Raw genomic sequence first — 47,735 nt, 5'->3', positions numbered from 1 at the left:
CTACTGCTATTGCATTCGGTGTTTTCTCTACCTGCTCTTCAAATAACTCATGGATGCACTTATCAACAGGATATTCAACTTGAATATTATTCCACTCTACCAATAATTGATGTTGCTCAGTTTCTGTCAGTATTGGTAATTTGGCAATAGACTCCTGGGGATTGGCTACTATGGATTCTAGTAGGGTGATAAAATTTCCCGCCATCCGCTCAATCGTCCTACTATCAAATAAGTCGCTGTTGTATTGCCAGCAAGGTTTCACAACTCCTTGAGCTTCCATTACCATTAAATTCAAATCTAAGTCTGCACCCCTTTGATGTCCGAGCAAGTATGGCTGCATTTCCAGCACTTGTTCTTGACTATCTAATGATTGTTCTGTTAGTTCACACCAACGATGTCGTTGCCAAGTAAAACTAACTTGAGAGAAAGGAGAAAGGCTCGGATTACTTTGTGGCTGGAGTTTTTGTGCTAACAAAGCAAAAGGGTAATCTTGATGATATTGAGCTTTTTTTACTGTCTTGCTAACTTGAGCCAGAAATTCTTGGAATGTGGCATTTTCCTGGACTGAAACTCTTAAAACTGTCAGGTTCGCAAAATAACCAGCAATTTCTTTGAAGCTTCTACCCGTCCTCCCTCTCATTGGGCTGGATATGAGTATATCTGTTTGGTTGGTGTATCGGTAAAGTTGGATGTAAAATGCTGTGAGTAGAATCTGATAAAGGCTGGTTTTAGATGCTACAGCTAGATGGTTGAGTTTTTCAGTTAACTGTTCATCTAGCTTGACTATGTATGATGCTCCTTGATAAGTCTTTACTGGGGGGCGCGGTCTGTCTGGGAGCAAATTCAGAATTGGCAATTCTCCAGCTAATTGTTGTTGCCAGTATTGCCACAGTTTTTCTCCCTGAGAACTAGATAGCATTTCTGATTGCCAGTGAATGAAGTCTGCATAAGATTTTTTTCCACTGACAGCATCTACTGTTTCTGTCTGTTCTTGACTAATTCCCTGATTTTCCCTGACATATAAGGTTCTAAATTCACTCAGCAGTAAGTCAAAAGTCCACATATCACCAGCAATGTGGTGCATTGTCAACATGATAATGTGTTCTTCTGCTGAACGACTAAATAAATTAACTCTCAAAACTGAATCTTGTTCTAAGTTAAAAGGGCTGTCAGCAATGGCATAGATTTTCTTTGCTAATTGTTCTTCACTCCACTCGCTGGCATCTATTACCTCAACACTAAAATTCTCTTGTTGATTAACTTGCTGTACCGGTTTACCTTCATAATTGGTATATGTGGTTCTCAGAATCGGGTGCTTTTCAATAATTTTTTGCCATACACGATTCACAACGGCAATATTTAAATCAGTACGAATTTTTGCAGTAATAAATATATTATAAGCAACGCTCTCTGGGGCAATTTGGTGGATCAACCACATTGCTTCTTGACCCGATGAAAGTGGATACATATTTTTAATACTTGTTGTCATAGTTACACTCAAATACAAAATTTTGCTAACTGATTTTTTAATGATTTAGGACTTACGCCAGGAACAACTAAATATGAGGTATGGGTTTCAGGCTTTCTAACGTAATTTTTCGTTGATTTTTGGGCGAACTGCTTGCAACAGCGCTTCGCTATGGCTATTTGTATAAACTTCATCCCCAAAAGCCTGAAACAACCAAATATTTTTCATGCATATCATGGTTAATTTGCACAGTGCGTAAATCCTATGATTTTTGCTATTTAAGCAAATTCTTAATCCAAGGTTTTATTAAGACTGATACTAGTATAATAAATCTGTTTATTACACATTATCTTGTGTCTTAGCCTTAACGCCGATCATAAGGTAAAACATTCATTTATTCTAACTTAAAATTAATGGTTTTTAAATTGGTTGGCAAAATTTATACTTACTAAGCAAACAGATAATCTCAGGTTTAGCAGTCAACTGCAAGAGCAGTTTAAACATTTAAGCAGACAGTTAAGACTTTTAAGTAGAAAATCCCATTTGAATCATAAAATAATTTTAACTTTTCAGAAATAAATAATTAATTATTTTAATTGATTAATCTTAATTAGGACTTACGCCAGGAACAACTAAATATGAGGTATGGGTTTCGGGCGTTTTAACGTGATTTTTTGATTATTTTTGTGATTTTTTGATTATTTTTGATTGAGCCATAGCGAATCGCTGCTGCAAGCAGTTCGCTATTGATCGGAAGTTAATCGCCAAAAGCCTGAAACAACGGATTTTCGTTCATGCACATTGCACATCATGGTGAATTTGTACAGTGCGTAAGTCCTATTAATTTATTTTCTCTACAGGGATTTACACCCACAATTTAGTCTATTTACACTCTCATTCAAAATGTTATACTATCAATTAGAATTAGAATAATTGCCGGAATAGCCAAATTTAATCATGTTTTAATATTTAGTTAAGACGTAGTTTGTTTAGTTAGTTATGCCAGAGATTCAAGATAGTAGCGTCAAAACGTGGGATTTGTATAATACTGTAAATTTATGTAAATAAATAGCCAGATCAGCCCTATCAGTATTTTAATAAAAAAATCATAGCAAGTTATATTCTCTGTACTCCTCATGTACTATTACTAATTCGAGAGAAAAAATCTGCTCAAATGTTAACTATTTACCATTTTTAACCTAAATAATTGGAGAGAAAAATTCCGTGGAAAACAAAGTAATTGAACAATGGGTTTTAACCTTTGATGGACAAGATGATTACATAGATTTTGGTAGAAATGATCCTGATCCAGTTTTGTCTGAAGGGATTTCAGGTTTTACAGTTTCAGGATGGATTAATCCCCATTCTCTTACCAAAGAAGCTACTACTTATGGAACAAGAAATGTCTTTTTTGCCCGTTCTTCAGACAGATACAGTGATAATTTTGAAGTTGGTGTTAGTCCTACAGGAAATTTAGATATTTACATTGATGAAAAATTTAGCAAATTCATCAAAACTCTGGGTAATGGAGAATTAACCATTGGAGAATGGCACTTTTTCGCTATTGTTTTCAATCAAGGTGATATTACAGTATATCTTGATCATAATCAATACATAGAATATTTTACAGGTTCTACTTTAAATAAAGCCACAAGTCCGATCACTCTGGGGGGAACTTTACACAATGATATATATTTTTCAGGACAATTAGCTCATATTAGTGTCTGGAATTGTGCGTGTAATCAGGAACAAATTAAAAACCTTCGTTCTGGGCTAATAGTTGGGGATGAAGAAGGATTAGTTGCTTATTGGAGATTAGATGAAGGGGAAGGAACAATTGTCAACAATCAAACTGCAAATATCTATCAGGGGAATTTGTTTGGCAATCCTAGTTGGGATTTAACACAAATTACATTTCTGGGAGAATCACCTGCGGAGGAAGAAACCAAAACTAACCAACCAGAAGCAACTTTTAATATCCAAACAGCACCTACATTATCTCAAGAACAATTAGCAGAAGATATCAATCAAACAGACCAGAAAAAATATAAAATACTTACCATTGATGGTGGTGGTATTCGTGGCATGATTCCTGCACTTTTATTAGCAGAAATTGAAAAACGCACACAAAAACCTATATTTAGTTTGTTTGATTTAATTGCTGGTACTTCCACTGGGGGAATTTTAGCACTGGGATTAACTAAACCCCGATTAAATACAGCAACTGCTGATAAATTAACCCAGGCTGAATACACTGCTGCGGACTTATCAGAACTATTTATTGAGTATGGAGTGGAAATATTTTATGAGCCATTATTTGAAAAAATACTTGGACCTTTAGAAGATATATTTTTACAGCCCAAATATGCTTCTACCAGCAGAGTAGAAATGCTCAAACAATATTTTGGTGATAGTCTGATAGAAAATAATTTAAAAGAAGTCTTTGTCACCAGTTATGATATTGAGCAACGCATCCCCATATTGTTTACTAACAAACGGGAAAAACAACAGATAGAATCTCAAAGATCTCGCAATTTATGTGCAGGATTTTCGCTTTTAGATGCAGCATTAGCCACCAGTGCTACTCCTACTTATTTTCCTCCCCATCGCATTACCACTGATCACAATAATAATGGTTTTTATACTTTAGTAGATGGGGGAGTTTTTGCGAATAATCCAGCCCAGTTAGCTATTGCCGAAGCAAAAATGAGTAGTAAACAAGAAGCAAATAGGGTTGTGGATACAAAAGATATCTTAATGGTTTCCTTGGGTACAGGTTCACTGACAAGTGTTTATCCTTATAATGAAGTCAAAAATTGGGGACTTTTGCAATGGGGAAGACCACTTTTAAATATTATGTTTGATGGTAGTAGTGAAGTTGTGGCTGGAGAATTAGAGCGTTTGTTTGCATCTAATAATCCAGAAACTACAAGTTCTTATTATCGGTTTCAAACATTTTTAGATACAGAATTAGAAGAAATAGATAAGACAACTTTACGCAATATTCGTGAGCTAAAAATAGCCGCCCAGCAGATGATTAATCAAAATAGTCAAAAAATAGATGAATTGTGTAGTTTGTTGTTAGAGGATGTCTGAGAAGTATCAGGTTTTATCCAGATTCCCCCAAAAAATTAATCAAAGTTCCCCTTTTTAAGGGGAATAAAGGAGGATTTACAAGTGTTTTATGCAACACAAAAAAGTTTTCAGACATCCTCTGAGAGTAAACTAACTGCTTATGCAATGGGGACTAACAAACAATAGATAGTTGCTTGGTAAAATAAGCCCGATAAAGTTGGCAACGGGGTAATACGCGATCGCCATCAAAGGTAATTAATCCTAAACTTTCCAATTTATAAGCATGGATAGGATCAATAACCAGACTTTCTTTAGCGGTAACAACTTCAGTATATGTCCTAATTAAACCAGGATTAGCTAACAGTTTTACCCAATGGTTCTGCAAGTGATAGCGATAAATTCCACCATTGGCGATCGCCTCTTTGATCAAATCTGGTAAACTCATAGCCCCAGAGTGAATATAATACAAAGTAAGTTGTGTCAGTGCTGGATGACCACCAATAAGAGATATCAATTGTGCCGACTCCTTACCAGCAGTCCACCTTAGTCTATATCGCCTAGCTAATTCTTCTACGTGTTCCTGAGTAAATTCATGTAAACGGACAGGTAGTCCAATATTAAACGGAGAGTGATTAATATCTAAACAAAAATACTGTTCTGTTGAATAAGCAACTACTAACCTCAAATTTTTCCATAAATTATTTTGTCGTGATTCTTCGTACCAACAACGCAACAAAGCAAAAAATTCCTTAGCAACTTGAGGATATTCAATAAATTGTTCAGCTTCACTTAATACTAAAACTAGAGGATTATTAATTTGCTTGAGAATATAATGTTGGAAGTAAAGACTACAGATTAACTTATAACCCAAATCTTCATCCCAATGCTCATTAAGATTGGGAGCTATACCCAGTTTGATAGCAATTTGGCTACAAAAAGAACGTAAAAACTTATTTAAATCAGTGAAACAATCAGCATCTATCTGGGAAAAACTTAAATTTACAGTGCGATATCCTTGTAAATCTGCAAAAGCCAAAATACGTAGTATCAAAGAAGTTTTACCCATCTGTCCAGGAGCGAGAATTCTAATCACACAACCTGGTTGAGTCACCTCTCGATATATTAATTGTTCTATCGGTGGACGCTCAATATATAGGGGAGAATCTAACGGTATTGGTCCATCAGGATATGACCATAAAGACGGATTTTCTGTTCGTAAACAGATACTCTCTGATAAACAATCTAATATTTTCGTTTCATTATCTTCCTTGAGGAAGATGTAATCTTCCTCATTAAGTTCTAAATTAAAAGTGTTAAAGCATAATTTTAAAGTTTTTTGGTCCACACCTTTATTAGCTGACCATAAGCGGCTAAGAGTTTTAGCAGAAAGCTTGGTTTGGTATGATAAATCCTCTAAAGAGAGGCGTTGTCCTTGGTTTTCTGTAATTTCCCAAGATGATATAGCATCTTGTAAGCGTTGTAGTCCTTGAGGAGATAAAAGGACACCGCGTCTCCTTTTTGCTTTATTTTCTGTTAAAACCATAATCCAAAAAATTGACTAAGTTGGTTAAAGTTAAATTTTATAAGTTTAAAGTTTTTAACAATTTATAGTAGGACTTACGCAAGATAAGACTAAAAACCGGATTTTTCCGTAGGGGTAATGCATGAATTACCCCTACGTTCATTCTGTTTTGCGTAAGTCCTGTATAATAAAAAATTACTCCATAGATATTTGTAATATGAAATTACCATATTTCGGAAATGCTTTGGAAATTATTCCCCTGGAAACAGGGAATAGGTAATAGTTGGATCTATCTGTCATCCGCAAATTTTCTGATTTCTCAGCCTCTACCCCAAGTAAATATGTCTTAGCGCAAATCATAATCGTCTTACACATCTTAGCGCATTTGCTAAAATTAAAGCACATGGCAAAATGTCAGTTATGTAAGTCCTGTCTCAATCAAATCCTAATATTTCTATTTGATGATGAAAAGCGAGAAAATTATGAAAAATGCAAAACTCTCTATTCAGTAAATTCCACATCAATCATAACTGAACTATGGTAAAATACACTAATAGTCACTAGCTTTAATCTCCGTATACCTTAACTTATGTCTAATAGTCTTGATCTAGCAACCATTATCTTACCTGAAGATATCAAATTAAAACTAGAAGCTTTAGATGATGTAAAATTATTAACATCAGATTCAGAGAATTACATAGAGTTTGATGATGTACAGATAGATTTAGATAAAATTTTTGACATTCATAGTCAAGTCAAATACATAAATGTGATCTTCGAGAGAATTATTACAGAAGTATTTGGTGGACATGAAATTATTATAATTAACCCAAAATGTAAAATATATAAAAATGCTCAAAACATAGAAATTTACGTACAGGGATTACTCAATAATCAAAATATAGAATTAGTTTTTAGTAAAAATCCTATTTTAAAATATCAATTAAATGATGGATTTAGTTTTAGTAACCTAACAAATACAGTTCCGATCATCAGTAATTTAAACTTAGACAAAGCAGAGTTGATTATATCTAATGATGATCATAATTACCTTCATCAAGAACTAGGTAATATTAACTTAAGCAAAGGATTGAATTTTATTGGAGATATTGATTTACAAACCATTCCCAAAAATCTGAGTAAATTTATATACGAGTATTTAGAAATTAGTAATTTAGCAGGATTAATTAACATCAATTCCACAGGAAAAATATCTTTAACAGGTCATATTGCAGGACAAAGAAACTTATTTTCTCAACCACCATTGCAAGCAGATTTTAATAACTTACTACTCGAATTAAATATTGATCCTGATTTACAACCAAGATTTGGATTAACGGGAAATTTAACTCTTCAAGGTTATGATCCCAGTCAAGAAGATGAACCTAAACTATTTCTTGCAGGAAATCTGTCCCTCGAACCTGAATCTTTAACAGCATATTTTTGTCAGCAAGGTGAAAAAACCTGGCATAATCCCTATGGATTGAATGGAACAGAACTACGTAATCTCAGATTCCAAGGAGGAGGAACATATTTACCACCTTACTTTGATAACTTTGGTTTCATTGGTGATTTAAGATGGGAAGAAATAGACATAGAAGTAGCATTTCTGATAGATACTAATGATCCTCAAAGATTAGCATTAGTTTTAACTGTTAATCAACCCGTTAGTTTAATAGATTTGTGGCAAGGTCCAGTTACCTCTTTTATTGAAAAACAAGCAGGTTTTTCCACAGAATTAGTTAACAAAGCATTGTCCTTATTAGAAACCTTAGATAATTTGCAGATTGAATCAGTTGATGCAGATGCAGACGGAAAACGCAACCCATTGATTAAATATGTTCCCTTCCCTACAATCATTGCCGGTCAACCCATATCAGAAGGATTAGAAATTAACGGTAAAATCAACGCTTGGGGTCATGAAGCGATTTTACTTCTGGAAGGTAACATAAGTTTAAATAAAATTAGTGGTTCATTAAAAGTTTTTGAAATAGATTTAGGATTTGCCAAAATCACAGGAGCAGATGATAATAGTTTAGATTTAGCCTTAAAAGTTACACCCACAGAACAATATCTTCAGGGAGATGGTTATGTAGAATTACTTGGTAACCAAATTGCCAATGTAGAATTTGAAATTACTGCTACAAATGCGATCTTTAACAACTTTGATTTAAATTTAGCTAATCTCATAAGTCTTGATGTTGATGATTTAATTATAGATATCAAAACTGGCTGCGGTAGTGGTTTTGGAAAAATTTCCCTCTTAGGTAATACCCTAGCAGGTATTAAGTTTGATATTAATCAAAACAGTATTAACATCAACCATCTGGAAATCAATTTACTTGGGTTTTTAAGTCTCAATATTCCCCTGTTAACAGTAAATTTAAATCAACAAATTGCCACAGGTGAAGCAGATATTACCGCCTTTAATCAAGCGTTAGGTAAGGGCAAATTATTATTTAACGTTCAAGATATTTTCATCAAAGATGTATTTCTGAATTTAGTGAATATTTTGCAATTGAATGTTCCCAAATTGAAAGTTGACTTAACCAAGAGAAAAGTTTCTGGTTTAGGGAATCTAACTATTTTAGGCAAAAAATTTACTGCATTAGGTATCATCTTGAATGAAAGAGGATTGAAAGCAAAAAATGATTTTGATTTCGGCATTTTAGCCTTCAATGGTGCTACAATTACCCTTGGTAAAGACAATCAAGGAAATATCAATAATTCAGCTAGTATTGTAGGTAATCTCAATTTTTTGGGTTCTAATATTGCCAACATTAACGCCAAAGTAAATAGTGAAAAATTAACTGCATCTGGTAGCTTTAATTTTGGGGATATTCTCATCCTCAAAGGAGTTAATAATCAGAAAAAAGCCACATTAATACTTAAAAAATCTCAGAATGGTCGTTATAATTCAGTGAGTATCATGGGCAGATTTTATTTGTTAAACCAAGAACTAACATCAGTGAAAATCAGTCAAAACAATGGTAAGATCAAGATTTTCGGAATGTCTGTTAATGTCAAGAATTAATTAAAGGGGTTTGGAGCGTTCATAACCCTGCTATCACGCAAGCTCTCAAAAATCAAATGGGAGTTCCATATAAAATTATTTTATCATAATAGTATTAATTTTTGTAATTGATTATAAATAATCTTAACTGTCTTAACTGTCCTTGCATTCTCAGGAAAAGTCTGGGAAAAAAGAGGAGTGAATTAGTGTGAACCATTGTACACATATTTTTCTCAAATTTTATCAAACATGATGTTTTCAGTGTTGTTATTGAGTAGGAGTTAAGCGTTGAAAATTTCAGCAGTGATCAATCCTCATCAACTAAAAAATCAGGGAAAATGAGGTCATTAAGCAATCAGTCTTATCGCATTGTTGCTATTCCTGGTGAAGGAATTGGTCCAGAGGTTGTAGAAGCTTCCTTAAAAGTTTTGCAGCAAGTAGCTAACCTAGAAAAATTTACCGTACAGGTAGATTATGCTTGGCTGGGTAAAACCGCCTTAGAAAAATTTGGTAGTTACTTTCCCCAAACTACGATAGAACTATGTAATGGATCTGATGGCATTGTCTTTGGTGCAGTTACCCAAGGTGGACTGCTAGAATTGCGAAAACATTATGACTTTTTTTGCAATCTACGTCCCATTACGATTGTTGATAGTTTGGTGCATAAATCTAGCTTACGTCCAGAGAAAATTAAAGGACTGGATATACTCGTCATTCGAGAATTAGTCAGTGGAATTTATTTTGGCTCTGCTGCACGTGGTTCAGATGAAAAAGGAGCTTATGGCTACCATACCATGCTCTATTACGATCATGAAATACGACGCATTGCTCGTCAAGCCTTGCAAAAAGCCCAACAACGCCGAGGAAAACTAACAGTAGCTCATAAAGAAAATGCCTTACCTAATTTGCCTTGGACTCGTTTAGTGCAAGAAGAAGCAACCGCATTTCCTGATGTTGTGGTCGAACCAATGTTAGTGGATAATTTAGCCATGCAAATGGTGATGAATCCCCAAAGATTTGATGTAATTTTAGCCAGTAATTTGTTTGGAGATATTCTTAGCGATATTGGCGGAGCATTAGTTGGTTCTCTAGGTTTATTAGGATCAGCCAGTCTCAATGCCGATGGATTTGGACTATACGAAGCAATTCACGGTACTGCACCAGATATAGCAGGTAAAGGAATTGCTAATCCTTTAGGAACTATTGGAGCTTGTGTTTTAATGCTAGAGCAGTGGGGGCAAAAAAAAGCTGCCCAGAAAATTGTAGCTGCACAAGATCGAGTTTTAGCTCAAGGATATCGGACGGCGGATTTATCTCCTCAAGGAGAAGAAATATTAGTCAATACCGAACAATTAATACAGCTTTTACTAGAAGAAATTTATAATTTACACAAGCTAGAACAAAATTGAGGAATTGAGGTGCTGCATGAGTCCTATAAATAAAGAAGTAAATAACAAAGTTTTATATTTAGGGGATGATATTAACACTGATGATATTATGCCTGCCAATCGAGCTACAACCTATGATCCTGATATTTTAAAACAATATGCTTTAGAACATTTGATAGGAGTAGGAGAGTTATTAAAATATAATGTAATTGTCGCTGGAGAAAATTTTGGCTGTGGTTCTAGTCGAGAAATTGCCCCTGTCGCTTTGAAAGCTGCGGGAATTGAAAAAATTCAGGCCAAATCATTTGCAGAAATTTTTTATCGCAATAGTATCAATATTGGCTTAAATTTAGAAATTTTAGAGGAAACACAGGAAAATCCTGTAGTGGATGCGATCGCCCAAGTAGGTGGACTCATACCATTTAATCATCAACGTCGTCAGGGCAAAATTACCATTCCTCAAAGCGTAACTCCCCAAAGACCCATGACTTTAGTAGAAAAACTCCTTGCTAAAGCCTCTGGTAATGCTTACGTCCGTCCTGGAGAAGTGGTTTTTGCTCAAGTTGACTTAGCTTTATCCCATGATGCGGTAGCAGGACCTGTAGCCACAACATTTTATAAACACTACGGACAAGAAGCAAAATTGTGGGATGCTCAACGGGTAGTATTAGTAGCAGATCATTTTATCCAAGTTAATGACATTCGCAATGATCAAAAAGCCAATGTCATGTATCAGGAAATGGTAGACTTTGCCAAAGAGCAAGGATGTCATTTATTTGATATAGTTTCCCCCGGTGAAGCTGCTGGTATCTGTCACGTTTTACTACCAGAAAAAGGATTTGTCCGCCCAGGAATGATCATTGCTGGTACAGATTCCCATACTTGTACTTACGGAGCATTAGGAGCTTTTTCTACTGGTGTGGGGACTACAGACATGGCAAATATCTATGCTATGGGGGATATGTGGATTCGTGTTCCTCCCACATTGGTATTTGAGTTATCTGGAACTCTACCCCCCCATATCAGTGCTAAGGATATTATCTTGTTTATCCTGGGACAAATCGGCTGTGCTGGTGGTACAAGCAAGGTCATGGAATTTAGAGGGTCAATACTCGAACAAATGCCTTATGATGAACGCTTGACCCTTGCTAATATGGCCATTGAGTGTGGAGCAATCTGTGGCTTAATTGTTCCCGATGACACAACCCGCGACTATGTTAGAAGTCGCTCTGATCAAGAATTTGAAGAATTTGTTGGCGATGCCGATGCTGAATATGAAAAAGTGTATAAATTCGACCTCAGTAATCTAGAGCCGCAAGTAGCCCGTCCTCCCAAACCAGATCAAGTAGTACCTATTAGCCAGATAGAAGAAACCCCCATTACCAAAGCCTTTATTGGCTCTTGTACAGGAGGTAAATTATACGACTTAGCCCAAGCAGCCGAAGTTTTACAGAATCACCGAGTCGCGGATGGTGTAAACTTGTTTATTGTTCCTGCCTCCGTAGAAATTCGGGAAAAAGCAGAAGCATTAGGATATATGGACATTTTTACCCAAGCAGGTGCAAAGATCCTCAAATCAGGTTGTGGTGCTTGTATCAATTCGGGACTTGGAGTTTTAAACAAAGAAGAAACGGGGGTTTATGCAACCAATCGTAATTTTAAAGGACGCAGTGGCGATCCTACAGGCAAAAATTATTTAGCCTCTCCTAGAACGGTGGCTATTTCTGCGGTAAAAGGCAAAATCAGCCATAATCTTGATTAATTCTTGATTGAAAAAAATCTGATGAAAACAGGACTTACGCAAAAGGGAACGAAAGTAGGGGTAATATCCTTCGGTAAGCAAGGTACATGAATTACCCCTAGGCAAGAATAAGGTTTTCAGTCACATCTTGCGTAAGTCCTAGAAAAATCAAATTTCTGAATCCAGATTTAATAAATTAAGGGGGTAAATTTTATCTAACTTAAAATTAGAACAAGTATCAAATCTGTTTATGTGTCTACAATTTATGTGTGTACAATAACTCCAATTTCATAAAACTCAGAAAATTGAAAACAACAATATCAAAATGTTAGGTGATGACAGTGGATGAAATTGTGAAAAAACTTGCCGGTTTAGGTCTTCCGGGTATCATTATTTTAATTTTAGCAGTCGCATCAGCAGGTAGTAATGCTGCGATCGCAGGATTACTGACATCTGTAGGGGGACCTTTTGGTATAGTTGGCGGAATAGGGTTACTGGGTTTGGTAAAAGTTATAGGTGATCTGATTGCAGATTATGGAATTGAAGCTATTATCAAAGCCGTTTATTCAGAACGTAGCAAAACCGAAACTTTGCGATCGCTACTCTACGAAATTCAAAATTTACCAATTTGCCAGGAGCTAAAACTAAAATTGCAAGATCATCTAAAATCAGAAAGTAAAAAATATTTACCATCTCTAAGAACTGTAAATACATCATCTGTAAAAATAGAAAACAATCATGCTTTTAATTAAAATAAAGGATTATATCATTAGATACCAAAATCATATTTTAGCTTTCAATTCATCAGCGAATTGTTGGCTGTGATCAAATTCCTGATTTTTAGTGTTTACTGACCAATTATTGAATTGACGATTTGTATAGATTGAGGTTGAATAGGAAAGAGAATGTTAAAAACTATCTGGATTTACTCTCAAGAGACACTTATCTTGCTTAGTCTAGATAATTCAATCTCATGCCACCAAGCAAATTTTAACTAACAATTAACCAACAATTAACCAACAAGATTAAGGACTGTAGGTGATAAAAATGATGGACGAAATCGTAAGAAAACTAGCTGGTCTAGGTCTTCCTGGCATAATTCTTGTAGTTATGGCAATATCATACTCAGGTAGTAATGCTGCTATTGTAGCGGCGCTCACAGCAGTAGGGGGACCCTTTGGCATCCTGGGAGGTATAGGTTTACTGGGGTTAGTAGGAGCAGTAGGAGACCTGACAGGAGATTTTGGTTTTGAAGCTATTCTCAAAGCAGTTTATTCAGAAAGGACTAAAAACGAATCTATCAGGGCGCTCGTCAAAGAAATCAATGATTTACCCATTTCCGACGAGCTAAAAACCAAATTAACAACTCACGTAGAATCAGAAGCTAATACAGCGACAGAAGCAGAAGTAGTTGAAGAACCAAGAACCGTAGAAATTGTAGATGAGGATGAAGAAGTAGCAGTAGAAGCATAATTTCATCCTGAAATTTGGTGACATTCTTAAATAAATGTCACTAAATAAAGGTGTCTTTTAAATTTCTACCTTGGTGGTAAAAAAATCGCACCAAAATTAGAGATAATATAAAAATGGCCTCTGAGTTAGATTACACCTTAATTAATACCTCAAAGGCCATTTCTCTAAAAATCAAATCTAAGGCAGCATACCAAATGTGCAAGTTTATTTTATTTGATTGAACCGCAAAGAACGCAAAGTACACAAAGGTAAGAGGGTTTCAGAGAGTTGTTGGTGTAGCGGCGTTTATTTTTCCAAAGTTGGGATGCTCGCAAATCTAACAATAAAAAAAGTCATGTTTTTGAGAAAATTTCAACATGATAGCCAATCATTAAGATAATAAAAATCATCAAAACAGCAAATATTCAGCAGTTCTTAATACATTAAAAATATCAATTTATATACAAAATTCATGGAAGAAATGGTGATTAACTCAACTAGTTCTCTTAAGAATTTGCCCGTTTTAACCGAACAAGAAAAACAGCCAATATTGGTGGAATGGAATAATACTAGAGTAGATTATCCTAAACATTTGTGCATCCATGAATTATTTGTAGGACAGGTAGAAAAAACTCCAGATAATATTGCTGTTGTTTTTGATGGGCAAAAACTTACATATCAAGAGTTGAATTACCAAGCTAATAAAGTAGCTCATTATTTACAATCTTTAGGTGTAGTAACAGAAGTTTTAGTAGGGATTTCTGTGGAACGTTCCCTAGAAATGATCGTTGGTTTACTGGGTATTCTCAAAGCAGGTGCAGCATATCTACCACTAGATCCTAGCTATCCCAAAGAGCGGATATCTTTCATGCTCTCAGATTCCCAAGTAAAAGTATTATTAACTCAGCAAAAGTATGTGGAAAACTTTGCTGAAAGTAGTGTAAAAACAGTTTGTTTAGATCAAGATTGGAATTGGAAATTAATTGATCGCCAAAATTCAGAAAATCCCACCAGCAATGTCACAGCAGAAAATCTTGCTTATGTGATTTATACATCTGGTTCTACAGGCACACCAAAAGGAGTTGCTGTACCCCATCGGGCGGTAAATCGCTTAGTATGTAATACCAATTATGTACAGTTTACAACCACTGACCGCACTGCCCAAGCTTCCAATACTTCATTTGATGCAGCCACCTTTGAAATTTGGGGAACTCTATTACATGGAGCTACCTTAGTCGGTGTACCGCAAAACGTTCTCCTTTCACCCTTGTATTTTGCTGATTACATCAGTGAACAAAAAATTAACATCTTATTTTTAACCACTGCCTTATTTAATCAATTAGCTAACATTGTTCCCCAGGCATTTAAAGACCTGCGATACTTATTATTTGGGGGTGAAGCTGTAGATCCGAAAACAGTTAGAGCAGTTTTGAAAAATGGCGCACCCCAGAATTTATTGCACGTTTATGGACCGACTGAAAGTACAACATACTCCTGTTTTTATCCAGTAGAAGATGTACCAGAAGGCGCAACAACATTACCCATTGGTCGCCCCATATCTAATACACAAATATATATACTAAACGAGCAACTACAACCTGTTCCCGTAGGTACTCCAGGGGAAATCTATATTGGTGGTGATGGTTTAGCGCGAGGCTACTTGAACCGTCCAGAATTAACTGAAGAAAGATTTATTTCTCATCCGTTTCATAATCCAAAATCTAAAATCCAAAATCCAAAATTGTATAAAACTGGGGATTTGGCGCGTTATTTACCAGATGGTAATATTGAGTTTGTGGGGCGAGTTGATAACCAAGTCAAGATTCGCGGTTTCCGGATTGAACTAGGAGAAGTTGAAGCAGCTTTAAGTCAACACCCAGATATAAAACAAGCAGTAGTAATTGTTCGGGAAGATGTTCCTGGTGATAAACGATTGGTTGCTTATGTTGTATCCGATCAAAAATCCCCAGTTACCGCCACAACCTTAAAAAGCTTCCTCGAAGACAAGCTACCTGCTTACATGATTCCAGCCGCTTGGATGGTGCTGGACTCCTTACCCTTGACCCCCAATGGTAAAGTTGATCGTCGGAGTTTGCCCGCTCCTGCTCGCACACGCCCCGATTTAGAAGAAGCTTTTGTTGCACCTCGTAACTCTATTGAAGAACAGTTAGCGACTCTCTGGACCCAGTTATTAGGACTAGATGTAGTAGGAGTCAATGATAATTTTTTCTGTTTGGGTGGTCATTCTCTGATTGTGACGCAAATGATTTCTCGTGCGCGGGAAATTTTCTCAGTCAATATATCTTTTGTCCAAGTATTTGCTAACCCCACCATAGCTGCTGTAGCCGAACTCATTACCCAAGGTGGTGAAGAAATTCAATGGGAACGCCCCATTATTCAACACATTGCCCATGAAGGACTTGTACCAGTTTCCTTTTCCCAAGAGCGGATTTACTTTGTCCATAAATTAGCACCAGAAAACAGCGCCTATCAATTCCAGGCCACAATGGACATTAGAGGCAAACTGGATTTTGAAGCTCTAAAACGTTCTCTAGATGAGATTGTCAGACGGCATGAAATCTTCCGTACAACTTATCAAGAGGTGAATGGTAGGCTGTATCAAGTAATTCACCCACATCCAGGAGCCGCTTTTAGAGTCGTTGATCTGCGGCACATTCCTGAACCTGAACGACAAATAGAAGCACAAAAGTTAGTAGAGGCAGAACTGCTCACACACTTGGACTTAACTCAACTACCTATAGTGCAATGGGCAGTATTTCAGTTGAGCGATCAGGATTATATATTCACCCATGTAGAACATCACATGGCTCATGATGGCTGGTCATTTAATGTCTTTTTAAGTGAATTAGTAACACTGTATGAGGCTTTTTCTAGTGGTAAACCTTCTCCACTACCAGAATTAAAATATCAGTTTGCAGATTTTGCTACTTGGCAGCGTGAATGGGCAAAAACAAAAGAAGCTCAAGCCCAATTATTATATTGGCAACAAAAGTTAGCAGGGATTCCCCCATTATTAGAGTTACCTTATGATCGCCCACGCCCCAAGGAACAAACCTATAATGGCGAACACGCTAGAATGGAATTACCTGTTGAGTTGTGCGAATCGCTGAGGGTGTTCAGTCATCAACAAGGTGCAACTTTGTTTATGACTATGCTGGAAGCTTTTATCATTCTGTTGCATCGCTACATTGGACAAGATGATATTTTTATCGGTTCTGCTGTGGCTAATCGTCGGATGCACCAAATCGAAAAGATTATGGGTATGGTTGTTAACAACTTGGTTTTACGCACCGACGTTTCAGGAAATCCCACAGTGCGGGAATTACTTGATCGGGTGCGCCAAATGACAATGGAAGCTTATGCTAACGAAGATGTACCCTTTGATAAAGTGGTAGAAGCGGTCAAACCAGTTCGCAACCTTAGTCATAATCCACTGTTTCAGGTGATGTTTAGTTTCCATAACTCTGCCAAGCCTTATTTAAAATTCCCCGGCTTTGACTTCATCCTGCATGAACCAGCTAGTAACAAATCTGCCAAGTTTGATCTTGATTTCTTAGTTATCCCCCGGTTTGAACAAAGCGTCCAGCATGGTGCGAAAACGGGAGCAAAAGGAATTACCCTGGATTTGGAATATAACAGCGACTTGTTTGATGCTGAAAGCATGGAAGCGATGCTAGAACAGTATGAACAGGTGTTAATTGAGATGGTAGCGAAGCCAGAGCAACGAATTGGCCAAATACCTCTAATTACCGCATCACAACAAAAATTATTAGGGGAATGCAATCAAACAGAGAGGGAAAATACACAGAGTCAGTGTATCCATAAGTTATTTGAACTGCAAGTAGAATTAACACCCGATGCCATAGCTGTAGAACAGGATGGTAAAAAATTAACTTACCGAGAATTGAGCGATCGCGCTAACAAAATCGCCCACTATCTGCAAAGTTTAGGAGTTAAACCAGAAACCTTGGTAGGTATTTGTGTTGATCGTTCCCTAGAAATGATTGCTGGTTTATTGGGTATTCTCAAAGCTGGTGGTGCTTACGTTCCCATTGATCCTGCTTATCCCCAAGAACGCATAGCGGAGATTATCACAGATACCCAACTCGGTATTTTACTTACACAAAATAGATATTTCGGTGAGGGAAGTCGAACCGTCCAGGAAAAACTGGCAGGTTATAGCGGACAAACCATTTATTTAGATACAGATTGGGCGAAAATCGCTACCCAAAGTACAGCTAACCCAGTTAGTGATGTTCAGCTAAATAACCTGGCTTATATTATCTATACCTCTGGTTCTACGGGTAAACCCAAGGGGGTAATGATTGAACATCGTTCAATGTTGAACTTTATCACCACTGCCATTGATGAGTATGGTATCAATGCTCAAGATAAGGTTCTACAATTTGCCTCTGTTTGCTTCGATACATCCATAGAAGAAATCTTCCCCTGTCTTGCTGTTGGTGCAACCTTAGTGTTACGCACTGAAGAAATGCTCAACTCCAGCGATGATTTTTGGCGGTGTTGTCAAAAATGGCAGTTAACAGTTTTGGACTTACCCACAGCATACTGGCATCAATTAGTAACAGAACTGCAACCCCAAAACTCACCCATTCCTGGAAGTTTGAGAACTGTAATTATTGGTGGTGAAGAAGTACAACTAGAAAAAGTGCAACATTGGCATAATTGCACAGCGCACACTTCGACTTCGCTCAGTGACCATCTTTCCCCAGCACCCCAATTATTTAACAGCTACGGACCAACAGAAGCAACGGTAGTAACTACCTTAGAACGCCTCACCCCGGAAAATCGGTTCGACTTCGCTCACCGCACGACTTCTGTGAGCATTGGTAAACCCATTAGTAATGCCCAAGTTTACGTTTTAGATCAATATCAGCAACCTGTACCTATAGGAGTTCCAGGAGAATTACACATTGGGGGAGCAGGACTAGCTAGGGGATATTGGCAACGTCCTGAACTCACAGCAGAGAAATTTATTGAGAAGGCAGGAAGCAGGGGGCAGGAGGCAGAAGGGAATAACAGATTATATAAAACTGGGGATTTAGTCAGATTTAGAAGAGATGGCAATTTAGAATACCTGGGACGAGTTGATAATCAGGTAAAAATTCGCGGTTTCCGCATTGAGTTGGGAGAAATTGAGACAGTATTAAGACAACATCCCCAAGTATCCCAAGCGGTTGTTATTGCCCATCAAGAAATTACTGGACAAAAGCGATTGGTGGCTTATTTCGTACCCCAAGCACCACAACCAACAATTGACGAACTGCGCCAGTTTCTTAAACAGAAATTACCGAATTACATGATCCCGGCTGCGTTCATGGTGTTAGATAGCATACCCATGACCTCTAACCAAAAGGTAGATTATCTGGCTTTACCAACACCGGATTTTTCTCGCAGTGATGAAGATAAATTTGCAGCACCACGCACATTAATAGAAGAGAAATTAGTGGCGATTTGGTCAGAAGTGCTGAGAATAGAAAATGTTGGCATTCACGATAATTATTTTGAATTGGGTGGAGATTCAATTCTCAGTATTCAGCTAGTTTCTAAAGCGAATCAGGCGGGTATTCAAATTGCCGCTAAACAGTTATTTAGGTATCAAACCATTGGGGAGTTAGCGACTGTAGCGGGTATGACTCGCCAAATCAACGCCGAACAAGGTTTAGTCACTGGTAAAGTTGGGTTAACACCGATTCAAAAATGGTTTTTTGAGCAGAAATTACCAGAAATCAATTACTTTAACCAGTCAGCATTGTTAGAAGTTCCTGCTGATTTGCAACCTGAATTATTGCAGGAAGTGGTACAAAAACTTTTGGGACAACATGATGCTTTGAGGTTGCAATTTGTCCAGGAAGGAGAAAACTGGCAACAAATCCACACCGATGTCCAAGAAACTGTACCATTAAGCATTTTTGATTTATCGCACCTGTCAGCAGCAGAACAGGAAACAGCGATAAAAACTAAAGATCCAGAATTACAAGCTAGTTTGGATTTAGCAACAGGAAAAATTGCCAAATTTGCATTATTTCAATTAGGTAAAAATCAACCCAGTTGTTTACTCGTCGTCATTCATCACTTAGCTGTTGATGGTGTGTCTTGGAGGATTTTATTGGAAGATTTAGCCACAGCTTACCAACAAGTGATCCGGGGTCAGATGATAAAATTACCAGAGAAAACAACATCTTGGAAATATTGGAGCGATCGCTTAACAGAATATGCTCAAACCCAAGCTGTGAAAGAGTTAGATTACTGGGTAAATCAATCTAATATTTCCACCAAACCTTTACCAATAGACTATTACTTCGACTCCGCTCAGTACAAGCCTGCGGTTGCAGAAAATAACACCGTAGCCTCAACTACATCTGTATCACTGGCGTTAAATGAAGAACAAACCCGCGCCCTGTTACAAGATGTACCTGCTGCTTACAATACCCAAATTAATGATGTTTTATTGACAGCTTTAGTACAGAGTTTTGCCCAATGGACAGGAGAAAATTCTTTACTAATTGATTTAGAAGGACATGGAAGGGAAGACTTATTTGAAGATGTAGACCTTTCAAGAACTGTAGGTTGGTTTACAACATTATTCCCTGTGGGTTTAGCAATTAAAGAAAACCAACCAGGGGAAGCGTTAAAATCAGTCAAAGAACAACTGCGAAGCATTCCCAACCGGGGGATAGGTTATGGTGTATTGCGATATTTAAACACAGACACCAGCATCCTTGAAAAATTAGCTTCCTTCCCATCAGCGCAAGTTAGTTTTAACTACTTAGGACAATTTGATCAAGTGCTGAAAGCGTCATCAGTTTTAGGTGAGGCTAAAGAATTTAAATCAGAACAAAGTGGATTAAATCGTCGTAGTCACCTATTAGGAATTAGCGGTTTTATTCGGGCTGGAAAACTAGAAATGACTTGGGCGTATAGTGATAAAATTCACAAGCGAGACACTATTGAAAGGTTAGCTTCAGGATTCATGGAAGCATTAACAAACCTCATAGATCACTGTCAATCAAAAGACGAGCAAAGCTATACCCCATCTGACTTTTCAGCAGCTAAACTCAATCAAAAACAGCTAGATAAATTCCTAGCCAAACTCAACAAGAAGAAATAAATAGGTAATGGGTAATGGGTAATTGGTAATTGGTTAATTCTTTCCAAGTCCCCAGTCCCCAGCGATGCACTGAGCTTGTCGAAGTGTCCCCAGTCCCCAATCACCAACTCAGAGGAAATGTATGCAAAGTATCGAAGACCTTTATGAACTTTCACCCATGCAACAAGGGATGTTGTTTCATACCCTTTATGCACCAGAATCAGAAGTTTATTTTGAGCAGTTACTTTGTATACTTTCTGGGGAATTGAATTTTGCTGCATTCCAAAAAGCTTGGGAACAGGTTGTAGCCAGACATTCAATATTACGCAGTTCTTTCTTTTGGGAAGAAATAGAAAAACCCTTGCAAATGGTGAGTAAGCAAGTGGATCTTCCCTGGGAAAAATTAGATTGGCGACATTTAACAACTGATGAACAAAAACAGCATTTAGAGGAGTTACTAAAGAGCGATCGCCATAAGCGATTTGACCTCAATCAAGCTCCTTTAATGCGGTTTACCATCATTAAATTAACTGAGAACACCTATCAATTTATTTGGAGTCATCACCATATATTATTTGATGGTTGGTCAATGCAAATTATCATCAAAGAAGTTTTAGCTTTTTATGAAGCAAATCAACGGGGTGAATATTTAAGATTGTCACCAGTTCGACCTTATAAAGAATATATTGAATGGTTACAACAACAGGATCTTGAAAAAGCTAAACAATTTTGGCAACAAACATTAACAGGTTTTGAAACACCTACCTTAATAGGGAACAGGGAACTCTTAACAGGGAACAGAAGCAAAGGAATATATCAAGAAAAACGTTTTCAATTATCTCAAACGGTAACTGAAAAATTGCAAAATGCAGCACGACAACATCATTTAACATTAAATAATTTAGTACAGGGAGCATGGGGTTTATTAATTTCCTGCTATAGTTCGACTTCGCTCACTATAAACAGTGGCGAAAAAGATGTAGTTTTTGGAGCAACTGTATCCGGTCGTCAACCTGTAATAGACAACATAGAATCAATGGTGGGATTATTAATTAACACCATTCCCACCCGGGTAAAAATTGATCATCAAAAACAAATATTATCTTGGCTGCAAGAATTACAAACTCAAGCAATAGAACAAGAACAATATAGTTATTTCCCCCTGGCAGAAATTCAAAAAGTAAGTGATATTCTCCCAGGGATGCCATTATTTGAAAGTCTGTTAGTCTTTGAAAATTATCCCGTAGATTCCAGTAAACAAGACAAGGAAAAAACCTTAGATATTAGTCATCTGAGTTGTTTTGAAAGAACAAACTACCCATTAACAATAGTCATTAACCCTGGTTCACATTTAGGAGGTAGATTTGTTTATGATACTAGATCCTTTGATGAAACAACATTAGTCCGCATGATTGGACATTTCCAAACATTGCTAACAAGGTTTGCAGAAAACTTACAACAAAATATTTCACAAATATCTTTACTCAGTGCAGCAGAAGAACAAGAATTAATAATTTTAGAAAATCATCTAGAGAATCATCAAAATCAAGAAAATATTAATTATCAATGTGTTCATGTTTTATTTGAAGAACAGGTTGAAAAAACACCTGATAATATTGCAGTTGTTTATAAACAAGAACATTTAACTTATCGAGAATTAAATAACCGTGCTAATCAATTAGCCCATCATTTAAAATCATTAGGAGTTAAACCAGAAACTAGGGTAGGAATTTGTGTTGAGCGTTCCTTAGAAATGGTAATCGGAATACTTGCCATTCTCAAAGCTGGAGGTGCTTATATACCTTTAGATCCAGCTTATCCTACAGAAAGACTAGCTTTAATGCTGGAAGATGTACAAACACCCATCTTACTAACACAAACTCATTTAGAAAATAAACTTCCACTTAATAATCAAACAGTGGTGAATCTTGATACAGATAGGGAAATTATCGCCCAATATTCAGCAGATAATTTACCCTGTGAAGTTACTCCAGAAAATTTAGCTTATATCATTTATACATCAGGTTCAACAGGAACACCAAAAGGAACAGAAGTTCCCCATCGTAGCTTTATAGGTTTTATGTTTGGGGTTGATTATATTCACCTTGATGAAAACCAGATTTGGCTACAACATTCATCAATTTCTTGGGATGGACTTACCCTAGAAATGTGGACACCATTGCTTTATGGTGGACGTTGTGTAATTTATCCAGAAAAAATTCCTACAGCAGAAAAATTAACCCAAATTATTCAAGAACAAAAAGTTAATACTTTGTTTCTGACTACCGCATTATTCAATTTCATGATTGATACAATGCCACAAGGTTTATCAGGAATTAAACAACTGTTAACAGGGGGAGAAGCAGTTTCTGTATCTCATGTTTGTCGCGCTTTACAACTATTACCAAAAACCCAAATTATTCATGCTTATGGTCCTTCAGAATGCACAGTATTTACCTGTTGTTATCCCATTCCTCAAAAAATAGCTGAAAATTTCAAATCTATTCCCATTGGTAAACCCATTGGAGACAGAACAGTTTATATATTAGATACTCATTTACATAGAGTTCCTATTGGTGTTCTGGGTGAACTATATATAGGTGGTGCGAGTGTTGCTAGAGGTTACTTAAATCAACCCAAATTAACCAGAGAAAGATTTATTTCTAATCCTTTTATTGCAGGAGATACCCTATATAAAACTGGAGATTTAGTTCGGCGTTTACCTGATGGGAATATAGAATTTATTGGACGAATTGATACACAGGTAAAACTGCGTGGTTTTAGAATTGAATTAGCAGAAATAGAAGCAGTTTTAAATCAACATCCTGACATTCAACAAGTTGTAGTAATGGCGCGGGAAGATGAACCAGGTAAGAAATTATTAGTAGCTTATTTGGTAGCACAGGATAATGTACCAACTCCCAGCAGCTTGAGAAACTTCCTCAAATCAAAGCTGCCAGATTACATGATTCCTGCTGCTTTTGTATTTTTAGAGAATTTACCCTTAACTCCTAATGGTAAAATCAATCGTCGTGCTTTGCCAATTCCCGATCATACACAAAGAAATTTAGAAATTGATTTTGTTCCACCTAGCACCGATACGGAACAAGAATTAGCAGATATTTGGCAGGAAGTTCTGAAATTAAAACAAGTAGGAATTCATGATAACTTCTTTGAATTAGGAGGACATTCCTTACTAGCTACTCAAGCAATTTCTCGTTTAAGAGAAGTCTTTTCTCTTGACTTTCCTTTGCGTTACTTATTTGAAAATCCCACCATTGGCGAACTTGCTCAAAAAGTTACTGAACAACAAATTAAGCAAGCAGAAAACGATGAACTAGCCAGGATTTTAGCAGAGGTAGATCAATTATCAGAAGAGGAGGTAATACAACAATTACTTTCATAAAGATTTTCCACCCATATTTTGATAGAAAAATCATCATGAATTAATGAAATATTACCCCTCTTAATCTCTGTGTTCTCTGTGCCTCTATGGTATGCCTTACGGCACGCTACGCGAACGATAAAAAATAACCTTTAACAAAAAAAACTAAACAAAAATATTATGAGCGACTTACTAAAACAACTTGAAAAATTATCACCAGAAAAACGAGCATTAGTTTTACAAAAACTCAAAAAGCAACAACAAACCCCACTCCTCGAACCAGTATCACGGGAAAAACCCCTTCCCCTCTCCTTTGCTCAACAAAGACTGTGGTTTATTGACCAACTAGAAGGAGAAAATGGTGTTTATAACGTGCCATTTTTCTGGCAAATTAGCGGTATTTTAAATATTAATGCCTTAGAAAAAGCTATTTTAGAAATTATCCAACGCCATGAAATCTTACGCACTAGCTTCTCTGTTGTTAATGAATCACCCATACAGGTAATTCACAGCCAACCTGAATTAAAAATAGAAGTTCTAGACTGGCGACAAATACCAGAAAAAGATCAGTTAAGCAAAGCGCAACATTTAGCAACAGCAGAATTACAACAGCCATTTGATTTATCAAAAGCTCCTTTATTGCGAGTAAAATTACTAAAACTAGCTGATCAATCTCATCTGCTGTTATTGGTCATTCATCACATAGTTTGCGATGGTTGGTCAATGGATATTTTCCGCAAAGAATTATTCACTCTTTACACCGCTTTTTGTAATGGACAATCTTATCCTTTATCACCATTATCTTTACAATATGCTGATTTTGCTCACTGGCAAAGATCATATTTACAAGGAGAAACTTTAAATAAACAACTCAATTATTGGCAACAACAATTAGCAGAAATTAACCCATTATTAGAACTACCTACAGATCATCCCCGTCCATCAGTCCAAAGTTTTCGCGGACGTAGTGAATTTATCCAAATTAATTTAGATTTAACACAAAAATTAAAGCGGTTAAGTCAGGAGTCAGGAACTACTTTGTTTATGACTTTGCTGGCAGTATTCGCGCTGTTATTGTCTCGTTATAGTGGTCAAAATGATATTGTAGTTGGTTCTGCGATCGCCAATCGTAACCGCAAAGAAATAGAACCCTTAATTGGCTTTTTTGTCAATACTTTAGCTTTGCGTACCAACTTACAAGGAAATCCTACTTTTATAGAATTACTGCAACGGGTAAAACAAGTAACTTTAGATGCTTATGATCATCAAGATTTACCATTTGAAAAATTAGTTGATGAATTAGGATTAGAGCGATCGCTTGCTCATCATCCCCTATTTCAAGTCGCTTTTGGTTTACAAAGTGGAACTCCCGAAACACTTTTAATTCCTGGTTTAACTCTCACCCGCTTTGAGTGGGAAAACACCACAACATTCTTTGATTTATCCTTAATTTTCCGGGAAACTCCCCAAGGTTTAACTGGAGAATGGGAATATGCAACGGATTTGTTTGCAGAGACAACTATTCAAAGAATGATGCGCCATTTTGAGGTTCTGGTACAGCAAATTATTGATCATCCCCATCAATCAATTAATACTCTATCTTTGCTGACTGAAGATGAAATTCAGCAACTAAAAACATGGAATCAAACACAAACAGAATATCCTCAAAATAAAACTCTTGTTGACTTATTTGAACAGCAAGTTATTAAGAATCCTAATAATTTAGCTGTAGTTTTTGCATCTGAAAATCTAACTTATCAACAGTTAAATGCAAAAGCAAACCAACTAGCTAATTACTTAATTGAAAATTACCCAATACAACCAGATACCTTAATCGGTATTTCTGTGGAACGTTCTTTGGAAATGATTGTTGGTATTTTAGGGATTCTGAAAGCTGGTGGTGCTTATGTACCCATTGATCCCAACTATCCCCAAGAACGAATTGAGTTGATGTTAGAAGATTCTGGAGTATCGGTTTTATTAACTCAAAGTTGTTTAGTAGATAAGTTACCTTTAGATAGTTTACAAAATCCTGTTGAAGTTGTTTACTTAGATGCAGAACGAGATCAATACCCATCATTAAATGTCAATTGTCAATTGTCAACACCTCGACTTTGCTCAGTGACCACTGTCAATTACAATAATTTAGCTTATGTAATTTATACCTCTGGGTCAACAGGAAAACCCAAAGGAGTAATGATTGAACATCAAGCAATTGTTAATTTAGCTTTAGCTTGGGGTGAAAGTTTTCAAGTTCAAAATCACAGTCGCTTGCTACAATTTGGGTCTTTTAGTTTTGATTTATCTATTGGTGAAATTGCAACTGCTTTATCAGCAGGTGCTTGTTTATATTTAGCTCATAAAGATACTTTATTACCTGGTAAAAGCTTAGTTGATTTTTTAACTAAACACAAAATTACTCATGGCTTTTTATCTCCTTCGGCTTTATCTGTCTTACCAAAAGTGAGTTTCCCAGATTTACAATGTCTGACTGTTGGTGGAGAGGCTTGTTCGGCTGAATTGGTAAGTCAGTGGGGAACAGAACAACATTTATACAATTGTTATGGTCCGACAGAATCTACTGTGACGGCTGCTATTTATCTTTGTCAACCTAATAGTCAGATAAACAGCAAAAAACCACCAATCGGTAAACCATTACCTAATATCCGTATTTATATTTTAGATGCCAATAATCAACTATTACCCCCTGGTATCCCCGGTGAATTGTGTATTGCAGGAATAGGTTTAGCGCGGGGTTATCTTCATCGTCCTGATTTAACAGCCACAAAATTTATTGATATTAATTTATTTGGTAAATCTGAACGGATTTATAAAACCGGTGATTTAGCTAAATGGAATAATGAAGGATATTTAGAATATTTGGGTCGCATTGATGAGCAGGTAAAATTACGAGGTTTTAGAATTGAACTGGGTGAAATAGAATCACTATTATTACAACATCCATCAGTTAAAGAAGCTGTGGTAATTTTATATGAAACTGATAACAATCCCCGGTTAATTGCCTATGTTACAGAGTCAGAAAAAACCGCTGGCTTGGCGTTTAAGGGGGTAATTGAAGTAAGAGAATACCTCAAAAATCGCTTGCCAAATTATATGATTCCTAGCCAGATTATGGTTTTGGAAAACTTGCCCTTGACTGCTAATGGAAAAATAAACCGTCGTGCATTACCAGCACCAAACACAGCCACTGCTGCTGATTTGGAAATACCAGTAACTCCCACAGAAGAACTACTCGCTAGTTTATGGCAAAGTTTATTAAAAGTTAACTCTGTTGGTCGTTCTGATAACTTCTTTGAATTAGGTGGAAATTCCCTGTTAGCAACTCAATTAGTTGCCCGCACTCGTGATATTTTCAGAGTAGAAGTACCTGTTCGTAAGATATTTGAGCAAAGCATTTTATCTGAGTTGGCGAGGGAAATTGATAAAGCATCTGCGAGTGTGGCTTTACCTCCCATTTCCCCCCAGTTAGAAAATGAACCAAAAACTCTGTCTTTTGCCCAATCAAGACTTTGGTTTATCGCTCAACTGGAAGCGACAGGAACTTCTTCTACCTATAATATGCCATTCGCATACGAATTAAATGGCAAACTCAATGTAGAGGCTCTAACTCAGAGTTTAACTTATTTACTACAACGTCATACGAGTTTACGCAGTTATTTTCCGGCTTTGGAGGGAGAGCCGCAAGTAGTAGTTAGAAGTATAGAAGATATAGAAGTGCTGGCAATCGCCAACTTACAAGAACTCGATCCCCACACACAAGCGGAAATCTTACAAAAATTAGCTGATAACCATGCTCAAGAACCCTTTGACTTAAATACTGGACCCCTGTTCAAAGCCAAACTAGTGCAACTCAGCCCCCAGAAAAATGTCCTGCTGATAAATATGCACCACATTATTAGTGATGGTTGGTCAATGGGTGTATTTAAGCGGGAATGGGAAAAAGCATACACCGCTTTTGCAGTCGGTTCTACTCCCAACTTATCACCGTTACCGATTCAGTATAGTGATTATGCAGCTTGGCAACGCAATTGGTTACAAGGGGAGACTTTAGCAAGTCAGGAAAATTATTGGAAACAACAACTAGGCGATGCACCCAGGTTATTAGAGTTACCTACAGATCATCCCCGTCCAGCGCAACAAAGTTACCAAGGTGGGCGTGAAGAATATTGTTTGAGTCAAGAACTAACTCAGAAGCTTAAAAACTTGAGTCAAGAACAAGGGGTGAGTTTATTTATGACCCTGTTGACTGCTTTCAATATCTTACTATCCCGTTACAGCCGCCAAGAGGATTTATGTGTTGGTAGTGCGATCGCTAACCGCACTCATAGCCACACAGAAGGGTTAATTGGCTTTTTTGTCAACACCTTAGTATTGCGAAGCAAAATCAAGCCAGAACAAGGATTTATTAATTTACTCCAACAAACCCGTCAAACTTGCTTAGATGCTTATGCTCATCAAGATATTCCCTTTGATTATTTGGTAGAAAAACTGCAACCAGAACGCAGCCTCAGCCATAATCCCTTATTCCAAGTGATGATGGTGTTGCAAAACGCGGCGGGGGCTGGGGTGAATGTGAGTTTACCAGGGCTTGATATTCAATACTTGGAACAAAGTTTCCCCTTTGCCAAGTTTGATATACTGCTGGATTTGTGCGAAAGAGATGAGCAACTAAATTGTATGTGGGAATATGCCACAGATTTATTTGAGGCATCAACCATTAGACGCATGGCGGGACATTTTGAAGTTTTGCTGACAGCAATTACCCAAAATCCCCAACAGCCGATTTATCAGCTACCCATCACCACTTCAGCAGAAGTTCAACAACTGCTAATCTGGAATCAAACTGACACAGATTACCCTCAGAACCAAACATTGGTAACTCTGTTTGAACAACAGGTAGCAAAAACACCCGATCAGATTGCAGTTGTGTTTGCAGATCAAAGCCTGAGTTATCAAGAACTCAATCAAAAAGCTAATCAACTGGCGCATCATCTCTTGCAACTCAAAAGCATATCTGATAACCCACTGATGGCGATTTGCATTGATCGTTCCTTGGAAATGCTCATCGGTATCTTTGCTATCCTCAAAGCCGGTGGAGCTTATGTACCGATTGATCCGAGTTATCCCCAAGAACGCATTCATTTAATGCTCGAAGATAGTAATGCGGCGGTATTACTAACAACTAAATCCCTGAAAAAGCAACTTCCTTTAGAAAAGCTGAAAAATACTGCTCAAGTAGTTTTTTTGGATGAACAAACATGGACTCAACAGCCAACAAATAATCCCCATCCCATCAGCATTAATAATGATTTAGCTTATATAATTTATACCTCTGGTTCTACAGGGCGACCTAAAGGAGTGGCGATCGCCCATTCTAGTCCCGTAGCCTTTGTAAAATGGGCGCATTCAGTCTTTAGTGCAGAACAGCTTGCAGGTGTCTTAGCTTCAACCTCAATTTGTTTCGATCTCTCCATTTTTGAAATTTTTGTTCCCCTGACTCAAGGTGGTAGTGTGATTTTGGTAGAAAATGCACTATACATTGAGCAAGCACGTCAGAGTCCTGTACCGATAACTTTGATTAATACTGTACCGAGTGCGGCGGCGGAACTGCTGAATATGAATGCTATTCCCGCAAGTGTACAGGTAATTAATTTAGCTGGTGAACCATTAAAAAATAGTTTGGTACAGGCTTTATATCAAAACACATCTGTCAGAGAAGTTTACAACCTCTATGGACCGTCTGAAGACACAACTTACTCTACATTTACGAAAGTTGCCAAAAATGCCCAGCATGAACCAACTATAGGTCAAGCGATCGCTAACACTCGCATCTACATTTTAGATAAATATAATCAACCCCTGCCCCCTGGTATTCCTGGAGAACTTTGCATTGCAGGTGCAGGTTTAGCACAGCGTTATTTACATCGTCCTGAAACTACCGCCGAAAAATTTCTGAACGTGGAATTATTCGGCAAAACTGAGCGAATTTATAAAACTGGTGATTTAGCTCGGTGGTTACCTGATGGTAATCTGCAATACTTAGGACGGATTGATTACCAAATCAAACTGCGGGGTTTCCGTATTGAATTAGGTGAAATTGAAGCATCTTTACTCAAACATTCCAAAATTCAGGAAGCGGTTGTTTTGGTGCGGGAAGATAGCGAACACGATTCCTACGGAGCGCTTCGCTATCAACATCTGGTAGCTTATGTCGTCCCTACAACGGAAGGCGACCATATCAACCAAAGTGAACAGATAAAATTGTGGGAACAAGTATTTAATGATAGCTACACTCAGCAACCAAACCCAACCGATGATCCAACTTTGAATCTCGCAGGTTGGAAGGATAGCTACACAGGAAAACCCATTCCCCAGTCGGCCATGCAAGAATGGCGCGATATAACAGTTGAGCAAATTTTAGAACTTGCACCCAAACGAGTTTGGGAAATTGGTTGTGGAACAGGGATGTTATTGTTTAAAGTTGCATCCCATTGTCAGCATTACCTGGGGACAGATTTTTCATCCAGCGGATTGCAGTATATTGAACAATATCTCAAACAGCAATCTCTCCAAAACAAAGTTACTTTAAAACAAAGTGCCGCTAACCAGTTTGAGGGCATTGAATCCAATACTTATGACTTGGTAATCATCAATTCTGTAATTCAGTATTTCCCTTCTTTGGATTACTTGTTGTCAGTCATCGAAGGGGCGATCAAAACTGTAAGTAATCAGGGAAAAATCTTCATGGGAGATGTGCGAAATCTACATTTATTGGAGGCTTTCCATACCGCAGTAGAATTTTATCGCGCTCCTGATAAATTATCAATTCAGGACTTACGCCAACAAATTCAAAAAAGCATCTGCAACGAAGGCGAATTACTGATTGATCCTGATTTCTTTATCGCCCTTAAACAAAAATTTCCCCGGATTAGTCACGTAAAAGTTCAATTGAAACGGGGTTACAGCCATACGGAAATGAGCCGTTTTCGTTATGACGTTGTTCTATATTTGGATCAAACAGAAACTTCTGTTACCGAAACCCAATGTTTAGATTGGCAAGAACAGCAGTTAAATATAAAAACAATTGAGAGAATTTTAACAACTGAGCGACCGGATTTATTAAGCATTAAATATATTCCGAATGCGCGGCTCACTTCAGAAATGGCGTTGTTAGAAAAAATTACTCAGATAGATGGTCAGGTTTCCGACTTAAAAGCTGTTATTGCCCAAGTCAAATCAGGCATCGAACCGGAAGCATTCCTAGATTTAACGCAAGATTTACCTTACACACCTTTTATTCAATACACTTCTACCAGTTTTGCCTATTACGATGTTATTTTCCAAAGGAATATTCCTGGAAAAGAGCAAATACCAAGATTTAATCAAAGTAAAAATTGGCGACAGAAACCTTGGCAACATTACGCCAATCAACCGTTACAATATCGCACCAATCAAGTTGACCCAGCATTACTAGAAGAATGGCGGTATTTTCTAGGAAAAAATCTCCCTGATTATATGATTCCTAGCCATTTTGTTGTTTTAGAAAAACTACCACTAACACCCAATGGCAAAGTAGACCGTAAAGCATTACCAGCACCAGGTAAAACAGTGGTAGCTACAAACATTGAATTACCTATAACAGAAACAGAAAAATTGCTGGCTCAACTTTGGGCAAAACTGCTGAAATATGAGGTCATAGCCCGACAAGATAACTTCTTCAACTTGGGAGGACATTCTTTATTAGCTACCCAACTTTGCTACCGCATTCGTGACACTTTCAAAGTAGAACTGCCACTGCGTCAAGTATTTGAGTCTCCTACTATCATTGACTTGGCAAATTATATAGATAGCTGCATTTGGGTTAATTCGACAACCACAGATATACAACCTTTAAACTCAGACGAAGAGGAAATTGAACTATGACCATAACACACAATCAGCAAATAGTTTCTTTAATGCTTCGTTTGCAGAACATGGGCTGCCGAATTTGGGCTGAAGATGATAAGTTACGGATTCGGACTAGCAAAAATGCCCTGACTGCGGAACTGAAGCAGGAAATTCAAAACCACAAAGCAGAGATTCTCACCTTCTTGAAAGCTGCTAAAACACAAGCTGTGATCACCGCAGAAATTCCTGCTTTAAGTGCTGACTCTCCCAAGCTTCCGTCCTTTGCTCAACAACGTCTCTGGCTATTAGCACAACTCCAAGGGTCATCAGCTACTTACAATATGCCGATCGCTTTACAACTGAACGGCAACCTGAATATTGATGCCCTACATTCTAGTTTGGCTTATCTGCTGAATCGGCACGAGAGTCTGAGGATGTATTTTCCTACAGTTGCCGGACAACCACAAGTTGCCATCCGCAGTTTAGACGAGATCACAGTTTTAACAGTACAAGATTGCCGGGAATTAGGGACTGGGAACAAGGGAGAGCTTGATTTAGATACCCAATGCCCAAATATCCAAGATTTAATTGACGCTCATGCACAAGAACACTTTGACTTAAATACTGGACCTTTGTTTAAAGCTAAACTGCTGCAATTGGAGGTTTATCCTGAGCGAAGCCGAAGGGAGCAAAAATCTGTCTTGTCCATCAATATGCACCACATTATCAGTGATGGCTGGTCAATGGGAGTATTTTTGCGGGAGTTATGGCAAGCTTATACTGCTTATTCTCAAGGTAAGACCCCAAATCTTGCTCCCTTACCGATTCAATACAGTGATTATGCAACTTGGCAACGCCACTGGTTACAAGGAGAAGTATTAGAAAAGCAAATTGATTACTGGAAACATCAACTAGGTGATGCTTCCCCATTACTGGAATTGCCTACAGATTATCCCCGTCCAGCACAGCAAAGTTATAGAGGCGATCGCTATATTTATTCTCTCTCACCGCAATTAACTACTGCTGTTAATGCTTTTAGTCAACAGCAAGGCGTAAGTTTATATATGATTTTGTTGGCTGCTTTGAGTATTTTACTATCTCGTTACAGTCGGCAAGAAGACTTATGTATTGGTTCTCCCATTGCTAACCGCACCCATAGCCAGACTCAAGGGTTAATTGGCTTTTTTGTCAATACTTTGGTTATGCGTCAGCAAATCAAACCACCCTTCGGCTGCGCTCAGGGTAAAGAGCAAAGTTTTATTGAGTTTTTACAACAAACTCGCCAAACCTGTTTAGATGCTTATGCTCATCAAGACGTTCCCTTTGATGTGCTGGTAGAAAAGTTACGACCAGAACGCAGTATGAGCTATAACCCTTTATTCCAGGTCATGTTTACCCTGGAAAATAATGCTAGTCCAGATTTGGATTTATCAGGGTTAGATACTGAGTTGCTGGGAGTCAAGGGTGCGATCGCTAAGTTTGATTTAACGCTGTTGATAACCGAGTCTGACAACCAATTAAACTGCTCTTGGGAATACGCCACCGATCTATTTGCAAGGGGTACTATCCAACGGATGGCGGAACAGTTTGCAGTTCTGCTTCAAGGAATTATTGATCATCCCCACCAATCAATCAATACTTTACCTTTGATGACAGGAGAAGAACTGCTAAAACTACAACGATGGAATCAAACTCAAACCGAATATCCTCAAGATAAAACTTTTGTTGATTTATTTGCAGAACAAGTTATAAAAAATCCTCATAATATTGCTGTAGTTTTTGAATCTGAAAATCTAACTTATCAACAGTTAAATGAAAAAGCCAACCAACTAGCTAATTATTTAATTGAAAATTATAAAGTTCAACCAGATACCTTAATTGGTATTTCTGTTGAACGTTCTTTAGAAATGATCATTGGTGTTTTGGGTATCATGAAAGCTGGTGGTGCTTATGTACCCATTGATCCCAACTATCCCCAAGAACGAATTGAGTTGATGTTAGAAGATTCGGGAATATCGGTTTTATTAACTCAAAGTTTTGTAGTAGATAAATTACCTTTAGATAGTTTAGGAAAACCTATTGAAGTTGTTTATTTAGATGAAGAACTAGACAAGTACCCATCACTAATTGTCAATTGTCAATTGTCAACACTTCGACTTCGCTCAGTGACCACTGTCAATTACAATAATTTAGCTTATGTTATTTATACTTCTGGTTCAACGGGAAAACCCAAGGGGGTAATGATTGAACATGGTGGACTGGTAAATTTAATTTTGGCAGTTGATGAAATTTTGCAAATTCAACCGCAAAGTCGTGTACTACAGTTTGCTAATTTCAGTTTTGATGCTTCCATTTGGGAAATTGCTTCTACCCTTTCCGTAGGTGCTTGTTTATATCTCACAAAAAAAGAAAATCTGTTACCTAGTCAAGAACTGATTGACTTTTTAACTGAATACAAAATTACTCATGTTATCTTACCACCTTCAGTTTTATCTTTGTTACCCCACGCAACCTTACCTGATTTGCAAATTTTAATTACTGGTGGTGAAGTTTGCCCCAAAGAATTAGTTACCCGATGGGCAAAAGGAAGAAGTTTTTTTAATGCTTACGGACCAACGGAATCTACAATTTGTACTAGCATCGCTCTTTGTCAACCCAATGGTAAAAAACCACTTATTGGTAAACCATTATCTAATCTCCGCATCTATATTTTAGATGCACATAATCAACCATTACCTCCTGGTATTCCTGGAGAATTGTGTATTGCTGGTGTTGGTTTAGCGCGGGGTTATCTCCATCGTCCTGAATTAACCGCCGAAAAGTTTATGGAAATTGAATTATTCGGCAAAACTGAGCGCATTTACAAAACTGGGGACTTAGTAAGATTGAAACCTGATGGCAATATCGAGTTTATTGGTCGTATTGATAACCAAATCAAACTCCGTGGTTTCCGCATAGAATTGGGTGAAATTGAATCAGTCTTGTTGCAATACCCTACTGTCAAAGAAGCAATTGTTACTGTACATAAAACTGAAAATAATCAGAGTTTAATTGCATATCTAACAGGAATTACCCCTGATTTATCGCCCCAATTGAAAAATTACCTGAAAACTCGTCTACCTGATTACATGATTCCTGCTCAGATCATGGTTCTAGACGAGTTACCCTTAACCCCCAATGGCAAAATTAACCGGCAAGCTTTACCTACTCCTAATATTGGGGTTCAAGGTTCATACACACCACCACGCAACAAAGTCGAAGCACAATTAGCGCACATTTGGTCTGCTATTCTGGAACGTCAAGAAATTGGCATTCATGATAACTTTTTCGATTTGGGCGGCCATTCTTTATTAGCAGTCAAATTACTCAATCTTGTACAACAAGAGTTTGGACAACAACTGGCTTTGAGCAGTTTATTTCAGAATCCTACTATTGCTCAACTAGCACAAACATTAGGTAATAGGGAGATGGAACAATCAAATTCTGATTTAGTACCGATTCAGCCTCTAGGAGATGCAACCCCCCTATTTTGTGTATCTGGCTCTAACGGACACAGCTTCTATTTTCGAGATTTGGCAATCAATTTAGGTATTGAACATCCTGTCTATGGACTCGATGCGCCAGGAAGAGATGGACTGAGCATACTTCCTCACTCAGTAGCCGACCACGCAAGTCAACTGATTTCCCAATTACGTCAACAGCAACCTCAAGGACCTTATATATTGCTGGGGTACTCTTCCGGTTGTAGTGTCGCTTTTGAAATAGCCTCCCAACTGGAGCAGCAAGGTGAAAAGGTGGGTTTGCTAGCTATCTTGGATGCGGGATTGGTTTCTAATCCGGAACATTTCAAAAATAGAGCAGATATTGATTGGATTTGGCAAATAATCCAACGCATCGAAGCTTTCAAAGGAGTTTCTCTCGGTTTAGAATACGCTAATTTAGCGGCTCAAAGCGATGACGAATCCCGTTGGGATTTGGCGGCAAGTTATTTATACCGTCATAATGCCCTACCGGAACACTCCAGCCTTGCTTTACTCAAAACTAATATGCAAGTGATGAGAGTGCAGACGCTCAATTACGTAAATTATCAGCCTGTTCATCGAATTTCTGCCCCGATTGTTTTATTCCGTGCTGAAGACGTGCCGGAAATAGTGGTGCGAGAACTCCAAGCACTGACCAATTACGATTTACCGGACTGGGGATGGCAAGCTTACACACCAAACCCTGTGAAGGTAATATCTGTACCTGGAAATCACGGACGGATGCTTTATGAACCGAATGTCAAAACCTTAGCTTCACACTTACGGCTGATGATGATTTAATCAATAAATCACTCATAATCATCAACCTGACTTTTTTAATTTTGCATTTTAAATTGGGATAAAAAAATGAAAACTCTGCCAATCAAAATTTCTGATGAAACCTTGCGGGATGGAGAACAACAAGTTGGTATTTTTTTCTCTCTACCAACCAAACACAAACTTGCCCATCTCATTGCACAGACAGGAGTCAGTGGATTTGCTATTATGCCGAGTGTTTGTGAGCAAGAATCAGAGCTTGCCAAAACATTAATATCAGATGGATTAACTCATCTGATTACTGCTTCTACGATGATGGGAAAAGAGTACATTGATCAGGCGAAAAACTATGGAGTTAAGCGGATTATTCTCTTCCATGCTGTTTCTGATCGCTTGCTGTTTTTACGCAATCCCCATGTCCGTTTGATGAGCGAATACCAAGGCAAAACCATTGATGACGATATCCCATTTCACATCATCAATAAAGTTCGTCAAGATGCGCTTGATGTGATTGTGGAAAATCTCCGCTATGCCACACAAGTTGCAGGACTAAGAGTAGAATTTGCGGCTGAGGATGCTTCTAGAGCAGATTTCGACTTTTTAGTACAGTGTATCCGTTCATGCGGTCCTTATATTGAACACTTCCTACTGTGTGATACGGTAGGGGTTCTGAGTCCAGAAAAGAGCTATATCTGGATTAATGATTTGCTTCAGTCCACTACAGGGGTAGAATTAGGGGTACACTACCACAATGACATAGGGTTAGCTTTAGAAAATACTCTCCAGTCCGTGATAGCGGGAGCGACTACAATATCAGGAACATTTTGTGGTATAGGAGAGCGAGCCGGCAATGTTGCTCTAGAGCAAGTATTAAATGGGTTGCGTGTCCGTTTTGGTATTGAAGTGGAGGGTATAAACTATGATGCTGTTGAGGTAGTCACCAATTATATTGAGCAAATGGGGATTCGTCCTGCACACCCCTATTCTCAAACTGCACAAAGTCACCAATCAGGTATTCATGTCAACTCTCTGTTTCGTGATCCCCTGAGCTATGCTATATTTCCCCACAACGATGTAAATATTGTCTTTGGTAAATGGAGCGGAGTCAGTAATTTTCAATATCTCTTTGAAAAACAACTGCAAAACCCTCAAACCAGACAAAAGTATGAGAAAATGCGTGCCGTCATCAAATCTATGGCGACAGAACAAGAACGCTATTTTACAGCCAGCGAAGTCTTAAAACTCTGGAAGGATGGTATCTTTGAATAGTCTATTTTGTAAATTGACCATTAACACTTACCATTAGACACATCCGAAAAAGAATAGAGACGTTTCATGGAACGTCTCTAGAAGGGTTTAAAATCACCCATATTTAATTTCTCGGACAGGTCTAATCATTAAAGACTCAGGATAATTTCGACTTCATCCTGATCATTAACATAGGAATGTAATGTTATTTTATTTGTGTTAGTCATAAGCCGGGCTTTTACTAACAAATAAATTATACGTTTATTAGCCCTTTTGTTCTCTGTTATCTGCTCCATAAGACTCAAATAATTTTTTACAGATGCAAGCTACAACTTTTATTAATAAATCCGCCAACGATAATTCTGCTTCAGGTACTAATCAATTTTGGAAAAATTTCCAAGCGGTTGTCGGTCCATATTGGTATCCTACAGATGCAAATGGTAGAGCATTTTCAGAGGTGATTCGCACTTATGGAATGTTGGCTCTTCTAGTATTATTAATTGTTGTTATGGTAGGTGCAACAGTTTTTAACAGCTTTGTTAACCGCTATTTAATAGATGTTATTACACAAGAAAAGGATTTAGAAAAATTTAGTGATTTATTATTGCTTTATGGTTTTGCGCTGGTTTTGGTAACAATTTTAGTAGGAATTTCTAAATTTGTTAGAAAAAAAATAGCTCTTGACTGGTATGAATGGCTGAATAGTCAAATTTTATCAAAATATTTCAATAATCGGGCATATTATAAAATCAATTTTCAGTCCGATGTTACCAATCCAGATCAACAAATATCACAAGAAATTGAGCCTTTAACTAAAGATTTTCTCAGCTTTTCAGCTACATTGCTAGAAAAAGTCCTAGAAATGACAGCTTTTTTAATACTGCTCTGGACGCTCTCTAAATTTGTAGCAGTTGCTTTAGTTTGTTATACAGTAGTTGGTAATTTAATTGCTATTTACTTGGCACAAGAATTAAACAAAATTAAGCAAGAAGAAGTTGAATCAAATGCAGACTATACTTACAGTTTAACTCATGTGCGTAATCATGCAGAATCAATAGCTTTTTTCCAGGGAGAATCACAGGAATTAAACATTGTTAATCGGAGATTTAATAGGATTGTTCAAAGTGTTAAACGCAAGATTGATTGGGAAAGAAGTCAGGATATTTTTAATCGAGGATATCAGGCGGTTATTCAAATATTTCCATTTATAGTATTTGGACCAATGCAAATTAGAGGAGAAATTGATTTTGGAGAAATTTCCCAAGCTGCTTTAGCTTGTAATTTGTTCGCCACAGCAATGGCTGAATTAATCAAAGAATTTGCCACTTCAGGAAAATTTTCTAGTTACATTGACCGTTTATTTGAACTTTCGGAAGCGTTAAAATCTGTCACTAAAGAACCGGAAAATGTCAGTATAATTAAGACGAAAGAGGAAAAGCGACTAGCTTTTGAGAATGTTACTTTACAAACTCCCAATTATGAACAGGTAATTGTTGAAGAGTTGTCGCTGAGTGTTCAACCTGGTGAGGGTTTATTAATTGTCGGTCCAAGTGGTAGGGGTAAAAGTTCTTTGTTGAGGGCGATCGCTGGTTTGTGGAACTCAGGGACTGGTCGTGTGATTAGACCACCCCTAGAAGATGTATTATTTTTACCTCAACGTCCTTATATTATTTTAGGAACTTTGCGAGAACAGTTACTCTATCCCCATACAACACGGGGAATGAGCGATCGCGCACTGGAAGCAATTTTAAAACAAGTTAATTTGCAAAACTTATTAAGTCGAATAGATAATTTTGATACAGAACTTCCTTGGGAAAATATCCTTTCTTTGGGAGAACAACAACGTTTAGCATTTGCACGTTTATTAGTTACTCGTCCTAGCTTTACTATTTTAGATGAAGCTACAAGTGCTTTAGATTTGAATAATGAAGGTAATTTATATCAACAATTACAAGAAACAAACACAACCTATATCAGTGTAGGACATCGAGAAAGTCTATTTAGTTATCATCAATGGGTTTTAGAACTTTCACAAGATTCTAGTTGGCGACTGCTATCTGTTGAGGATTATAGACAGCAAAAAGCACAAGAACTTACTACTGATAATTATGCTGAAAATTCTGGTATCACCATAGAAGTTGTACCCAATAGTAAACCCGCAACTCAACCAGAAACATTAACAGTTTCTCCTGAAAATAGAGAAATTACCATAGATTTTGTATCTGATGATGAACCTGAAAATCAAGCAGAAATATTAACAGATGCTTCTGAAAATTCAGAAATTATCATAGATTTTGTATCTGATGATGAACCTGAAAATCAAGCAGAAATATTAACAGATGCTTCTGAAAATTCAGAAATTATCATAGATTTTGTATCTGATGATGAACCTGAAAATCAACCTGAAACATCAACAGTAGATACAGGTGAAATTGTAGGGCTTTCTCATCGAGAAATGCAGGAACTAACTGACTATTCACTGGGTACTGTGAGAAGCAAGGCCAGCAAAGGTCAAACCATTACTACGAAGGATGGTTCTACCTACCGCTATAATAAAGACTCAAAAGTTTTGAAATGGGTAAGAGTTGAAAGCTTTGAGAATTAAGTAAATAATCCTTAACCTTAGCTGACGGCTGAATGCTTACATTAAAAGTAAAAAACGTAATATTCAGAATAATCTTAGGTTAAGGAAATTTAGACTTTTTAGATCCCTCTAAATCCCCTAAAAAAGGGGGACTTTGATTGATTACCCCATTATAAATGGGGGAGTTTGAGAATTGCCTACGGCACGCTACGCGAACAAAACCTTTTTATTTTTACCTTATTTACATTGCTTTCTAATCATGAGATTTAACTTAAATATCTTAAATATCTTAAATGTCCTTGCTTTAACACTCATTTACTGATATATCTTTGATAGCTAACATAAAGTTCCTCTGAGGAAAACAGGAATATATTATGACAACAGCAACATTAACGAATATTGAAGCCTTGCCATTTTTCGCTCGCTTCTTGGCCGCAGAAGAAGAACCACCAGAAACACCAACACCACAACCAGAAGAACAGCCATTACCTCCTCCAATATTTACTTTCAAGTGGCCTTCTGATTGCGAAGATTGCTAAATATAGTGAATCTGAAATTGCAGAAATAGCAGCATCAAAAAATTGAAAACTTCTGTTTGTTTCTGAATAAATAGCCAGATATCAAAAATATTTAAGCGATCGCTGCTGGTTGAATATCCCCGAATTCTACCCGTTGGACAGCTACCATACAGGTGTCTACAAGAAATCGGGGATTTATAGCAGGTGACAGGTGACAGGTGACAGTAGAGATGGGAAGATAACAGGCAGGATGCCTGTTCCACAAGGGTTTTATGATTTGAGTTTGTACCTCACGGGTATGAAATATGCTGTAAATCCTGACTCCTAAGCCCTAATGGAAAGAATTTTTTAGCAAACCATAGTTAATCAAACTTCAATTCAAAAAGTTTTTATGCACCTGTCTCGTGACATTGTTTTATTAATTACTCACAGTGGTGATTTTTTCACAATAGATAGAGTGGCTGAAGCATTGTTAAAAAAAGGGGTGCAACCATTTCGTTTAGATACTGATAGGTTTCCGCTTGAAGTACAATTAACAGCACATTTTGATAACAACAAAATCTATCACACTATAGAATATGGCGGCTATTCTATCAGTACAGAACAAGTACAAGCGGTGTGGTTGCGGCGAATATGGAAACCAAAACTAAGTGCAGACTTAGCTCCTAAGTTTCGAGAAGCTTGTATAAGAGAATCACAAGCCACCTTAAATGGTTTCTGGGATAGTTTGCGGAAAGCGCATTGGGTAGATAATTTAGAATGTATAAATGCTGCCAATGATAAGTTGCGCCAACTGCGGGTTGCTACTGAGGTAGGTTTTGTCATTCCTCAGACTCTCGTTACTAACAAAGCTGAAGCTGCAAGAGAGTTTTTCCATCAAGTCAAAGGTAAGATGGTGAGTAAGTTATTAACTCCTTTATCCCAGACTATGGAATCTACTTCTTTCTTTCTTTATACCAGCGTGGTTAAAGAGTCAGACTTAGAAAATGCGGAGTCACTGCGTTACTGTCCGATGGTGTTTCAAGAGCAAATTCCTAAACAGTGGGAATTGCGGGTGGTGTATGTCAATGGTAAAGTATTTGTTGGTGCGTTAGATGCCAGTGTTTATGACACATCAAAAGTAGATTGGCGTAAACCTGGTGTTGATGTTGGTGTATGGCAACACTATGATCTTCCTGAACAAGTGCTGCGTCATTTGCAAATATTTATGAATAAATTGGGGCTGTTGTTTGGAGCGTTAGATTTGATTGTTACACCATCAGGAGAATATATATTTTTAGAGATTAATCCTATAGGTGAATGGGGAATGCTAGAAAAAGATTTGGATTTGCCTATTGCTAAGGCGATCGCTGATACACTACTTTTATAGTTATTAACGACAGGTGACAGGTGACAGGTGACAGGTGACAGTTTTAACAGCCTTCTATTGTCTAACTTCTAGTTTTGGTGAATGTCCTCAAGCCTTGTCTACGGTTATAATTCCTAATTTAATTAAAATCATATATTTTATTTATGACAATTTTAATAGTCACATATAGCAACGACAATGAAAGTATTCCTTTAGTGATCAAAGCAATTGAAGATCAAGGAGAAACAGCATTTCGGTTTGATACTGACAGATATCCTACAGAAATCAAATTAGATATTTATCAAGGTGATACAGAACGGGTAATGATCACTGATGGGGAAAAGCAACTGGATGTGAGTGAAGTTTCTGCGGTTTGGTATCGCAGGATGCGCTATGGGGCAAAAATTCCCAACACGATGGATCAGCAATATAGAGAAGCATCAATTAACGAATCTCGCGCTACTGTTCGAGCTATGATTGCTAGTCTTCCTGGCTTTCATTTTGATTTGATGTTCAATGTAGAAAGAACTCATCATAAACAACTACAGCTACAAATAGCACGAAAAATAGGACTGCTTACCCCACGCACTCTGACGACTAACAACCCAGAAGCAGTTAAACAATTTGCCGCTGAATGTCATCAACAAGGTATAGTAACAAAAATGCTTTCTTCCTTTGCAATTTTTGGCGAACAGGGAGAACAGTTTTTTGTGTTTACAAGTCCAGTTAAAGATGAGGATTTAGAAAATCTGGAAGGACTGCGTTTTTGTCCGATGACGTTTCAAGAAAACGTACCCAAGGCGCTAGAGTTGCGGATAACTATTGTGGGACAGCGCGTATTTACAGCAGCAGTAAATTCTCAAAGTTGTGCAGGAGCTACCTATGATTGGCGTAAACAAGGGAGAGCATTAAAAGACGCTTGGCAAGCTTATGATTTACCGCCAGATATTGAGAAAAAACTACTGCAATTGATGGCTGAATTTGGTTTAAACTACGGAGCAATTGATATGATTGTCACACCTGATGGAGACTATGTTTTTCTAGAAATTAATCCAGTTGGGGAATTTTTCTGGTTAGAAATATTTGCACCACATTTTGCAATTTCTCAGGCGATCGCAGAAATTCTTCTAACTGGTAAAAATCAAAGTAATAGATAAGTAATAGATATAAATATCGAAATTATGCAAACTCGTAGCGTTACTGATCAAACACCATTTAATCCTTTTGCCACTGCTATACAACTTTGGCGGGATTTGAAATTAGTTGCTGGTCCTTATTGGTATCCAACAGAGGTAGGAACAAGAGCATTTTCCGAAGTGATTTATTCATGGGGAATGTTTATTCTGTTGCTGATATTAATCACTTCCGTTGTGGGTATCAATAGTCTTAGTAGTTTCTGGAATCGTTACGTTTTTGATATCGTCATTGAAGAGAAAAACCTAGAAAAGTATCTAGGTACATTATGGATATCTGTTATATTTATCGTTGTCACTGTACTTTTAGTAGCATTTTCTAAATATATTAGAAAGAAAATAGCTATGGATTGGTACAAGTGGTTGAATAATCATATTTTAACTAAATATTTGAGCAATCAAGCCTATTATAAAATCAATTTTAAGTCTAAAATTACTAATCCAGATCAACGCATAGCCCAAGAAATTGAACCTATTACCATCAATGCGTTGAGATTTTCCACTACTTTTATAGAAAAATTCATGGATATGATTGCTGCTGTAATCATTCTTTGGACTATTTCTTCACAAGTGGCAATTTATCTCATCGTTTATACAATTGTCGGTAATATATTGGCGATTTTTTTAAGTCAAGAATTAGCGAAAATTAATCGAGAAGAACTAGCATTTAAAGCCGATTTTAATTATTGTCTAACTCATGTGAGAAATCATGCAGAATCAATTGCTTTTTTCCAAGGAGAAACCGAAGAATTAAATATTATTAAACGTAGATTTGAGAATGTGCTGAAAAATTCAGAACGGAGGCTAAATTGGGAAAGAGGGCAAGATATTTTTAACAGTGCTTATCAGTCAGCAATTAGTTTATTTTCTATGTTTACTCTGACACCTTTATTTATTCAAGATCAGATTAATTATGGAGAAATTAGCCAAGCTACATTTTGTAGTTTTATGTTTTCCAATGCTTTAGGTGTATTAATAGCTGAATTTGGTAACTCAGGCAGATTTTCTAGTTATGTCCAAAGGTTAGCGGAATTTTCAGATGCGTTAGCATCGGTAAGCAAAAAACCTGAGAACTTGGGTACTTTTGGTACTATTAAAGTCCTAGAAGAACCCCGTCTAGGGTTTGAGGATTTTACTTTAAAAACACCCAATTATGAACAAGTGATAGTTGAAGATTTATCATTATCTGTTCCCCCAGGAGAAGGGTTATTAATAGTTGGTGCTAGTGGTAGGGGTAAAAGTTCTTTGTTGAGAGCGATCGCAGGTTTATGGAATGCAGGAAGTGGTAGGTTAGTTAGACCTGCATTAAAGGAAATGTTATTTCTTCCCCAACGTCCTTATATAATTTTAGGAACTCTACGTCAACAACTACTTTATCCGCATTCAGATCGGGAAATGAGCGATCACCAACTAGAAGAAATTCTGCATCAAGTGAATTTACAAAACCTGCTCACCCGCGTCAAGAGTTTTGATACAGAAGTGGCTTGGGAGAATATTTTATCATTAGGAGAACAGCAACGTTTAGCTTTTGCTAGATTATTAATTTCTTTGCCTAGCTTTACTATTTTAGATGAAGCGACCAGTGCTTTAGATTTAAAAAACGAAGAAAATTTATATTCTCAATTACAAGCTACAAACACAACTTTTATTAGTGTGGGACATCGAGAAAGTTTATTTGCTTATCATCAATGGGTACTAGAACTTACAGAAAATAATCATTGGCAACTCTTATCAATTGCAGATTATAAGCGCCAAAAATCAATTTCTCTAACTACTTCATCAAGATAAGCTGTTGTGCATTTAATTTGTATAAGTGGAACAGGCATCTTGCCCGCTAAATGTCTAATTTATCTCTTTGGAAACTGCTGTAAATTTGGAAAATAACTGAAAATAAAACTTATGCTCACCCAAAAGCCAAAACAATTTATTAATTATAAAAGCATCAAAATTTATGAAAGAACCTATCAATTACCAGTTCTAAAAAATCCTGCTGTAAAAACACTACAAAAGAAAATTCGTGAACGTCAAAAATTAATTAAAGAAGGTGTTCGTTATCATTATATTGCTGGAATAATTAAACGTAAAACAGCAATTACTCAAGGGGAAATTTTAGCAGAAATTCAATTATTTATCATAGATTATAATCAGATTATTGATTTTCTGGAAAATTATCAGGAAAGTTATCAGGGTTTTTTGTTAACGTTGATGGATAATTTAAAGAAATTATTTCAAGCAAAATATTTAGAAATCAGAAATCTCGAAGATGCCAGAAGTAAATTAGAACTAAAAAATCAACAAAATCCGCGGATCTTAAATGAACTCAGATGGGAGAAAAAAGAAAATTTTAAAGCTGTTATCATCTTGAGTAATGCTTATTTATTAACTTTAGAGAAAATTAAATTAATTAGTGAAGGTATTAGTAAACTGGCAGAAGACACTAAGAATCAAAGACAAATTGTACAACAAATAGTTAAAGATTTAGCAGTATATCAAGAAATCTACGAGTATCAACAAAAAGCTTATAAAATTCGTCAAGAAATAGCTAAACTTGCCCATAATGCCATTAATTTTGAAGATTCTATTCAAGATTATTTTAGTCCTTTTCAATCTTTAATAGATGAAGTGATGAAAGTAGATGAATATTTTTATGCAACTGTGGGAGATATTAAAAATCTAGGGGAAAATATTTTAAATTATCAGTCCAATTTATTTACAACCGAAGACAATGAAGCCTTTTCTCAAACTTTTCTTGATTTTATGGTAAAAAGTTATGAGAAAAATTCTCGATTAAAAGATGTCTTAATTCAATCTCAATTATTAAATTGGCAAAGCCCAAATTTTGATACCAGTGAAAATGGCTTATTCTTGGGTCAAGGTATTGATTTAATCTCAAATTATATATCTCAACAAATATCTCAACAAATCCAAACTCTAGACAAAGCAGAAGTAAATCTTGTCTCTACATCATCTCTAGTTACGACTCAAAAGACAGAATTAATGGAAGTAGCTAATAATCAGATTAGTTCCCAACCAGAATTTTTGATAAATCAAAATATTGACTATACAAAATTGCGGGATCTGCTGGCAGAAAATAAATGGCAAGAAGCAGATATTGAAACTGCTAAATTAATGCTTAAAGTTATGCAAAAAAATTACTGGAATGAAGTTTATCAAGAAGATATTGAGAACTTTCCTTGTCAAGACCTGCATATTATTGACCGACTTTGGGAACAATACAGTTATGGTTATTTTGGGTTTAAAATTCAACAAACAATCTGGAGTGAAATGGGTGGTCAAATAGACTATGAAACAGAAAAGAAATTAGGCGATCGCTTGGGTTGGCGCAAAGATGGAAAATGGTTAGATTATGAAGATTTAACTTTTCAATTATCCCCTATAACACCGATGGGACACCTACCAGCTAAATGGTTACACTATGAACCAAAAAACATCAAATTATCCTCATCATCATCTACAGAAAACCAGTCAATGGCAGCTTGGCGGGTAAAATCTTGGTTAATTTGGCAGATGCATTTATTCTTTTCTCGTGTCAAAATTTGTTAAAGAAAAATAAGATTATTCCTAAATCAATAATTCCTCATGAACTAGACTGGTAACTGTTAATATTATTTACCAATATATTATCAATCTTGTGGGGTGGGCATCCTGCCCGCCCTTGTGTACTTCACTCACATAAAATAAACTATAATTTATATAAGATATAGGATATAGGATAAATAGGATTGTTGCAGGATTTTTTATGACTACATCTTCAACATTAAAACAATTAACAGCAGAATTGATCACACCAGAAAACTTTCAACCCTATGGACAAGTAATATTTGCCAGCAAAGATAGGAAATCTTTTGATTCCGAAGACGCACAATTAAATTTACAAAACGGTATTCCTCGTTTTTATATTATGCGTTTGCACAATAAAGGAACAAAGTTTCATAAAATTACCCGTCATATCCAATGTACTCAATGTTTAGGTTCTTTAGCAGGAAAAAATTGGTTTATGGCAGTTTGTCCACCTAAAAACGACATTAACAAACCTGTATTAGAAAAACTTGCTGCTTTTCGTATTCCTGGAAATTGTTTTATTAAATTAGAAGTTGGAACTTGGCACGCAGGACCATATTTTGATCATGATTTTGTAGACTTTTATAATTTAGAGTTAAGTGATACAAATGTGGTAGATCATTTCACTCATGATTTTCTCAAAAGTCATCAGTTAGAATTTGAAATGGTTTCAACAATGGACAATTAACAATGGATAATTGGGGTTTGCTGAGAAAGTCTTTCCGTGAGGGCATAGGAGTCAGGAGTCAGGAGTCAGGAGGAGATTTGAAAATTTCTTTGCCATCTCTTGAAATCCCAAAAAATGCACACTTTTTCCGGTATACCCTTCAAAACCCTTGCACTAATTTCTGTGTTTATCAGCCTCTAACCTTTGATATAT

General features: G+C 36.9%; 22 protein-coding genes and 1 pseudogene. 20 read left to right on the top strand and 3 right to left on the bottom strand.

The window, feature by feature from the left end:
• Positions 1–1,489: condensation domain-containing protein (locus PN497_RS14360; RefSeq protein WP_272110483.1), on the bottom strand; the 1,489-nt coding region annotated here is incomplete at its 3' end.
• 1,203 nt (positions 1,490–2,692) lie between these two features.
• On the opposite strand from PN497_RS14360, the gene PN497_RS14355 reads away from it, so the two are divergent.
• Positions 2,693–4,564: a patatin-like phospholipase family protein gene (locus PN497_RS14355; RefSeq protein ID WP_096571785.1), complete on the top strand. Its 1,872-nt coding sequence runs from the start codon at positions 2,693–2,695 to the stop codon at positions 4,562–4,564.
• Positions 4,565–4,715: 151 nt separating this feature from the next.
• Here the strand turns inward: PN497_RS14355 and PN497_RS14350 are convergent, their stop codons facing one another.
• Positions 4,716–6,086: an AAA-like domain-containing protein gene (locus tag PN497_RS14350; RefSeq protein WP_096571784.1), complete on the bottom strand. Its 1,371-nt coding sequence runs from the start codon at positions 6,084–6,086 to the stop codon at positions 4,716–4,718.
• A gap of 568 nt (positions 6,087–6,654) precedes the next feature.
• Here PN497_RS14350 and PN497_RS14345 point away from each other — a divergent pair.
• The 13 genes and pseudogenes from PN497_RS14345 to PN497_RS14285 all read left to right on the top strand — a co-directional run bounded on the left by PN497_RS14345 (position 6,655) and on the right by PN497_RS14285 (position 40,753).
• Complete coding sequence (locus PN497_RS14345; RefSeq protein ID WP_272110481.1) at positions 6,655–9,099, top strand: hypothetical protein; 2,445 nt, start codon at positions 6,655–6,657, stop codon at positions 9,097–9,099.
• Between the two features lie 317 nt (positions 9,100–9,416).
• Entirely contained in the window at positions 9,417–10,487 is a 1,071-nt protein-coding gene (locus tag PN497_RS14340) for an isocitrate/isopropylmalate dehydrogenase family protein (RefSeq protein WP_096571783.1), read from the top strand.
• Between the two features lie 181 nt (positions 10,488–10,668).
• Positions 10,669–10,818, top strand: a pseudogene (locus tag PN497_RS14335) (3-isopropylmalate dehydratase); the annotation flags it as partial.
• A 132-nt stretch (positions 10,819–10,950) separates the two neighbouring features.
• Positions 10,951–12,228, top strand: a complete 1,278-nt coding sequence (locus PN497_RS14330) for a 3-isopropylmalate dehydratase large subunit (protein WP_272110488.1) — start codon at positions 10,951–10,953, stop codon at positions 12,226–12,228.
• 320 nt (positions 12,229–12,548) lie between these two features.
• Positions 12,549–12,959 carry a hypothetical protein gene (locus PN497_RS14325; RefSeq protein ID WP_272110486.1) on the top strand — a complete coding sequence of 137 codons (411 nt, stop codon included), beginning with the start codon at positions 12,549–12,551 and terminating at the stop codon, positions 12,957–12,959.
• A 298-nt stretch (positions 12,960–13,257) separates the two neighbouring features.
• A complete protein-coding gene (locus tag PN497_RS14320; RefSeq protein WP_096571780.1) occupies positions 13,258–13,680 on the top strand; it encodes a hypothetical protein in 423 nt (140 codons plus the stop codon).
• Positions 13,681–14,131: 451 nt separating this feature from the next.
• Positions 14,132–20,812 carry a non-ribosomal peptide synthetase gene (locus tag PN497_RS14315; RefSeq protein ID WP_096571779.1) on the top strand — a complete coding sequence of 2,227 codons (6,681 nt, stop codon included), beginning with the start codon at positions 14,132–14,134 and terminating at the stop codon, positions 20,810–20,812.
• Between the two features lie 121 nt (positions 20,813–20,933).
• Positions 20,934–24,197 (top strand): non-ribosomal peptide synthetase, encoded by a 3,264-nt coding sequence (locus tag PN497_RS14310; RefSeq protein ID WP_096571778.1) that lies wholly within the window; start codon positions 20,934–20,936, stop codon positions 24,195–24,197.
• A gap of 159 nt (positions 24,198–24,356) precedes the next feature.
• The gene (locus PN497_RS14305) at positions 24,357–32,120 is read left to right on the top strand and encodes a non-ribosomal peptide synthetase (protein WP_096571777.1); all 7,764 of its coding nucleotides are present in this window, start codon (positions 24,357–24,359) and stop codon (positions 32,118–32,120) included.
• Positions 32,117–36,406, top strand: a complete 4,290-nt coding sequence (locus PN497_RS14300; protein WP_272110476.1) for a non-ribosomal peptide synthetase — start codon at positions 32,117–32,119, stop codon at positions 36,404–36,406. Before PN497_RS14305 ends, PN497_RS14300 begins: the two co-directional genes overlap by 4 nt.
• Positions 36,407–36,472: 66 nt before the next feature.
• A complete protein-coding gene (locus PN497_RS14295) occupies positions 36,473–37,651 on the top strand; it encodes a 2-isopropylmalate synthase (protein ID WP_272110474.1) in 1,179 nt (392 codons plus the stop codon).
• Positions 37,652–37,949: 298 nt separating this feature from the next.
• Positions 37,950–40,235, top strand: coding sequence for an ABC transporter ATP-binding protein/permease (locus PN497_RS14290; RefSeq protein WP_096571776.1), 2,286 nt, complete (start codon positions 37,950–37,952; stop codon positions 40,233–40,235).
• A 353-nt stretch (positions 40,236–40,588) separates the two neighbouring features.
• Positions 40,589–40,753, top strand: a complete 165-nt coding sequence (locus tag PN497_RS14285) for a microviridin/marinostatin family tricyclic proteinase inhibitor (RefSeq protein WP_096571775.1) — start codon at positions 40,589–40,591, stop codon at positions 40,751–40,753.
• Positions 40,754–40,844: 91 nt separating this feature from the next.
• Here the strand turns inward: PN497_RS14285 and PN497_RS14280 are convergent, their stop codons facing one another.
• Positions 40,845–40,997, bottom strand: a complete 153-nt coding sequence (locus PN497_RS14280; RefSeq protein WP_272110471.1) for a hypothetical protein — start codon at positions 40,995–40,997, stop codon at positions 40,845–40,847.
• Between the two features lie 126 nt (positions 40,998–41,123).
• On the opposite strand from PN497_RS14280, the gene PN497_RS14275 reads away from it, so the two are divergent.
• The 6 genes from PN497_RS14275 to PN497_RS14250 form a co-directional block, all read left to right on the top strand.
• The gene (locus tag PN497_RS14275; protein ID WP_096571774.1) at positions 41,124–42,101 is read left to right on the top strand and encodes an MvdC family ATP-grasp ribosomal peptide maturase; all 978 of its coding nucleotides are present in this window, start codon (positions 41,124–41,126) and stop codon (positions 42,099–42,101) included.
• Positions 42,102–42,244: 143 nt separating this feature from the next.
• Positions 42,245–43,237, top strand: a complete 993-nt coding sequence (locus PN497_RS14270) for an MvdD family ATP-grasp ribosomal peptide maturase (protein ID WP_096571773.1) — start codon at positions 42,245–42,247, stop codon at positions 43,235–43,237.
• Positions 43,238–43,261: 24 nt separating this feature from the next.
• Positions 43,262–45,061: an ABC transporter ATP-binding protein/permease gene (locus tag PN497_RS14265; protein WP_096571772.1), complete on the top strand. Its 1,800-nt coding sequence runs from the start codon at positions 43,262–43,264 to the stop codon at positions 45,059–45,061.
• A 111-nt stretch (positions 45,062–45,172) separates the two neighbouring features.
• Complete coding sequence (locus PN497_RS14260; protein WP_096571771.1) at positions 45,173–46,837, top strand: GUN4 domain-containing protein; 1,665 nt, start codon at positions 45,173–45,175, stop codon at positions 46,835–46,837.
• 196 nt (positions 46,838–47,033) lie between these two features.
• Positions 47,034–47,543 (top strand): ureidoglycolate lyase, encoded by a 510-nt coding sequence (locus tag PN497_RS14255; protein WP_096571770.1) that lies wholly within the window; start codon positions 47,034–47,036, stop codon positions 47,541–47,543.
• Positions 47,544–47,545: 2 nt separating this feature from the next.
• The coding region (locus PN497_RS14250) for a hypothetical protein (RefSeq protein ID WP_272110467.1) at positions 47,546–47,735 on the top strand (190 nt) is incomplete at its 3' end.

The organism is Sphaerospermopsis kisseleviana CS-549 (assembly GCF_028329225.1).
Classification (GTDB): Bacteria; Cyanobacteriota; Cyanobacteriia; order Cyanobacteriales; family Nostocaceae; genus Sphaerospermopsis; species Sphaerospermopsis kisseleviana.
Note: the sequence above shows the minus strand (reverse complement) of the source record. Positions and strands in the feature narration are given on the sequence as shown.

Excerpts from the sequence above, each read along its gene's own strand:
- PN497_RS14350 (WP_096571784.1), bottom strand. The coding sequence starts at position 6,086 with ATGGTTTTAACAGAAAATAAAGCAAAAAGGAGACGCGGTGTCCTTTTA.
- PN497_RS14345 (WP_272110481.1), top strand. The coding sequence starts at position 6,655 with ATGTCTAATAGTCTTGATCTAGCAACCATTATCTTACCTGAAGATATC.
- PN497_RS14340 (WP_096571783.1), top strand. The coding sequence starts at position 9,417 with ATGAGGTCATTAAGCAATCAGTCTTATCGCATTGTTGCTATTCCTGGT.
- PN497_RS14330 (WP_272110488.1), top strand. The coding sequence starts at position 10,951 with ATGACTTTAGTAGAAAAACTCCTTGCTAAAGCCTCTGGTAATGCTTAC.
- PN497_RS14320 (WP_096571780.1), top strand. The coding sequence starts at position 13,258 with ATGGACGAAATCGTAAGAAAACTAGCTGGTCTAGGTCTTCCTGGCATA.
- PN497_RS14315 (WP_096571779.1), top strand. The coding sequence starts at position 14,132 with ATGGAAGAAATGGTGATTAACTCAACTAGTTCTCTTAAGAATTTGCCC.
- PN497_RS14310 (WP_096571778.1), top strand. The coding sequence starts at position 20,934 with ATGCAAAGTATCGAAGACCTTTATGAACTTTCACCCATGCAACAAGGG.
- PN497_RS14305 (WP_096571777.1), top strand. The coding sequence starts at position 24,357 with ATGAGCGACTTACTAAAACAACTTGAAAAATTATCACCAGAAAAACGA.
- PN497_RS14300 (WP_272110476.1), top strand. The coding sequence starts at position 32,117 with ATGACCATAACACACAATCAGCAAATAGTTTCTTTAATGCTTCGTTTG.
- PN497_RS14295 (WP_272110474.1), top strand. The coding sequence starts at position 36,473 with ATGAAAACTCTGCCAATCAAAATTTCTGATGAAACCTTGCGGGATGGA.
- PN497_RS14290 (WP_096571776.1), top strand. The coding sequence starts at position 37,950 with ATGCAAGCTACAACTTTTATTAATAAATCCGCCAACGATAATTCTGCT.
- PN497_RS14285 (WP_096571775.1), top strand. The coding sequence starts at position 40,589 with ATGACAACAGCAACATTAACGAATATTGAAGCCTTGCCATTTTTCGCT.
- PN497_RS14275 (WP_096571774.1), top strand. The coding sequence starts at position 41,124 with ATGCACCTGTCTCGTGACATTGTTTTATTAATTACTCACAGTGGTGAT.
- PN497_RS14270 (WP_096571773.1), top strand. The coding sequence starts at position 42,245 with ATGACAATTTTAATAGTCACATATAGCAACGACAATGAAAGTATTCCT.
- PN497_RS14265 (WP_096571772.1), top strand. The coding sequence starts at position 43,262 with ATGCAAACTCGTAGCGTTACTGATCAAACACCATTTAATCCTTTTGCC.
- PN497_RS14260 (WP_096571771.1), top strand. The coding sequence starts at position 45,173 with ATGCTCACCCAAAAGCCAAAACAATTTATTAATTATAAAAGCATCAAA.
- PN497_RS14255 (WP_096571770.1), top strand. The coding sequence starts at position 47,034 with ATGACTACATCTTCAACATTAAAACAATTAACAGCAGAATTGATCACA.